Origin of the sequence: Natrinema sp. CGMCC1.2065 (assembly GCF_051225675.1) — an archaeon.
GTDB classification, from domain to species: Archaea; Halobacteriota; Halobacteria; order Halobacteriales; family Natrialbaceae; genus Natrinema; species Natrinema thermotolerans.
On record NZ_JBPJSJ010000004.1, the window covers coordinates 1 to 55,488 of the forward strand.

58 protein-coding genes and 6 pseudogenes (1 of these 64 only partly in view) are annotated in these 55,488 nt (G+C 58.8%); 20 read left to right on the forward strand and 44 right to left on the reverse strand.

Features of this window, described 5'->3' with window-relative positions; translation table 11 throughout:
• The first annotated feature begins 168 nt into the window (after positions 1-168).
• Entirely contained in the window at positions 169-2,304 is a 2,136-nt protein-coding gene (locus tag ACSBP4_RS06070) for a type B DNA-directed DNA polymerase (protein ID WP_435551652.1), read from the forward strand.
• 171 nt (positions 2,305-2,475) lie between these two features.
• Here ACSBP4_RS06070 and orc4 read toward each other — a convergent pair.
• Positions 2,476-3,709, reverse strand: a pseudogene (gene orc4, locus ACSBP4_RS06075) (DNA replication protein Orc4).
• Between the two features lie 628 nt (positions 3,710-4,337).
• Positions 4,338-4,661, reverse strand: a complete 324-nt coding sequence (locus tag ACSBP4_RS06080) for a hypothetical protein (protein WP_435551653.1) — start codon at positions 4,659-4,661, stop codon at positions 4,338-4,340.
• Between the two features lie 138 nt (positions 4,662-4,799).
• On the opposite strand from ACSBP4_RS06080, the gene ACSBP4_RS06085 reads away from it, so the two are divergent.
• The gene (locus tag ACSBP4_RS06085; RefSeq protein WP_049967107.1) at positions 4,800-5,726 is read left to right on the forward strand and encodes a helix-turn-helix transcriptional regulator; all 927 of its coding nucleotides are present in this window, start codon (positions 4,800-4,802) and stop codon (positions 5,724-5,726) included.
• A pseudogene (locus ACSBP4_RS06090) lies at positions 5,723-6,317 on the forward strand (hypothetical protein). Before ACSBP4_RS06085 ends, ACSBP4_RS06090 begins: the two are co-directional and overlap by 4 nt.
• 11 nt (positions 6,318-6,328) lie before the next feature.
• On the opposite strand, the gene ACSBP4_RS06095 reads toward ACSBP4_RS06090, so the two are convergent.
• From ACSBP4_RS06095 to ACSBP4_RS06125, 7 genes are all read right to left on the reverse strand, one after another.
• Positions 6,329-7,144, reverse strand: a complete 816-nt coding sequence (locus ACSBP4_RS06095) for a hypothetical protein (protein ID WP_435551654.1) — start codon at positions 7,142-7,144, stop codon at positions 6,329-6,331.
• Between the two features lie 98 nt (positions 7,145-7,242).
• The gene (locus tag ACSBP4_RS06100; protein WP_435551655.1) at positions 7,243-8,181 is read right to left on the reverse strand and encodes a DUF955 domain-containing protein; all 939 of its coding nucleotides are present in this window, start codon (positions 8,179-8,181) and stop codon (positions 7,243-7,245) included.
• 86 nt (positions 8,182-8,267) lie between these two features.
• On the reverse strand, positions 8,268-8,615 hold the full coding sequence (locus tag ACSBP4_RS06105) for a hypothetical protein (RefSeq protein ID WP_435551656.1): 348 nt from the start codon (positions 8,613-8,615) through the stop codon (positions 8,268-8,270).
• Between the two features lie 71 nt (positions 8,616-8,686).
• The gene (locus tag ACSBP4_RS06110) at positions 8,687-9,688 is read right to left on the reverse strand and encodes a DUF6610 family protein (protein ID WP_435551657.1); all 1,002 of its coding nucleotides are present in this window, start codon (positions 9,686-9,688) and stop codon (positions 8,687-8,689) included.
• A gap of 124 nt (positions 9,689-9,812) precedes the next feature.
• Entirely contained in the window at positions 9,813-10,034 is a 222-nt protein-coding gene (locus ACSBP4_RS06115) for a hypothetical protein (RefSeq protein ID WP_004595552.1), read from the reverse strand.
• Between the two features lie 66 nt (positions 10,035-10,100).
• Positions 10,101-10,397, reverse strand: a complete 297-nt coding sequence (locus ACSBP4_RS06120) for a hypothetical protein (protein WP_435551738.1) — start codon at positions 10,395-10,397, stop codon at positions 10,101-10,103.
• Positions 10,398-10,947: 550 nt separating this feature from the next.
• The gene (locus ACSBP4_RS06125) at positions 10,948-11,202 is read right to left on the reverse strand and encodes a HalOD1 output domain-containing protein (RefSeq protein ID WP_049967128.1); all 255 of its coding nucleotides are present in this window, start codon (positions 11,200-11,202) and stop codon (positions 10,948-10,950) included.
• Between the two features lie 119 nt (positions 11,203-11,321).
• On the opposite strand from ACSBP4_RS06125, the gene ACSBP4_RS06130 reads away from it, so the two are divergent.
• A complete protein-coding gene (locus tag ACSBP4_RS06130; RefSeq protein WP_049967129.1) occupies positions 11,322-11,582 on the forward strand; it encodes a MarR family transcriptional regulator in 261 nt (86 codons plus the stop codon).
• A 2-nt stretch (positions 11,583-11,584) separates the two neighbouring features.
• Here ACSBP4_RS06130 and ACSBP4_RS06135 read toward each other — a convergent pair whose 3' ends face one another.
• The 6 genes from ACSBP4_RS06135 to ACSBP4_RS06160 form a co-directional block, all read right to left on the reverse strand.
• Entirely contained in the window at positions 11,585-12,154 is a 570-nt protein-coding gene (locus tag ACSBP4_RS06135; RefSeq protein ID WP_049967130.1) for a hypothetical protein, read from the reverse strand.
• Positions 12,151-12,507 carry a lipase chaperone gene (locus ACSBP4_RS06140; RefSeq protein ID WP_049967131.1) on the reverse strand — a complete coding sequence of 119 codons (357 nt, stop codon included), beginning with the start codon at positions 12,505-12,507 and terminating at the stop codon, positions 12,151-12,153. Before ACSBP4_RS06140 ends, ACSBP4_RS06135 begins: the two co-directional genes overlap by 4 nt.
• A 172-nt stretch (positions 12,508-12,679) precedes the next feature.
• Positions 12,680-13,951, reverse strand: coding sequence for an RNA-guided endonuclease InsQ/TnpB family protein (locus tag ACSBP4_RS06145; RefSeq protein WP_435551658.1), 1,272 nt, complete (start codon positions 13,949-13,951; stop codon positions 12,680-12,682).
• 426 nt (positions 13,952-14,377) lie between these two features.
• The gene (locus ACSBP4_RS06150; protein ID WP_435551659.1) at positions 14,378-16,111 is read right to left on the reverse strand and encodes an ATP-binding protein; all 1,734 of its coding nucleotides are present in this window, start codon (positions 16,109-16,111) and stop codon (positions 14,378-14,380) included.
• 41 nt (positions 16,112-16,152) lie between these two features.
• Complete coding sequence (locus tag ACSBP4_RS06155; RefSeq protein ID WP_435551660.1) at positions 16,153-18,411, reverse strand: AAA domain-containing protein; 2,259 nt, start codon at positions 18,409-18,411, stop codon at positions 16,153-16,155.
• Between the two features lie 487 nt (positions 18,412-18,898).
• Entirely contained in the window at positions 18,899-20,413 is a 1,515-nt protein-coding gene (locus tag ACSBP4_RS06160; protein WP_435551661.1) for an amidohydrolase family protein, read from the reverse strand.
• A gap of 96 nt (positions 20,414-20,509) precedes the next feature.
• Here ACSBP4_RS06160 and ACSBP4_RS06165 point away from each other — a divergent pair, with 96 nt between their 5' ends.
• Entirely contained in the window at positions 20,510-21,181 is a 672-nt protein-coding gene (locus tag ACSBP4_RS06165; protein WP_006648262.1) for a helix-turn-helix domain-containing protein, read from the forward strand.
• Positions 21,182-21,332: 151 nt separating this feature from the next.
• Here the strand turns inward: ACSBP4_RS06165 and ACSBP4_RS06170 are convergent, their stop codons facing one another.
• From ACSBP4_RS06170 to ACSBP4_RS06220, 11 genes are all read right to left on the reverse strand, one after another.
• Entirely contained in the window at positions 21,333-21,605 is a 273-nt protein-coding gene (locus ACSBP4_RS06170) for a PadR family transcriptional regulator (RefSeq protein WP_006648263.1), read from the reverse strand.
• 186 nt (positions 21,606-21,791) lie between these two features.
• Positions 21,792-22,085 (reverse strand): PadR family transcriptional regulator, encoded by a 294-nt coding sequence (locus ACSBP4_RS06175; protein WP_435551662.1) that lies wholly within the window; start codon positions 22,083-22,085, stop codon positions 21,792-21,794.
• 182 nt (positions 22,086-22,267) lie between these two features.
• Positions 22,268-22,780, reverse strand: a complete 513-nt coding sequence (locus tag ACSBP4_RS06180; RefSeq protein ID WP_049967135.1) for a hypothetical protein — start codon at positions 22,778-22,780, stop codon at positions 22,268-22,270.
• The gene (locus ACSBP4_RS06185; RefSeq protein ID WP_435551663.1) at positions 22,781-23,083 is read right to left on the reverse strand and encodes a hypothetical protein; all 303 of its coding nucleotides are present in this window, start codon (positions 23,081-23,083) and stop codon (positions 22,781-22,783) included. It abuts the gene before it with no gap.
• Positions 23,084-23,173: 90 nt separating this feature from the next.
• Positions 23,174-23,515: a PemK-like protein gene (locus tag ACSBP4_RS06190; RefSeq protein WP_049967137.1), complete on the reverse strand. Its 342-nt coding sequence runs from the start codon at positions 23,513-23,515 to the stop codon at positions 23,174-23,176.
• Positions 23,512-23,871, reverse strand: coding sequence for a MarR family transcriptional regulator (locus tag ACSBP4_RS06195; RefSeq protein ID WP_006648268.1), 360 nt, complete (start codon positions 23,869-23,871; stop codon positions 23,512-23,514). The genes ACSBP4_RS06190 and ACSBP4_RS06195 overlap by 4 nt, the downstream gene beginning before the upstream one ends.
• Positions 23,872-23,964: 93 nt before the next feature.
• The gene (locus ACSBP4_RS06200) at positions 23,965-24,300 is read right to left on the reverse strand and encodes a DUF7558 family protein (RefSeq protein WP_049967138.1); all 336 of its coding nucleotides are present in this window, start codon (positions 24,298-24,300) and stop codon (positions 23,965-23,967) included.
• Entirely contained in the window at positions 24,300-24,590 is a 291-nt protein-coding gene (locus tag ACSBP4_RS06205; protein WP_435551664.1) for a hypothetical protein, read from the reverse strand. Before ACSBP4_RS06205 ends, ACSBP4_RS06200 begins: the two co-directional genes overlap by 1 nt.
• 143 nt (positions 24,591-24,733) lie before the next feature.
• On the reverse strand, positions 24,734-24,937 hold the full coding sequence (locus ACSBP4_RS06210) for a hypothetical protein (RefSeq protein WP_233274395.1): 204 nt from the start codon (positions 24,935-24,937) through the stop codon (positions 24,734-24,736).
• 74 nt (positions 24,938-25,011) lie between these two features.
• Complete coding sequence (locus ACSBP4_RS06215; RefSeq protein ID WP_162472658.1) at positions 25,012-25,158, reverse strand: hypothetical protein; 147 nt, start codon at positions 25,156-25,158, stop codon at positions 25,012-25,014.
• A gap of 25 nt (positions 25,159-25,183) precedes the next feature.
• On the reverse strand, positions 25,184-25,738 hold the full coding sequence (locus ACSBP4_RS06220; RefSeq protein ID WP_084158370.1) for a DUF7342 family protein: 555 nt from the start codon (positions 25,736-25,738) through the stop codon (positions 25,184-25,186).
• Between the two features lie 646 nt (positions 25,739-26,384).
• Between ACSBP4_RS06220 and ACSBP4_RS06225 the strand changes: the two are divergent.
• Positions 26,385-26,546, forward strand: a pseudogene (locus tag ACSBP4_RS06225) (DUF7342 family protein); the annotation flags it as partial.
• A 45-nt stretch (positions 26,547-26,591) separates the two neighbouring features.
• On the opposite strand, the gene ACSBP4_RS06230 reads toward ACSBP4_RS06225, so the two are convergent.
• Together ACSBP4_RS06230 and ACSBP4_RS06235 are read right to left on the reverse strand one after the other, a co-directional pair.
• A complete protein-coding gene (locus tag ACSBP4_RS06230) occupies positions 26,592-27,413 on the reverse strand; it encodes an SWIM zinc finger family protein (RefSeq protein ID WP_435551665.1) in 822 nt (273 codons plus the stop codon).
• A 132-nt stretch (positions 27,414-27,545) separates the two neighbouring features.
• Positions 27,546-27,683 (reverse strand): hypothetical protein, encoded by a 138-nt coding sequence (locus ACSBP4_RS06235; protein ID WP_162834910.1) that lies wholly within the window; start codon positions 27,681-27,683, stop codon positions 27,546-27,548.
• Between the two features lie 369 nt (positions 27,684-28,052).
• Here ACSBP4_RS06235 and ACSBP4_RS06240 point away from each other — a divergent pair, with 369 nt between their 5' ends.
• The 6 genes and pseudogenes from ACSBP4_RS06240 (at position 28,053) to ACSBP4_RS06265 (ending at position 33,071) form a co-directional block, all read left to right on the forward strand.
• Positions 28,053-29,699 carry an MBL fold metallo-hydrolase gene (locus tag ACSBP4_RS06240; protein ID WP_435551666.1) on the forward strand — a complete coding sequence of 549 codons (1,647 nt, stop codon included), beginning with the start codon at positions 28,053-28,055 and terminating at the stop codon, positions 29,697-29,699.
• Positions 29,700-29,710: 11 nt separating this feature from the next.
• A pseudogene (locus ACSBP4_RS06245) lies at positions 29,711-30,613 on the forward strand (ATP-binding protein); the annotation flags it as partial.
• Positions 30,614-31,113: 500 nt separating this feature from the next.
• The gene (locus ACSBP4_RS06250; protein ID WP_435551667.1) at positions 31,114-31,383 is read left to right on the forward strand and encodes a hypothetical protein; all 270 of its coding nucleotides are present in this window, start codon (positions 31,114-31,116) and stop codon (positions 31,381-31,383) included.
• A 2-nt stretch (positions 31,384-31,385) separates the two neighbouring features.
• Positions 31,386-32,255, forward strand: coding sequence for an FAD:protein FMN transferase (locus ACSBP4_RS06255; RefSeq protein WP_049967145.1), 870 nt, complete (start codon positions 31,386-31,388; stop codon positions 32,253-32,255).
• Complete coding sequence (locus tag ACSBP4_RS06260; RefSeq protein ID WP_049967146.1) at positions 32,239-32,526, forward strand: thrombospondin type 3 repeat-containing protein; 288 nt, start codon at positions 32,239-32,241, stop codon at positions 32,524-32,526. Before ACSBP4_RS06255 ends, ACSBP4_RS06260 begins: the two co-directional genes overlap by 17 nt.
• A complete protein-coding gene (locus tag ACSBP4_RS06265; RefSeq protein ID WP_049967147.1) occupies positions 32,526-33,071 on the forward strand; it encodes a hypothetical protein in 546 nt (181 codons plus the stop codon). The genes ACSBP4_RS06260 and ACSBP4_RS06265 overlap by 1 nt, the downstream gene beginning before the upstream one ends.
• On the opposite strand, the gene ACSBP4_RS06270 is transcribed toward ACSBP4_RS06265, so the two are convergent.
• The 6 genes and pseudogenes from ACSBP4_RS06270 to ACSBP4_RS06295 all read right to left on the reverse strand — a co-directional run bounded on the left by ACSBP4_RS06270 (position 33,072) and on the right by ACSBP4_RS06295 (position 36,722).
• Complete coding sequence (locus tag ACSBP4_RS06270) at positions 33,072-33,611, reverse strand: winged helix-turn-helix transcriptional regulator (protein WP_049967148.1); 540 nt, start codon at positions 33,609-33,611, stop codon at positions 33,072-33,074.
• 2 nt (positions 33,612-33,613) lie between these two features.
• Entirely contained in the window at positions 33,614-33,943 is a 330-nt protein-coding gene (locus ACSBP4_RS06275; RefSeq protein ID WP_049967149.1) for a hypothetical protein, read from the reverse strand.
• Positions 33,944-34,250: 307 nt separating this feature from the next.
• Complete coding sequence (locus ACSBP4_RS06280) at positions 34,251-34,469, reverse strand: HalOD1 output domain-containing protein (protein WP_435551668.1); 219 nt, start codon at positions 34,467-34,469, stop codon at positions 34,251-34,253.
• The gene (locus ACSBP4_RS06285; protein ID WP_435551669.1) at positions 34,466-35,395 is read right to left on the reverse strand and encodes an ArdC-like ssDNA-binding domain-containing protein; all 930 of its coding nucleotides are present in this window, start codon (positions 35,393-35,395) and stop codon (positions 34,466-34,468) included. Before ACSBP4_RS06285 ends, ACSBP4_RS06280 begins: the two co-directional genes overlap by 4 nt.
• Before the next feature lie 105 nt (positions 35,396-35,500).
• Positions 35,501-35,767: pseudogene (locus tag ACSBP4_RS06290) on the reverse strand (hypothetical protein); the annotation flags it as partial.
• Between the two features lie 97 nt (positions 35,768-35,864).
• Complete coding sequence (locus ACSBP4_RS06295) at positions 35,865-36,722, reverse strand: DNA-binding protein (RefSeq protein WP_435551670.1); 858 nt, start codon at positions 36,720-36,722, stop codon at positions 35,865-35,867.
• 1,006 nt (positions 36,723-37,728) lie between these two features.
• Between ACSBP4_RS06295 and ACSBP4_RS06300 the strand changes: the two genes are divergently transcribed.
• The 6 genes from ACSBP4_RS06300 to ACSBP4_RS06325 all read left to right on the forward strand — a co-directional run bounded on the left by ACSBP4_RS06300 (position 37,729) and on the right by ACSBP4_RS06325 (position 43,045).
• Complete coding sequence (locus ACSBP4_RS06300; RefSeq protein WP_435551671.1) at positions 37,729-38,985, forward strand: RNA-guided endonuclease InsQ/TnpB family protein; 1,257 nt, start codon at positions 37,729-37,731, stop codon at positions 38,983-38,985.
• Positions 38,986-39,096: 111 nt separating this feature from the next.
• Complete coding sequence (locus ACSBP4_RS06305) at positions 39,097-39,624, forward strand: hypothetical protein (RefSeq protein WP_435551672.1); 528 nt, start codon at positions 39,097-39,099, stop codon at positions 39,622-39,624.
• Complete coding sequence (locus ACSBP4_RS06310) at positions 39,573-40,409, forward strand: hypothetical protein (RefSeq protein ID WP_435551673.1); 837 nt, start codon at positions 39,573-39,575, stop codon at positions 40,407-40,409. The genes ACSBP4_RS06305 and ACSBP4_RS06310 overlap by 52 nt, the downstream gene beginning before the upstream one ends.
• Positions 40,410-40,510: 101 nt before the next feature.
• A complete protein-coding gene (locus tag ACSBP4_RS06315; RefSeq protein ID WP_435551736.1) occupies positions 40,511-41,131 on the forward strand; it encodes a peptide-methionine (S)-S-oxide reductase MsrA in 621 nt (206 codons plus the stop codon).
• Between the two features lie 541 nt (positions 41,132-41,672).
• On the forward strand, positions 41,673-42,563 hold the full coding sequence (locus ACSBP4_RS06320; protein ID WP_435551674.1) for a ParA family protein: 891 nt from the start codon (positions 41,673-41,675) through the stop codon (positions 42,561-42,563).
• Positions 42,560-43,045 carry a hypothetical protein gene (locus ACSBP4_RS06325; protein ID WP_435551675.1) on the forward strand — a complete coding sequence of 162 codons (486 nt, stop codon included), beginning with the start codon at positions 42,560-42,562 and terminating at the stop codon, positions 43,043-43,045. The genes ACSBP4_RS06320 and ACSBP4_RS06325 overlap by 4 nt, the downstream gene beginning before the upstream one ends.
• 147 nt (positions 43,046-43,192) lie before the next feature.
• Here the strand turns inward: ACSBP4_RS06325 and ACSBP4_RS06330 are convergent, their stop codons facing one another.
• Entirely contained in the window at positions 43,193-44,047 is an 855-nt protein-coding gene (locus ACSBP4_RS06330; protein ID WP_435551676.1) for a DUF6159 family protein, read from the reverse strand.
• Between the two features lie 291 nt (positions 44,048-44,338).
• On the reverse strand, positions 44,339-45,748 hold the full coding sequence (locus ACSBP4_RS06335) for an ATP-binding protein (RefSeq protein WP_435551677.1): 1,410 nt from the start codon (positions 45,746-45,748) through the stop codon (positions 44,339-44,341).
• A gap of 500 nt (positions 45,749-46,248) precedes the next feature.
• On the opposite strand from ACSBP4_RS06335, the gene ACSBP4_RS06340 reads away from it, so the two are divergent.
• A complete protein-coding gene (locus tag ACSBP4_RS06340; RefSeq protein WP_435551678.1) occupies positions 46,249-47,016 on the forward strand; it encodes a hypothetical protein in 768 nt (255 codons plus the stop codon).
• A 404-nt stretch (positions 47,017-47,420) separates the two neighbouring features.
• On the opposite strand, the gene ACSBP4_RS06345 is transcribed toward ACSBP4_RS06340, so the two are convergent.
• On the reverse strand, positions 47,421-48,848 hold the full coding sequence (locus tag ACSBP4_RS06345; protein WP_435551679.1) for an orc1/cdc6 family replication initiation protein: 1,428 nt from the start codon (positions 48,846-48,848) through the stop codon (positions 47,421-47,423).
• 1,190 nt (positions 48,849-50,038) lie between these two features.
• Here ACSBP4_RS06345 and ACSBP4_RS06350 point away from each other — a divergent pair.
• A pseudogene (locus tag ACSBP4_RS06350) lies at positions 50,039-50,245 on the forward strand (cell division control protein Cdc6); the annotation flags it as partial.
• Positions 50,246-50,286: 41 nt separating this feature from the next.
• Here the strand turns inward: ACSBP4_RS06350 and ACSBP4_RS06355 are convergent.
• From ACSBP4_RS06355 to ACSBP4_RS06385, 7 genes are all read right to left on the reverse strand, one after another.
• On the reverse strand, positions 50,287-50,667 hold the full coding sequence (locus ACSBP4_RS06355) for a DUF7344 domain-containing protein (protein WP_419894496.1): 381 nt from the start codon (positions 50,665-50,667) through the stop codon (positions 50,287-50,289).
• 211 nt (positions 50,668-50,878) lie between these two features.
• Positions 50,879-51,895, reverse strand: a complete 1,017-nt coding sequence (locus tag ACSBP4_RS06360; RefSeq protein WP_435551680.1) for a hypothetical protein — start codon at positions 51,893-51,895, stop codon at positions 50,879-50,881.
• Between the two features lie 655 nt (positions 51,896-52,550).
• Positions 52,551-53,267, reverse strand: coding sequence for a DUF2270 domain-containing protein (locus tag ACSBP4_RS06365; RefSeq protein WP_006648142.1), 717 nt, complete (start codon positions 53,265-53,267; stop codon positions 52,551-52,553).
• Positions 53,268-53,379: 112 nt separating this feature from the next.
• Entirely contained in the window at positions 53,380-53,562 is a 183-nt protein-coding gene (locus tag ACSBP4_RS06370) for a hypothetical protein (RefSeq protein WP_084158344.1), read from the reverse strand.
• Positions 53,563-53,618: 56 nt separating this feature from the next.
• Positions 53,619-53,795, reverse strand: a complete 177-nt coding sequence (locus tag ACSBP4_RS06375) for an MBL fold metallo-hydrolase RNA specificity domain-containing protein (protein WP_435551681.1) — start codon at positions 53,793-53,795, stop codon at positions 53,619-53,621.
• 6 nt (positions 53,796-53,801) lie between these two features.
• The gene (locus tag ACSBP4_RS06380; protein WP_435551682.1) at positions 53,802-54,872 is read right to left on the reverse strand and encodes an MBL fold metallo-hydrolase; all 1,071 of its coding nucleotides are present in this window, start codon (positions 54,870-54,872) and stop codon (positions 53,802-53,804) included.
• A gap of 130 nt (positions 54,873-55,002) precedes the next feature.
• Positions 55,003-55,488: the 3' portion of an N-acyl homoserine lactonase family protein gene (locus tag ACSBP4_RS06385; protein ID WP_049967031.1), read on the reverse strand. It continues 318 nt past the right edge of the window; the window shows 486 of its 804 coding nt (coding positions 319-804); its start codon lies beyond the right edge, outside the window; the stop codon is at positions 55,003-55,005.

Below are 55,488 nucleotides of genomic sequence, written 5' to 3' on the forward strand. Positions count from 1 at the left end.
TCCACCAGTCCGACGTTGTGGGACTACCCGCGCCCGAAAGGACTGGTAGTCCGGTGACTGGACTGCAGACCTGAAACTCCCACCGCTCGGGATTCCTCCGCGTTCACGCGGAGGAGGATATCAACTAGGACTGAACCGTTTCGTTCAATCGAGACGTGACAATCCCAAATGCCGTTCACAATCGATATCTTAGACGACGGCCGCGTCCTGGAGTGGGAGGCAACCGCCGACGGCGCCGTCACGACCGAGCGCCAAGACTACACCCCACGCTTCTACGTCGCCGCTCGCGACCCTGATGCCGGCCTCGACCTCACGACACTCCAGTCGGTGTACGACCAGCACCCGGACGTCGTCGCGACCGAGATGGTTACGCGACGGCCGGGCTTTCGACGAGACGAGGAGGCCGTTCTCGCGGTCGACGTTGCCCACATCGACCGCGTCACTCCACTCGCCCGGCAGGCGCGTCAGCTGTCGGACTATCCAGTCGGGGATCTCGCCTGTTTCAACGTCGACTTCTCGCGAGAGTTCCGGTACTGTCTGGAGACCGGCGTCAATCCGACGCCGGCAAGCGAGTTGTCGACGCTCCGGCTCAGCGTTCCGGTGACCGAAACGAGCAACGACGTCTACGGCGAGTTGACCGTCGCCGGCGACACCGTCACCGGCTCGCCGACGGATATCCTGACCGCCGTCCAAGGGGCGCTCGACGCACACGATCCGGACGTCCTGGTCTGCTCGACGAGTGAGATCGTCCCTACTCTGTACGAGATGGCGACGGCTGACGGCGTCGACGACTTCTCGCTGAGTCGATGGCCGGACATCGACTTCCAGCAGCTCGCAAGTCGGTCGACGTACTCGAGCTACGGCCGCGTCGGTCACTCACCGGCGCGGTACAACGTGCCCGGCCGGGTGATTATCGACGAGTCGAACACATTCTTCTACGGGGAGACGAACCTCGAGGGCGTCCTCGACCTCGTGTCGCGCTCGAACAAGCCAGTCCAGGAGCTCGCGTGGGCGTCGATCGGGAACGTCCTCACGGCGATCCAGATCTGCGAGGCCCACGACCGCGGCGTCCTCGTCCCGTGGAACTCCTGGCGCCACGAGTTCTACAAGCCGATGGGGACGCTCCACGATGCCGACCGCGGCGGGTTCATCTTCGCGCCCGAGGTCGGCTTCCACGAGAACATCCACGAACTCGACGTCTCCTCGTTGTACCCGAACATCATCTGTACCCGGAACGTCTCGCCGGACGTCATCCGGTGTAGTTGCCACAGCGACCGCGACGACGTCCCCGGCCTCGGATACTCGATCTGTGACGACCAGGGCTACCTCGTCGACGTGCTACAGCCGATCATCGACGCGCGCGACGAGATCAAGGCGGCCATCCGTCGCGAGAAGGAACGAGACGACCCCGACGAGGACCGTCTGGCGGAACTCGAGGGACGGTCGGGAGCGCTGAAGTGGATCCTCGTCGCCTGCTTCGGCTATCAGGGGTTCAGCAACGCGAAGTTCGGCCGCATCGAGTGCCACGAAGCGATCAACGCGTTCGCTCGCGAGATCCTACTAACGGCGAAACAGCGGCTGGAGGCCGGCGGCTGGCGCGTTGTCCACGGCATCGTCGACTCCATCTGGGTGACTCCGGACCCCGACGTTGACGACGAGGACCGCAAGGACCTCGAGACGCTCGCGACGGAGATCACGGAATGCGTCGAGATTCGGCTCGAACACGAGGCTCACTACGACTGGGTGGCGTTCGTCCCGCAGCGCGAGAGCGACGCCGGGGCGTTGACGAAGTACTTCGGGAAGGTCGCCGGCGACGACGACTTCAAGATCAGAGGCATCGAAGCCCGGCAGCGCTCAACCCCGCCGTTCATCGAGGACGTCCAGCGGGACTGTCTCGACCAGCTCGATGCTACGAGGTCACCGGACGCCGTGATCGGACGTCTTGAACGAGCAATCGACGAATTGCAGGCGGATACCGTAGCAGTAGAGCGGCTCGTCGAGCGGAACCGTGTCTCCAAGCCCCTAGAAAGCTACTCACAGAATACCCAGAACGTGGCCGCCTTGAAACGGGCCCGCGAGCAGGAACTGGCAGTCCACCCGGGCCAGGATATCGAGTACGTGGTCGTCGACGACGAGAAATCCTCGCGAGACCGTGTCGCCCTCGCCCACGAGGAGATCGAGACCTACGACGCCTCGTACTACGAAACGCAGCTGGTCAGAGCGGTCGAGAGCGTGCTTTCACCGCTCGGGTGGGATCGGTCCGACATTAGTCGAGAGCTCTCCGGTGAGAGGGCACCGTTTTGAGCTCGTTCGGAGCCTCCAACGAACGGTCGTAGTGGACCCCACCCCTGGTTTCCGTCGTTTCGATCCAACCCCACGTTTCCGACGTAATTTTCGACCCCCCTCGTTTCCGTCGTTTCCTCACGCCCCACCCCAGATTTCCGTCGTCCGCACCCACTCAGTAGTAGGGGGTCACTACTCGCGAGTCCAGTCCTGCATCCGGCTGTCCTCGAGGATCGTTTCGCGGACAACCTGGGGATCTTCGATGAGTCGGTTCTGGAGGTGGATGCCGCCCGCACTCCCCTTGTTGATCTTCTCGATTTCGACAACCCCGAGGAAGGCCTGCTCTTTCAGGATGTCGCGGAACCGACGGACTGAGAGGATATCCATATCGAGATGGTTACAGATGCGTTCGTACTGGTCGTACACCCGGCTCGTGAGGAACGTATCGTCGTTGCTGTTGACACTCAGCTCCGTGAGCGCCAGCAACGCCGCCTTCGCCTGCGTGGGTGCGCCGTTCACGAGTTCTCTGAACCTGTCCTTTTCGGCGTGTTGCTGTGCCTGGCGGACGTGTTCCTCCGTCACTTGCTCTGCCCCGGCCTCGTAGGCGACCTCCCCGGCGTGGCGAAGAATGTCGATCGCCTTCCGAGCATCGCCGTGTTCCTGCGCGGCGAAGGCCGCCGAAAGCGGAATCACGTCCTCGGAAAGGACGTCGTCCTGGAAGGCGTCCTCACGGTTGAACATGATCTCCCGGAGCTGGTTGGCGTCGTATGGCTTGAAGAACAGTTCCTTGTGCTGGAAGCTGCTTTTCACGCGCTCGTTCACGTTGTCGACGCACTGGATCTTGTTGCTGATCGCGATGACACCGACGCTACAGTCGATTTTCCCCGCCTCCTCAGCGCGCGAGAGCTTCATCAGCACGCTGTCGTCGTTCATCAGATCGATCTCGTCGAGGATGATGATCACAGAATCGAATTGAGCGTCGAGCGTCTTCCAGAGGAGTTTGTAGTATTTCGACGTACTGAGGCCGGTATGGGGGACGGAGATTCCAGTCGAAGATTCATCGTTCAGCTTCGCGGCCAGTGAGGAGATCGCCTGAGTCTCCGTGTTGTCTTCAGCACAGTCGATTATACGCTGTTCCAATCTCGACGCCATCCTGAGCGGCATTTTGAGCTCGCTGGCAGACGTGTTTTGACACGAGAGATTTGCCGGCCCCCGTTTTCCCGTAGATCATCACGTTTTCCGGGGAGTACCCGTGGACAGCACCGTTGAGACGTTTCGCGAGCTTCGAGATTTCCTCGTCGCGACCGACGATCCGATCAGCCTCCGGCACGTGGCCGATTTTCAGGAGATCCTTGTTCGCGAAGATACGATGCCCGGATTCAAAGAGTGGATCGTCGACAGAACTGGGTGAAGAGTCGGGCGTCATTGAATATCACACGGTGTGAGCGGGGGGAGTATAAATCTAGTGGAGAACGCCACCCCACGTTTCCGACGTTCCTTGTCCGATATCAGCCCGAAAGTGCCGTCATTCGGTGGAATTGGATTGCTGACAATATAGCCGTGTTTCCGACGTGAGACAGGAAACCCGTAGACGGAAGCGTCGCGTTGTTGTCGAATCCCGAACCCACACACCCCACGTTTCCGTCGTAATCACCGAACAGGTGGGGAGGGGACTCGAAGAAGACGTCCACGACGAGATACCAAAGACGAGAGCGGCCTAGCCATCCAAAGCTGGCCGTCTATAGGAGCAGCTGGAAAGGATTGTTTCATCTGAAGGGGCGAAGTACTTCGCCCCTCCTTGGTCGAAGTACACTTAATGAGCGTTTCTCAGCTATACTACTTTAATCATGTGTTACAGAAGTTAGTTCATCTCTAGATTGGTTCTAGGTCAACAGAGTTAGTGGCTGCATAGTACTATCGTAGCCTCTCCCTACGCCGTCGTGGAGAAACGACGGAAACGCGGGGGGTGTGGTCGCCTCCAAACCAACGTCACCCCCTCCACCACCAGCCAGTTACGACGGAAACGTGGGGTGGGTGTCCTCCCTCATCGAGTTTTACTCGTCCGGATTGACCGGGCCTTTGTACTTCGACTTCACTGAATCGCCCTCCCGCCACTGCCAGTAGTAGTAGCGATTGTCGTTGATCTCCTTGATCGTGACCGTCGCTTTGGCAGGGACGTCGTCCGGGAGATCGTCTGGCCGCTCCTCGACCTCTTCTTGATCTGCCGACTCTTCGAGACGGGCCTCTCGTTCCTTGTACTCGGCGAGCGCTTCAGCGTACGTCGTAACGTCTCGGAGCTGCTCGGGAGACGACTCGTTGAGCATGTTGACGATCTCCGTCGGGAGGTTCGCCGGTGGGGTCGGGGGTTCGTAGGACATCGGCTACTCTCGTGTTAACCAACACGACCCACGAATCCATAGTTTTGTTGGTTAAGACGATGAAGGCAGTTCTCGCGACCGCTGGCTGTAACACTACTCGAAACTTCTTTATATACAAGTTTCGTACTATGTTACACCGTGCTCCGGCGCATCGAACTCGAGGTCCTCGCCACGGTCGACCGAGGCGACACGATTTCCGAACTCGCGACGAAGCTCGACCACAGCGAGAGCTACCTCTCCCGTGCCGTCGGCGACCTCGTCGAGAAGGGGCTCGTCTACACGGAACGCGATGGCCGGCGAAAACGAGTCGTCCCGTCGGACGCTCGTGCCGTCGAACTCTACCAAGACCTCGTCCGCCAGCACTCCCATATCGACTTCCCCGAGCTGCTGACCGGCAAGGCACTCGAGGTGCTGTACTACCTCGACCAGCCGCGAACCGTCTCCGAGATCGCCGACCGGAGCGACAACTACCGCAACACGGTCAACCGGGTCCTCAAGCGGTTTCGTGACCGTGGTCTCGTCGGGACGGCCGACGGCCGCTACGATTTCAACGCCGACTTCGACCGCCTCCACGAGTTCGCCCGTGAACTCGCACACCATCTGCATCGTCAACGCCTCGAAGCCATCGCCCCGAAGGGGACGATTCTCTGGGAGGACTACGACGAATTCCTCACCCAGACCCAGACGGAGATCGACGCGGAGCCGTTCCACGAAACAGGCCTCGCTCGATTCGCGGCCTTCGACCTCCAGTTCCTGCTCACCAGCCATCGCTACTACTTCTACTCCGAGGACCTCGACGCAGTCTCGCCGGCGGAACTTTGTTGTCACACGCTACTGATCGACGACGGCAGCCGCCACCGCTCGTACTGTCTCCTCCTGCTCAGCCGCGTCGACGTCGACGAGGCGGACCTCCGAGAGCAGGCGGCGAAGTATGGCCTTGAAGCCGAAATCGACGCCTTGCTGCGCTACCTCGAGACGCACGGCGAGGTCGACGACGACCGGCTTCCGGAGTGGGACGAGTTTCAGGCGCTAGCGGCTGACTACGAGGTGGATCTACCACAATGAGACCAACATTCGGACGCGAGTACATCGAGAACGAATTCCAGCAAATCGGGAACGGGCTATCTGAACCGCTCACGGTCTACCTGATCGGTGGTGGTCGCGAACAAGCTCGTACTCACCGACGGGATGCAAGAGCGCAGCGAGCCGTTCCTCGACACTGATCGACTGACGGTCCGGCTGGTCAGCAACGAGGATATCTTCCTGTTCAAGGCAATCGCAGGCCGCGACGACGACATCGAGGACATGAATATGCTCGTGCAGGCCGGCCTCGATTACGATGTCGTCCGGGATGAACTCGAAGCCCAGATCGAACGCCTAGGGGACGATCAGTTCGCCACGTTCGCGAACGAGGCCTTGGTCGAACTCGAGGACCGGTACGGGGTGACCACGCCGATCGAGGCCCGCGTCCAGGAGATCACGAATAGGTACTACCAGGGGCTCGAAGTCCTCCAGGCACTCGATGAACCGATGACCGTCGACGAACTGGCCGCCGAACTGGAGCTGGATACCGACGAGGTTCACGACCGGATCGCGTATCTCTCAACGTTCGACCGGGCCCAACGAGATGGCGACACAGTCCGTCCCGTGGAGTAGTCTGGTCACGACTACGGGGAGGGAAGGCGGCCGTCTGGGCGGGGAACGCGGCCCCGTTTGATCTCGTGATCGACGCGGCGCAGGTGCTTGCAGCCGCCTTCGGGTGAACGTTGCTGCCAGTCGGGACAGGTACACGATTCGTCGATGATGTCGACTTCGTACCTGTTACCGGACGCGGACTGCACCTCGTAGCGGCCACCTTTCGAGAGGAGTGAGACGTCCATCGCTTCGGCGACGGCACGCTTCGTGCGGGGCTCGAGTTCGTCCTGCGACTGTGCGTTCTCGTCGACGACCAGTCGGTCGCGAACGTCGCCCGTTCGGCCACCGTCGAGAGCGACGGCTTCCGCAGGGCCACTGAGCCGCTCGTGGAGTACTTCCTCCACCGGATGGCCTTCCGGCCACAGGTAGTGGACTTCGCGGCGCTCGCGATGGTCGTAGGAGCCGCACGCTGCTGCGCTCCCGGTCCAAACGCGCCAGGCCCCGAGCGCGGCCATCACGTCGACGATGTCGCGGGGAACCGTCTGGTGGTCGTCCGGGAAGAACACCCGGAAGCGGGTACACGCTTCTTGCGGCGGGACGGTCTCCCACCAATCTTCGCTGGAGCCCCAGCTGTCGTACATCGCCTCGTCGCTCTCGTAGCCGACTGTCACGCCATCGATCGGCGTCCAGTCTGCTGGGAGGTGGTCCGACTCGCCTTCGAGCACCCGGAGGACGGCGTATCGAAGGTATTCGTGGGCTTGGTTGTCCGTCGTTCGGGCGACCTGATCGTGCTGCTCGGCGACGTGCTTGGCTTCCTCGAGGACCGTTGTGAGATAGGCGTCAGTCATGGTTCGCGGAGGTCAGAATGCGCCTCCGCCCCTCTGCGGGCGCAGAAAAACTTAACCAACAGATCGGAAGAAATCCATCACCACGTTGGTTAACTGAGTTAGGACGACGATTCGTCCTCGAGAACGTCGATGAGTTCTTCTGCCGTTCGACTAATCCGGCCGGGGCGCTCGCGAACGACCTCGGGATCGTCCGACTCCCACGCAGCGAGATAGAACGCCGACCCGCTGGTGTCCAACCCACAGTACCGCCCGACGACATACGCGACGGCTTCGGCCTCGACTTCGCGTTTCGCCCGCTCGGTGTCGTCATCGACGTCGAAGTGGAGCAGGGCGTGGGCGTACTCGTGAATCAGCGTCCGCGCAAGGTCGGCCTCGTTCTCCCGATCACGCACCTCGACGAGCGGCTGAACGTCGACGAGGCTCAACTGCTCGCAGATACCCTTTGCCTCGCCGTGGGTCCACTCCTCGGCTGGAACGATTCGCACCGTCACGCCGAGGTCGTCAGCGGCGACAGTCAACTGTTCGACGAGGTCACCGGCGTCGCCGGTCGCTTCCGTGTCGAGATCAGGAAGCGGCTCGCCTTCGGTCTGAGAGACGTCGAACACCGGCGCGGGCTTGAACCCGACTAGACCCTTAGACCACTCTTCAGGCGGCGTCTCGTCGCACTCACAGTCACTGTCCTCGTGGTAACTCGGCGAATTCTCGCACTCCGGACACTGCTTGGTGATGATCGGCGCCCAGATCCAGATGGCCGACTCACCCTCCGTGACGTGGCGGTCGAACTCCTCCTGCCACGTCCGGTAGCCCGCCATCCGGCTCGCCTCGGGACACTGTCGCTTGATGAGGAGCGTGTTCCGGTAGGAGTAGTCGTGGAAACGACTCTGGACATCGAGCCACTCTTGGAACTCTTCGCTGGCCTGCGCGTCGTCGACGCCGGCGACGAGATCGTCGATCCACTGTTCGATGGTACTGTTCATCTCGTCTGATCGCGTGTCGGTCTGGTCGAAGGAGACCGACGAGTCTCTGGTCGTAGACATCGTGATCACCGAATCGAGTTCACGGCGACTGCGTCTGTTCAGACCGCGCCGCACCCCTCAGGGGCGTCCAAAAACCGCTCTGTCGGTTAGCGGAGCTCGTGACGTTCGTCTGCAAAGCCGACCGTAACGAGGTACTCGAGGAACTCGTCGAACTGCTCGACGTCACTGGGCGTGTCGGTCGCAAGATGACGCGCCCACTCGATGGCCCACTGGAAGGCGGGATCCGTGCCGCCCTTGCCGTGAATGTACCACCACCGGGCCGCTTTCAGCACGACCAACGGATTCGTCGGCGGCTGCTCACCGGCGAGCCCACGGGTGATAGATTCGATTTCGTCGGGAACGTCGGCGGAATCGACCTCCGCTGATTGTGTGTTGTCGATATCGACCGGGATCTCGTCGATCGAGACGTTGTCAGGACGCTGTTGTTGACTCACTGGAAGTCACCTCTGAGGGCTCTCGAAGGAGCCCTCGCCCTCTCTGGGGGCACGAAAAACAGGTCACGAAGTCACGCCGGCGGGAGGTAGACGCTCTGCTCGCCGGCGATCTCCTCTAGGTTGTTTCGATGACGGTGGCTGAAGTAGCACTCGTAGCTGCAGTATCCACAGATTGCGCCGGTATCGTATTCGGCCACGTACGGGCCGCGGCGAGTTCGCCAGACGTTCGTCCCGCACTCGGTACAGGCGGCGTCCTCGAGATCGGCAGGACTCGGACCCTCGTACTCGACGTCGAGCCCCTCATCTTGCGGTGTCGTTTCGGGCCAGATTCCGTGGGTCCTCCAAAACTCACGGACGCGAGCGAGGCTGTGGCGCACCGTCTTTCGCACGGTGACGTGGTCGGCGTCGCGACCGCTGTCGTCCCAGCCGTCGGCCGTCCAGAACTCACCGAACTGTGCGCCGCGATGCAGCCCGTTCCAGTCGACGCCGACGATGTCGGCCGGTGGCTCGTCCGTGAGTGTCGGTCGGGTCAGCTGTCGAATAGCGTCGAGCTGCTTGGGCGGACTCCCACCGAGGATGTGGACGCGCCGCCCTCTCCAATCGGCTGGGTCGGAGAACTCGTGGGCCAGGCAGTCGGCGTATCCCCGTGAATATCCGAGGACGAGGGTCTCGGGTATCGCGTCGATCACCGCCCGCGACTTCGGAACGACGATGAGCTCGGCCTCGGGGTAGCTCGCTTGGATTTCACGAGCAGCAGCGATGTGGGCGTCGACGGCATCTGGTTCGTAGATGTCGCCGATGACACCAACCTGTGGCTCGTACTCGAAGAAGCGATCGACGAATCGTTCCAGGTCGGGATTGCGGAAGTCGTTATCGAGCATCCCCACAGGAATCTCGAGGTTCAGGTACTGGTCTGCCTGATACCCACAGTCTTCCCGAAATCCGGGAAGAAATCCGAGGGCCAACGCATCAGCGACGAATGGGGCTCGATGGAGGAACGCAATGTGGTCTGCTTGTCTGGCGGCAGCGATGTCGCTAGCCGTGCTGGAGTCTGGGCTCAAATCGAGGGACATGACTGACCTCGCGAGGCGGCTGCTGGTCGCCCCGCACCCATTCAGGGGCCCGAAAAACGGGATACTCTCACCGTTAACCAACACGAGGTGTTGGCTGACTCCGATTGTTGGTTAAGACTGATCGCTACTCCTCATCCTCACGCAACTCTTCAGCCTTCCACTGGAGCCGACGCAGAATCTGCGTCCGATTCTGGTGGGCGTTCTCGTAGGCAACACACTCACGGAGTGTCTCCATATCGGGGATCGTCGCGATCCCGGCCTTGATCAGTCGGTAGTTTGGTGCTTCGAGGCGCTTCTCGGGTGGGAATTCATCGTTATTGCCGCTGCTGTCCGCGGAATTCTTCATCTCTATCGCCCTCCACCCCTGAAGGGCGAGAAAGACAGAACAGACGACTACGTCACCATCGCGGCGTCAGGCCATCGCGTCCTGGAACCGCTCACGAAGCGCGTCCTCACGCTCCTCGAACTGGTCGACCTTCTCCTGTAGATCGTCGCTGACGCGCTCGATGCTCGCGAGCGCCCTACCGGGCGCGAGCGAGAGCGCGCCTGCATGAGGTGGCCCCAACCAGCACCGCGCGCCGACCCGCCCGGAGCGAGCGGCCAGCGGGATATGCCCGCTCGTGTCCGGCCCGGACTGCGGGTCCGTGTCCAGCGCGACTGTCGCCGAGAACGCGCGCCGCGGTGTGGCGCGCGACAGCGCAGGCGGCACCAAGCGCTGGAACGCGAAAGCCCGCGAGGGGCGAAACCGACGGGGATACCCGCTGGCGCCGAGGGCACATGCACTTTACCCGGCAGCCCGCCCGCGACTGCAGGCAGGCAGCCCGGAATGGTCGGTCGCGAGCGATGCTCCGGGCGGCAGCGACGAGCGGGGCGTGCCGGTTACGAGGGCTAACTACCGGCTACACTGTAGCCGACTAATCCTTCCACACGGGTGGGACTGAAAGGGACTGGCGGGCTCGAGGAACCCCGACGACGCAAGCACCGCAATTCCTGAGGAGCGCAGCGAGGCGCGGGACTCGAGCCCGTCAGGGGCTTTCAAGATGTTACCTTCCAGCACTAGCCAGAAGCACAATGACCTACTGACGATCCTCGCACTCACTGAACGATCGGTTCACCACGAGAAACCTGCCTCAGAACTCAGAAACAGAGCCAGGCAACTCGCAGCTGATCGCCTCGTTAGCGACGATATCGATCTACCTGAAGTCATTGATGAACTCGAGATCAGCCAGAAGTAACCTAACGATGGGATAGATAGACTTCTACTCTAACGTGCTGGCGGAGCCATCTTGCAGAACATCGACACCAGTTGACGTCACCGCAATTCGAACGCCGGCGATGGTGACACGAACTTCGACATCGGAATTTGAACCGGTGAGCAACTGCTCGAGCGCCTCAACATCGACGTAATCGTAGAGTCGGTACTCGTCACGATCAAGGCCAGCCGCTTCGAGCGTCTCGACGAGTTCGACAACGAGATCAATCGAGGGGTCGTGCCCAGTTGGAGCGGGACTCATTAACTGGCTAACACTTCTGATTACAGGCTGTTAAAAGATTTGAAGTCAACTATAGAAGCGCATCGATCTTAGAGTTGACTTTTCGAGTATAAGATGATCGCAGCGCAAGCAGATAGAATATGCGCTTTGACGCCGACTGGATGTCTCGCGCTGATGACCGCATTCTCGAGCATCTCGCTGAAGCCGGCCCCGATACCCCGAAGGAAATGGCGGACAGCGATCGGGTTCGTTTCTCCCGCCAACACATCAATGCCCGCTGCAAGACGCTGGTCGAATACGGACTCCTCGTCCACCTCGGCAACGGCGTCTACGATATCACTCGTCAGGGTGAGCAGTATCTCACTGGCGAACTTGACGCTCGTGACCTCGAAGCTGACTGAACCTACTCTTCCAGAAGTGCGACTAACTGGGCGACGTACGGGCTGTTGTCCCAGCTCCGGTGGGGGCTGATCACGCTAAGTAGCGTTCGCGCCTCCTCGTGGGTCAGATGGCCGTTCCGGGCGTAGTCACAGATAAGTCGCGGTGTCGGGACGATACGCGGCCCCTGGAGTACAGCGTGAATCAGTGGGAAGTTCGTGCCACCAAATTCGTCGGTGAGAAAGCCGTCGACGTCGAGTGCGTTCGCGAGGACAATACAATCAGTTTCGCCGTCATCGAGGCCGAACGTCGGTCGCGCGTCCGGGGTGTCCTCGCGCGCATACGGATCTTCGACCGTGTAGTGGCCACGGGCCGCGAGGACGTTACTCGCGGCTGCGGCGTGGATGTCCTGATACTGCGTGATGTCGCGGAGTTCTGCGACGACTTCCGGAGAGACGACCACGTCACAGGAGGTGAGCAGGTATTGGAACGGGTCGGGAACATCGGTACCGATGGCTGCATCCGCACGGGGCACCGCGAGACTGACGAGCGCACTCGTGTCGGCGACGACTGTTCGCAGTCGTGGACCGCTCATCGATCGTCGTCGACCGTCGTCACATCCCCTTCGTAGACGTCGACGTCATCGGGGGCAGCGAGATCGAGTGGTTCGTCCTCGAGATCCGCTTTGAGGAGGCGGAGTCGCTGGGCGGTCTCGGCGCCCACCAGTTGCTTCACCGTCTCGAACTCGAGTTGGTCGTTGTAGTACTTCGTCGCAACTAATTCCTGAAACGTCTCGCTGTCGGCAGTGTCTTCGATGTACTCTCGGATGGCATCGACGAGGAGATCCGTCCGGTCTTTGTCGAAGAGATCGGCGATGGCATCGAGCCGGTCGACGAGATACTCCGGCGACTGGAAGTGAACCCGCCGCGGATCGTCGCTTGCGCTCATTGTGTGTGCAGGTTTTGCACATAGTCGGATAACGGTTTCGGCGTATGCACAGAGCTTGCACATTACGGAGAATCGAGGAGAAAGCCCCCCAGTAAGAGCGATTGCTACACCGGCGAGTTCAGCGCCCCGAAGTGAACCGCCACGGGCGCGGTGGCCCGTGGCTTCCCGTGGATTAGTCTGACACACCCGCGACACCATCGGCATGATGACCTCTGGCGGTGTCGTGGGTCACGGTCGGCTGGTCCACACAGCCCGATGCCTGCCGTCGCAACTTCCGCACAGTGGGAAGTGTCTTGAGAGCAGGCACATTCCTATCCAGTTTCTCCAATTCTTTCTTGGCGATGTTGATGGCCGCGTTCCGGTCAGCATGGTCTTGGCGGCCACACTCTACACACTTGAATCGCTTCTTGTTCCGGTTTGCACGAGTCGTATGCTCGCACGTTGTAAGTGAACACGCCTGACTCGTGTATTCAGGGTTAATCTCCTCGCTCGGGATGCCTTGGAACGCGGCTTTGTACGTGATGAACTCCCGAAGTTTGCGGAACGGAAGTGAGTGGAGGCGACGGTTCATCCGGGTACCATAGTCAATCGAGTCCCGCATCTCTTTGAGGTCTTCAAAGACGATGACGGGGGTCTCAAACCGTGACACCCACTCCACGACTCGTCGAGAGACTTTGTGGAGTTGGTCGTGAACGAACCGTTCCTCCCTCTGCTCGAACGCCCGGTCAAATGACGACTTCCCAGCGTTCTGCATCCGCTTTCGCATCGTGAAGTACCGATGCCGTTCTTTCTTGATTTCAGGGAAGTCGATGATCACCGAGTCACCAATGTCGTTCTCGTAGAGGGCAGCGAGAGCAACGCAGTCCTCGTTAATATCCACACCAACCACTGTTCGTGACTCCGCTTTGTCTTGGACTTCGGTTTCGGTGTGGGTGATGTTGATGTGGAGTTCGTAGTTCCCATTCCGCTGTATCGCTTCCGCCGTTCCAACACGCCACTCATCGGATTGGATAGCTTGGCGAAGTTGTTCAAGAGAGTCGAGCGAGCCACTGAGTGTCCCCTTCACCGGGTTGTACGGTTTCGCACTGACCCGATAGCGGATGCAGTCGTCTTCGAGGAACAGGTTGTAGCCTTCCTCGTAGTTCGACCGGAGCGGGTATGCACCGTCTTTGGTGTGGCTGGGTTGGTTATAGTCGTCGTACTCGTAGTAATTCTCCATCGCTTCCAGCGATTTCTGTACGACGAGCTGAGCGGTGTTGTTCACGAGGTTGGCGTCAGACTCCAAGTCCTGCCGAATCTCATCCCAGTCCTCACCGTTCTTCGCTCGCCGGATCGTTTCGTTGTACACGCGCCGGGCTTCAAGGAAGGCGTCATCCAGAAGTCGCTGACCGTCCTCGTCGGGTTGAAGTTGGAAGACGAGTGTTTTGGTCAGCGACTTCTGCATACCCTAATCGTCGTACTGCGGTCTTGTAAAGGTATGGAGCACGGTTGATAGGTTGTCCGAGTGTCGGGCTTCACCCCCGACCACGGTGGGTCGGGGTACTCGCCCTCGCTCTTCTAGGATAGAAGTCTTCTTACACCGTGATCGCGGTACTTCCTGGATTGTCTCCACGTCGTAGTTGGTGATCGAAACGTGCTGACTTCCGATGTAGAGTTGGCACTCGAGCAACGGGACGTCGAGCACGCACTTACTCGCCTCCTCGAACGAGGCTACTTCTACGAAGTCGAGAACGAACTTCGGATCACATCCCCAGAAGAGCAGTGTTGACGGCTCTTCGAAGAGCTATCCTGCGTATCGATAGATCAACGCACTATGCCGAACTCGAGCCACTGCACTCGACTCGAGTCGATCTTCCACCTCGCCGCCCCATTATCGAAATTGGCCAGAGGAGTCGCCTTCACTCTGCTGGATATCTACCTCATACTCATCAAACACGGACTCGAATCCTTCGTCGACGATCTGCTGGACGAGTTCAGCGAACGAACTTCGATTTCCTGGTTCCTCAACGAGCGACCGATACGAACTCTCGAAGTGATGCCCGTGTGAGGGTCGATCCCGACTCGAGGTCTCGTGGGCTGCCTCGTGTAACATCACGAGATACAGATCATGCATCCAGACTGCACGCTGGCGGCTCGTCATGGCTGAGTCGGTGATCACGATGTACGTCCTGCCGTCAGTCCAGGCATCGGCACTTGCCTCGCCATAGTACACATCTCGTTCAATCCCAAGCTCCTTTGCGAGCACTCGAGCGAAGCGAAGATACCGCCGCTGATCAGCGTTCAACTGCGATTCATCCTCGATGCGATGATAGCCTGTCCAGACACCTTCTGACTCGGCTTGTTCGCCAACATCGAACGTCTCTGGCACCGTTATCGATGTGTCCTCGTCAGTAGCGAGATCACGAAGCCGTTGAGTTGCCGAATCACTTGTATCGAGGACGACGTAGCCACGCTCGACGAGTTTGTCCGCGCCTTTCTGGGCTCCGTCGCCCCACCCAATCTTCGGGGCTGCTTGGATCTCCTCGAGGCTGATACGGGACTCGGTCGCCAGCTGGAACAGCTTGCGCTCGGCCCACTGCTCGTCTGATGACCCGGATGCCATCGTCCCGATCATCACTTCCCGACTCTCGGCAGTCAGCCGATCGTCCGAGACCTCAGCATATAGATCGTCACGTGCCTGCTCAAGTGCGCTGTCGATCCGCTGCCAGCGGTCACAGCCCGACTGGATGTCGTTGCGCGCAAAGTTCAGCGTCAGATTCCCTTTCGAGACGACCACACCACCGAGTCCGTACTCGCGCTTTGTCGTCACGTACAGCCCATTGCTGTAGATATCGAGCCCCTCGTGGGGCGTGTACTCGAGTGCGAGGATCGCATCGTCGGTTTCACGAGTGAGCGACGGATGTGGAGAGTCCGCCACTACCTCGAGTGGATCGCCGTTGTCGACCGATTCGCCGTTGATCACGACCGAGACGCCCGTTCGAGACTGCACGTACGCGAAGCGCTTGCGAAGATCGCGAACGTAGCGCCGCCACCGGTAGCTGTCCGGATCGGGCACTTCATCTTCGTAGTGATCGATCTCGACGAGCATCCCCTCGAGATGATGCTCAGCGTCCACGAGCTGGCCGTCGCGACTGCTGACGTCTTCCCACGGCCTCGAATCGCGTCGATTGCGATAATCGAAACACAGTGCGGTGTCGTGACTCCAGATTCGAACGGCACCTTTCGCGATGATCGCACCCTTGCCGATTCCCCACTCGCCGATTGTCTCGTCGTCTGCTCGTTGCTTGCTTCCTGCACCCAGCACTGAGAGGTTGCGTCGCCCTTCGGTCGACTCGAGGTCAACGCCAGCACCGTCGTCGAGGATAATCGATCGCTCGGGCGAGATGCTGACCAGCACACGGGATGATCCTGGACTGTCGATGCCGTTTTGGACGGCTTCACGGATTGCGTCTGTGAGATCCGCCATCTGGTCTTCGATGAGATACGTTGCAACCCGCTCGTCAGCGGTCATCGTCACGGTCTCGTCAGCCGATGGCTGACTGGCCGGCCTCGAGTCAGTCGCTTCGTTCGTCGCGAACTCCGATAACGTCGGATGATCTGTCATGGTGCTCACCCCTGTGGCACCACAGAAACCGAACCGTGCGGTTACTTGGGAACTGGAATGAATTCCGGTTCGACCTGACGTAGTCTTCCGGTGTTCTCGAGGAATGAGTAGAGATCGTCGTACAGGCCAGTGTCTTCGTCAGTGCCGTCTGCGGATGAGCGTAACGTATACCAGTCACCGATGATCGCACAGAACCGTTGGGCGCGAGTCATCGCGACGTTCAATCGCCGAGGGCCGTCAATGGGACGCCCGAGGAAGCCTGTTTCGCCCGTTGTGTTACTCCGAACCAACGAAATCACGATTGCGACTTTTTCGCTTCCTTGGAAGGAATCGATCGTGTCGACCGTGATGTCCCGTCCAGAATCAAGATATCTCGATAGCTTCTCTCGAATCGCGTTAGCCTGGGCCGTGTATGGCGTAATAACGCCGACTTCGGATGGGCTGAGAGCTGCATCGGCGAGCAGTTCACCGACGATATGGGCAACGAGTCGCACCTCTGCGTCGTTGCGCTTGGAGTGGTCGATCGTCGTCTCGCTTCCACCGATATCGTAGCCGACGAACGCCGGCTGCTCCTCGAGTGCGGTAACGTCACGCCCTTGCCGCAGGGCCCGGTTGTAGAAGCGGCTGTTGGGAAACCAGGAGATGTCGCGATGCATCCGGTACTGCGTTCGGAGCTGGATACCGACTCCCTCGTAAATACCGCCGTCAGCGTAGAGGTGTTCGAACAGGGAGAGACCGGCTGCGGACTCCGGCGGTTCTTCGGTTGCACTGAATGGCGGTAATTGCTTGTGATCGCCTGCGAGGATCACTTTGTCCGCTCGCGCAAGCGGAATACACGAGGCGGTGCATGTCGCCTGTGTCGCCTCGTCGAGGACGAGCACATCGAACTCTCGCTCGAGAGTCGCTGCGCTGCTGTTCGTCGCTGCGACGACATCGGCTAGTCCATCGCAGGTGGCATATTGGGTACTAACAACTTCGTTCGATGATCTGCTGGCGTTCACGCGTCGGAGTACGAACTCGCCGGCACCGTGTTGTGCATGGGCGTGCAGTGATCGGCCGTCAGTCTCAGTCGTTGTGCTCGAGCCAGCAACGAGATTGTCGACTGCTTGGTTCGAATCGGCACAGACGAGGACGTCGTCCCCAGCCTCGACTGACCGTCTGACGACTTCGACAAGCGTTCGCGTCTTACCTGTGCCTGGTGGTCCATGAATGCAGAAGAGGTGATCAGCAAGGAGGGCACAGGACACTGCAAGCTCCTGTTCTTGATTCAGTTCGACGTCTTGCTGACTACTCTTGACACCAGCCGTGTCCCCGAAGGTGACTGCTGTGTCGCCTGTCAAGAGCGCGCGTTGATCATCACGCTCGCGAACGCGCGTAATCGCAGCAAGTTCGCGCTCGTACGGAACGGGATTCAACAGTTGGGTGAGTGCAAAACCCCGCCGCTTCTGGCGGAGGAATGCACCGACAGTCGACCGGTTCTCGATCGTATACCAGTCGATAGCGAGACTGACGGTTAGTCCCTCGATCGCATCGACTGTCGCTGGAATCGGGAACGCATCTGGTGCGTGCTCTTTGCTTGGCGGGTGGAGGAGCACTTCGTTTCCTTCGAAGATCCGGAATTCGCTCTGGACGACTCGATGCGTGTTATGCTGCCGATCTACTTGCCCGTCATCGATTCTGAATCGGTAGACACCATCTTCTGGGTGGCCAAGGGATGCAAGCGATGGAATCGAACCGAACCCCTCGGAACGGAGTGCCTCGGGCGTCGACGCGGCTGCTTTCGCTCGGTTTTCATCACGTTGGGCATCCATCTCCGCTTGGACAAACGACTCGAGTTCGTCAAAGAAGGTGTCCGTGTCGTTGTCGTCAGAAAGCGGATTTCGCGGTGGTTCCCGCTCTGCAATGGGAGAGTCGAAGTACGACGGCGGATCGTCAGGCGCGTAATCGGAGTGCCAGAAGCGTACCCGGTTGGCTAGCGATGAGACGGCAAACGTGTCTTGATCGACCGAAGCATAGTCGCCGCCATCATCGTAGATGAAAACATCGCCATGGAGTGCGTGTTCTGTGAAGGCGAGATATTCGCCCGAGAGTGCTGCGCTATTGCGCGCATGGAGTGGAACCACAATCCAGTCGTCTTTCTCAGGATGTACGAGTTGGTCGTGGTAGCTCGCATATTCAACGATCCCATCGATTGGAATGGGGTCATCACGCACCGGTTCGAACGTCTCGTCTGCCGGTGAATGGAGGGCAGCACTCGAGAGGTCGAACTTGCCGATCGCACTCTCGAAGAGGAGAGACATGTCGATCAGAACGAAGCACTGAGTCCTAAATCTTCCCGTTCAGTGAAGTCATCACATGGCTAGTAGTTTTGATAGAGTGTGTCACAGACCACTTCTCATGAGGTTAATTACCTCTACTTCTCGATGAATCGGCTGACAAATGGCTCTGCTTATTGAACAGATAGCGGGGTTTCACTCAGTCGCATAGCCGTTTTAAGGCTTAATACAGTATCACATAGTGGCAACCCCTCTGAGAAGGTTGGGGCCAAGGGAGTGGTTGAGGGGCCACCGCTCCCTTCACGTTATTTGAATTGACCGTATCGTCCCTGTACTAGAACGTCTGGAAAGAGATCCAGTGGTTTGCTATGTACACCTGCGTACTTAGCAATCCAGCGGACTATCGGAGAATCTGATGCGGTGAATCACATCTTCGGCATCTAGATACCACTGGCCGCCGAATGCCACCGGTACGCGCCTCTCCTCTCCTGAGGCAGTTCTATGAACCCTCTCAGAATGGGAATTGATCCTTGGCCGACTGGAACGCGAGCCGTCCGAGCAACTGACTGGGGCCGCGCTTCGGCAGGTCGTGGGCAACATTCAACTTACTCGGCGGGACACTCCCGCCGACCCCGAGTTCCCAGTCCGTCTCCGACTCGAAACGCTCAACCGCAGATTCGACCTGCTCACGCACGGCGTCGGCATCCATTGTTTTCACATCACCGTCTCGCATCAGCACGTCACCGTCCACGATGACTGTCTTCACGTCGGCGGGTACCGCGTTGTTGACGATCTGTGCCGGGATGTTGGTCATGGGGATGAACTTCGGCTTCTCGATGTCGAGCATGATGACGTCGGCGCACTTCCCGGGTTCGAGACTCCCGACCTCGTCATCAATTCCGAGTGCCGCTGCCCCTTCGATGGTGAGCATCCGCACCAGCTCCATCGAGTGGTACTGCCCCGTTGACCGTTTGAGATTAGCTGCGAGCCGGGCCTGCCGCGCTTCGCCGAACAGGCTGTAGGAGTCGTGCCAGTAATGGTCGTCGATGCCCAGCCCAACATCGACACTCGCGTCCCGAAGCTCCGGCACAGGCGTCCACTGCACGTCGCCGTCCGTGTTCCAGTACGCGAAAATCGACGGGCAGTGTGCAACCGACGCGTTCGCGTCAGCAGTTCGCTGGATATCCTCGTTGTTGGCCAGCCGGAAGTGAGCGGCCACCAGCCGATCGTCAAGGAGGCCGATGTCGTCAAGCAGGTCGAGCGAGTCCTCGGCACCATTTGACCGCGCCATCGTATTACTCGCCTCCAGTTCGAGCAGATGCGTGTGAACGAGTAGATCAGGATATTCGTCAGCGAGGGCGGCAGTACGCTCCCACAGCGCTCGTGTACACGACCAGTCATCATGGGGATTGATCGTTGCCCGGATGCGGCCGTCGTACGCGCCGTGGTACTCGTCAATAAACTCGCGGGCGCGTTCGAACTGCTTATCGACCGGGACGTCCCAGAAGAGATCGGAGAGCGCCATCCCAAAGAATCCGCGGAGGCCAGCCTCGCCGAACGTCTCTGCGCCCCCGCTGGGACGGACGTCCATCGAGTTGACGGTCGTGACACCGCCTGCGAGGAAGTTGAGTGCGGCGAGTTCGTATCCCGCGTCGGTAAGGTAGCCGTATTCGCCGTCAGCGATGTGACCGAAAATGGCGGTCATCCCGCTCATCATCTCCAATAGGTCGAGGTCACTGAACGCGCCGATCAATGGCGTCAGCTCCAGGTGGGTGTGTGCGTTGACGAGTCCCGGCATCACGAGGGTACCCTCGCCGTCGATGACACGGTCGGCGTCACAGTCTCGGTCACCGTCTCGTGTCGTTCGCACGTCGGTGAGGACACCGTCTTCGACTACAACCGTGCCGTTTCGGTAGATTCTGTTATCTTCGTCTACAGTCACAACCACTGCGTCGTGTACTACGAGATCCGCGTCGTTGACCGCAACCTCAGTGTTGTCTCCCAACTCAGCGGCATCTGGCGTCATAATTGGAGGTAAGAGGGGTCGTCCGGTGAGCCTTCTGCCGAGTATTGTCATGGGATTTTTAAACAGAGCTGGTGAAACGAGAGGTACGCTCTGCCGATGTCGTTGACTCGACTTCAGGTTTCAGCGACGCTGGCTCCCACAGTCCTTCCGTCATTTTACGCCACGGTGACGGAGTCGTCAGCGATCTCGCAACTGCGGCTCGTTGACTGGAATCTTGCAGCAGAGGACCTAGCAACTGTTCTGTACGACGTTGACGGTGACACGAGTGTGTTCGTTGATGCAGCGCGTGGCACCGATGGAATCGAGGATGTCGCGGCACCCACTTCTACCGGTGGTTCGGGGTACGTGTTGGTCACGGCGAATCCCGACGCACTCCCATTCTTTAGAACGTTTCTCGTGTTGACGGCGCGAGCGGGGTTGCTCGTCAGGTCTCCAGTCGTGTACAGCGACTTCGAAACAAGAGGTGAGGTGGTGGGAGACGCTTCGGCACTGCAAACCGCGGTTGACGCCGCACCACGGACTATCGACGTGACGATCGAGAACATTGGGTCACGTCCGTCGCAACGGACGGACCCATTTTTTGAGCTGAGCAATCGGCAGCGTGAGGCGGTTTTTACCGCGTTCGAACACGGGTACTATCAGCATCCCCGGGAGACAACTCACGCAGAATTAGCCGAAGAGCTTGGGTGCGCGGCCAACACGGTCAGTGAACACCTCCAGAAAGCGGAAGTGAAACTTATCAAGGCGCTCGTAGAGCTTCAGTCGTGACTTTTAGACGCTTGTGACAGATTTTCTATATAGAGGTCTATCGGTTTCTCGTTGATGAAGCACTAGATTGAGTTGTGCACTGGTATGTGTATCCCCTGTACTTACCGATTCGGGAGGGCAAAGCAAGAATCCAGATCGCTTCCGATTTCGATTAGTCGATGTACTGGGATTCCCACTCATAACGATCCTCGATCGCTTGCTCTCCCTCGTCTGTAATTGCGTAGTAGTTTGTGCGCCTGTCGAGTTGTCCTTTCTCGACGAGTTTCTTATTCACGACCGTATCGAGATTCGGGTATAGCCGACCATGATTGATCTCTGAACTGTAGTACTGCTCGATCTCGTCTTTAACATCCTGTCCAGATGGCTTGTCAGCGCCCACGATCACGTACAGCAGGTCTCGTTGGAATCCTGTAAGGTCGTCCATGGCCCAGCCATTCAGGCGAGATGATATTTGTTATTCTACACGTACGTAGGTATAAGGTAATCCAACTAGTCGATTCTTTATACCACTAGCTGACTCTCGTTCCATTCACGCCATCCTGAAACTATGGTTGTAATAGAGTACTCGGGAGATCAGATCTAGCGCGCACGCTCAGTGGTCAGGGCCGTCTCACTCTGTACTCGAGAGTAGCTCACCGACGTACTGATTTTCCAACTCTCGCCGGGCCTCGAGTTCGCGTTGCCCACGCGCTGTGATCGTGTAGTAGTTCGTTCGTTTGTCGGCCTCTCCTTTCTCGACGAGCCCTTTGTCGACGACGTCGTCAAGATTCGGATACAGTCGCCCGTGGTTGATCTCGTTCTCGTAGTACTCCTCGAGTTCGTCTTTGATCGCGAGCCCATGTGGGTCGCTCTGGCCAGCAATCACGTACAAGATGTCACGTTGGAATGCAGTGAGATCGTACATATATGAATGTGAGTGTATCTGCTGATGAAAGTTCCGAGAGCAAGTGACACCTTAGAAATTTCTCGTATGTTGAAGATGTGGGAACGGCGAGACAGACTTGCACAGGGTCTGCGCCGAACAGGGGCCCAGGTACGGACGGGTTCTAGGCGGTGACTGAGAACCGATGGGCGACAGCGTCGGTGTCAGGGCTCCTCGAGCAGTGACCGGGCACGTTGCACGTAGCTGTTTGCGTCCCAGCTGCGGGCATCGCTGATCTCGTCGAGAATAGCACGAGCATCGGCAGCTGACAGCTGTTCGGTGCGAACGAGTACTGAGAGCAGCGTTGGCGTCGTGACGAGCCGGGTATCGGCGAGCGAGGCGTGGACCAGACCGAGTTGATTGAACTCATCACAGAGCAATAGTGTGGCGTCGAGGTCATTCGCGAGGGTGACAGCAGCGTTTTCGCCGTCATCAAGCGGAAATTCGGCGTCGAGATCGACTGATCGTACCTCGAGCGTCTTAGTTCGGTCGAGGACGGTCGTTGCCCCGCGACCATGCACGTCATCGTATGAGGCGATCTCCCGGAGTTCCTCGATGACTGCCATTGGGACGACAACCTCGTAGCAGGACAAGCAGAGCGCGAGTGGATCGGGGTTATCGTCAGCAACGACTCCAAGACTCACGAGGGCGGAGGCGTCAGCGACGAGCGTCGACATTTATGCGTCGGCGACCTCGTCGATGAAGTCTTCGTCCAGTTGCTGTTTCAACACTCGGAGGTTCGCCGCCTCTTCGGCACCGACGAGCGCTTTGAGTTGCTCGAAGGCGATCTCGTCGTCGTAGTAGGCGGCCGCGATTTCCTGCGTGAGCGCGTCGTCATGGGTCGCCTCTTGAAGGTACTCTCGCAGCGCAGTCACGAGGATATCCGTCCGGTCTTCCCCGAGGACGTCTGCAAGGGCGTCGGTCCGGTCGATAAGTCGGTGGGGCGCCCGGAACTGAACGCGCTTTTTGTCGCCATTCATTATGTGTACATTGTGAGCCAGTCCACTTAGCAGTTATCGTGTGTACAGTGTGAGCCACGCTCCCCTCACGTCGACGACAGCACGGTTCGCTCAAGAAGAAATGTAGCTGATTAACTGTGTGGCCACGTCCTCGGTCCGTTCGTCAACGAGAGCGGTCATATGGAATTCCACCTCTGTCGCACTGTTGAGGGTTGCGAGCGACCACGGAAGGACGTGACTTCGTTCCCCGAGTGGCTCGCCTTCGTAGTCGTCGTCGTGGAGCGTGAGTGACTCCTCATGGTAGGTCTTCGTGGAGATCAGGACGGTGATCAGCTGTACGCCGTGGTTCGGGAACCGAGGTGTTCCTAGAACAAGCATCGGACGGCCTTTGTCCGAGAGCGGATCGGTCCCCCAGATGATGTCGCCGCGTTCCAGTTCATCGAACGCGGTCACTGCACTTCCTCCATCTCGTCAGTTTTCAACTCCTCGAGATTTTCTTCGCCGTACTGCTCGTCTGCAGTCTGGTGGTGCTGATGAAGCCGGTAGGCGGCTCGAAGCCGGTCTTCGTTGTCTGTGATCGCCCAGTACGGGCGCTTGTGCCGCACAAGACCTCGTTCCTTCAGTCGCGAGAGGATGGCACTGACGGCGTCCGTATCCAGTTCGAGTTGGTCAGCGATCGTCGCCGCCTTCCACGCCCGGTCGTCGTTCTCATCGAGGAATAGCACGATCCGCTCGGTGTCGTTTCGTTCCTCGAATTCGTCGTCGTCGGCGTTCTCGAACTCGTCGATATCGATGGTGCCGCTCGACATAGATTACTGTTGGTAGCGTGGGTGTATAGCTATTTTGGGTGTTTGTTACTAGAGAAGCACACTCACGTCTGAAGGCAGGTCAAACTCTGTTATTCACTTTGTCGGCGTCGTGATGAGGTGCTCCTCGAGATCACGCGTCCAGTAGGTGGCTGGCCCACTCGGACTACATCGCGCACACAGCTGTAGCGAGCCCTCGAGATGGCCGAGTTCGACGCGGAATCGCGTGAGGGCTGCAAGCGCGTCGACGACGAGCCCACAGCCGTCACAGGTGCAGTGATCGCGGTCGCTAGGGTCCGGCTCCGCCTGGATAGCGCAGTCGACACAGATGGGGTGAGAGACTCGCTCATCTTTTCCCCACGTATGTGCCTCACCGGCCTCGGTGCCAGGCAGGGCGTCGCAGAAGGCACAGCCAGCGAGCGTCTGCTGCATCACTCACGCACCTCGTCGGCGTTGCGAGCAGCCGTCCAGCCTTGATGGAAGACAGCAAGCTGAGTGCTCGAGTCAAAGGCAGTCTCACTTGGCTCGTGGATGAATACCCGCTTGCCAGGGACCGGCATTACCACACCGTTATCGATGAGTTCAGTCACGAGCTGACGGGCGGTTGTCTCGCTGAGATCTGCTGTCACGACGCGAGTTGCATCCTGATCATGGGCAACGAGTCTGGCTTCGAACCGGCTGTAATCGTCTGCAGTGTCGTCAATCGGATTCGGATCAGTCATTGTCAATCACATGGCGGCTCACTGTTGAGCGCGCCTCATGCCTCATGGCGCCGATAAACTCACTGCTGGAAGTGCGGTCAGAGGGACCGTATCAGAAGGTGCATACAGATATTAAGCACCCATTCGATTGGGAGTAACCGAGTTCACTCTGGAATCGTCTCCTCGAGTTTTAGAGGAAGTCGCTGAAGACAGGTTTCCAGAAAGCTTAGCGGCGCTTCTGCTTCGAGATACCCTGGTTCGTGGGTTAATTCCTCATCGGTCTCGATCTGGAAATGGGTTGTCCCAAGTTCTTCATGATCATCGTCTTTGTGCCACCCCAGGCTGACTACGTCATCAGCCCACTGCACACGCTGAACGTCAATGTCGGCACGTGGCCGCCATGTGACCTCGAAGGTGGCCTGCTGCCGTGGGAATTCTTCGCCTAAGAATATCTCAGTCTCAACGTCAGCAACGACAGATCGAGGCCGGAGTCGAGATGGACGATACCGAACATCAGAAAGCCCCGGTTCTTTTTCCAGTCGTTCTTTGAGGCGACGAAGTCCTTCGCGCCGAGTGAATCCTCGGCCACCAGCAAGAAAGAGTACCATCTTTCCCTAGCCCTCTTGGGGAAGCGTGTCTGAACCACGATTTGCGAGACGCGGGTCTGCATCGAGTCGCGTTAGCGAACTCTGAAGGCTGATCGCAAGCTGAAGTGCTTCACGCACCTGAATGTTGTATTCCCATTCTTCGATCACTTCGAGGCGCTCGCGTCGATCGTCAGCCGACAGATCCTCACGTCCAATGCTCTGTCGAAGTTTTTCGAGAGATTCAACATTGTACGTTGACTTCCACGAGTCGATTTCCTCACCAATCGTACGCAGTTCATTGGTGAGTTCGTCGACTGACTGCTCTTCAGCAAGGGACCGAACTTCACGGAGGAATTGCGTAATCTCATCGGGCTTGTAGCATGTGCCGTCAGCTGTTTCAATGGCCTCGAGATCTCCTTGATCAGCCATTCGATCAAGGTATTTAACAGCCGTATCTCTCGAGACATCCGCCTCTTCGGCGATCCAGCCAGCATTCCGTGGTGTCGTTCGCGTCAAGGCGACATGCCTGACACGATCTGCACTATCCATCTCTTCTGGCCACACCTGTGATCGGTCGCTCATTACTCGCTTTATGACTCCTATGAACTAATAGTTTAGTGTCTGTCTGAATTATTTTGTACCCTGATGCTGGGGGCGCGGTCGAGTGGAAAGTACTAGGTAATGCGTACTGGAGCCAGTGATCGATATTCAACAGCAGGCTCGAGTACTAAGGGCTGGAGATTACCTCTTGCTGGTCCATCGATCTGTTCTCAGTTGCCACGTTTGCTCCACCTGGAACGTATCTGGTCCCTCAACAGGATGGGGATGACTCTGATTCGTCGCCAGTGACGCGGGTCGTGCGAGGCGATTGATTAGTTCATCACGTACGTCCTGCCGAGACATCGTCTGTTCGTGCCAGCAGAGCCGTTCGTCGTAATGACACTTCCTGAAGAGCTGGCCGGTCGTCTCGGCGGCAATGTACTGAGTTCGTTTGACTCCCCAGACGTTCGACGATCGATACCACGGTTTCGTGGGTGCTGTCGCTCAGAAGTCATTCGCTATCTCGGGGCAGTTTGATCGCCCCGCATCCCTCTCGGGGGTTTGACAAACAACTCCGGAAATGCCGTCTCGCCTCTACTGGCTGGCTGAAGAGGATCGTCCCATCAGCCCGGTCGACCCGGACCAGCCAGTCCGAGGTTCGCTGCACGTGACACAGGACGGACTTCGAGAACTCGTACGCGAAGACGACGTGATCGTCATCTATGACGTCGAGACGTGGGAGGAGACTCTGGAAGATCGCCGGCTCATCAAGCACATGTTGGCGCTCTACTCCGACGTCGAAGCCGCTCGCGAACAGCGGATCAATGTGACTGACTGCGACACAAACTAATTCTCGTGGCTTTCGAACTTACGGGCGTCATCGAGGGCGACACAGCTACTTGCTGGGTTGCTCGTTCATCTTCTCCCGGAGTTCGACCGCAGCCTTCTCGAAGTGTTCCGCGAGGAACGGCGTTCCCGATGTCGCCCGCTCATTGAGGAACCCGATGGCGTCAGTGACAGCATCAGCGTCGCGCTCCGCGGCCGCGACACAGTCGACGTACCCGTCGAGTGCCCGACTGAACGCACTCGAGAAGTGGTCGTACGCGCCGTCGACGCGCTCCATGTTGTCGTCGAGCGACTCGACGAGTGCCCGGTAGACGGTCGCCGCCGACGCGTACCGCTCCTGCTCGCGGTACTCGTTCGCGAGATCGAACCACTGCGTGAAGTCGATGGGCTCGAAGACAACGTGGTACTCAGGGTTTGTCTCTTCGAACCGCCGGTCGATCGAGGCACGAAGCTCGTCAGCCGACTGTCTCGTCGGCTCGCCGACTCGGGCGAGAAACCGGGCGCGGAGATCCGCATCGGTCGCGAGTTCGTCACGCAGGAACGCGCGGAGTTCGTCGGCGTCGACGCCATCGAGTGCGGCGTCGAACTGATCGCCTTCGTCTGGCGGTGGGTCGTCAACACACCGAAGCAACACGGCGACGACGTGCTTGCACGCTCCCGGCCCGTCGTACGGACAATCACACCACGGGGCAAACCCGTCGGTGGCGAGGTCAACACGGACATCGTACTGACGGCTGCCGCTCACGACGGCGGTTACGGTGGTGTCGACGCGGTGCATTTCGTGGATACGGCCCTCAGTAAGATATCGTTCGCCACGTTCGAAGACCGCGTCCGTGCAGACATCTCGAACCGTGTCCTCGGTTACGTCCATGTGCGTGTTCCAGTGCGAACGGGAAAACCGATACGTCGATCTCGCTTTCGCTCCGGATTGGAACGGTCTCGCTCTACGAGAAGCCACGGTACTGTTGCAGTACTACGGAGAACCCGCAGCTTGGAGAGAGTCCTACTCGGTCGCGAGTTCGTTGTAGATTTCCTCATGCTCGTCGAGGTCCTGCCGGCCGAGGAACCGAATGAGATACTGCCGCGCCTCCTCGGGGGACATCTCATCGGGGATTTCGGGCTGGTCACTTTCGGCGGCCATACTTACTTCTCACTATGGGATTCGTGGACATAATCGTTCGGTTCGTGTTGTTCATCGTCGCCTGTGTCGTGCTTGGGATCTCTGGGTAGCTGATCTGTGCCTTCGATGCGTGACAGCCACAGGTTGATGGTTGCCTCGTACTCCGGGGCGAGCGGCTCTGTATGCGCTCGTAGATACTTCGAGATGGCCGAGTTCGACGCGGAAGCGCGTGAGACGGGCGGGACCGTCGGTCCCGCTGGAAGCCGGCGTGAAACGCCGGCGACGCCGCGAGGGCGTCGACGACGAGCCCACCGCTGTCGCAGGGTAGTGACACTTTTGGAAGAAGATCCCCACCCTTTATACAGGGCTTCGATAAAGTAGATAAAACGCATGCGTGTCTCATACCAACATGCGAACATTAACAGCGGCAACGAATCGACGCTGCTGCGATTTACAGCCGCGGATGGCACGCGTGCCTGTATTCTCGTCGACGCGGGAGATGGCGTCAATCTCGACACACTACTCGCAGACGATGAATATCTGAATGCGATCTTACTCACACACCCACATATCGATCACTATCGCACGCTCGCGACGAACGTCCGACACAGTGCCCCGATCTATACCGCAGACACGACTGCCGCGATCCTCGAGCAGGCCCTGCCGGAGGCCACACAGGACAACGACCTCGGGGATGTCTCCACTGCTCTCGACGCGCTCGAACCGATCAACGAATGGACGTCGATCCTTAACGGACTCGAGGTCCGACCGATTGCCGCTGGCCACACGCCCGGTGGGGCAGGGTTCCTGATCCGGTTTCACGACGAGACTGCGACTGACGACCCCTTACATGGCGAGCAGCACATTCTCATCTCGGGCGACTTCACGACGCGACCGTGTGCGGGATTCCCGGGGCTGGCAACATCGTACCCGTTCGATATCGACTGCCTCCTGCTCAACGTCGCGAGCAACGATTCCTACACGACGTCGCTGAACGAGTCCCTTCAGTTGACCCTCGAACACGCGTATGCTGGTTCACGAGTGGTCGTCGCGGCAAGTTCATTGACTGGCGTTCACTACGCGACACTGCTTGGTCACTGTACGGAAGTACTCGAGCGCGAGGTTCCGATCACGCTCGTCGGTCAGGCTGCGAAACTCTACGACAGCCTCGAATACGATGTGTCTGGGGTCGAACCGACAGCAGTCTTCGACCGGCCGAACGAGGTCCTGGCAGATGGCGGGATCACGATTGCAGGACCGGAGACGCCGACGACCGGCAGTACACAGCGACTCCTGCAAGCGATCGGCGACGATCCTGCTGCTGCGTTCGTTCAATTGACGATGGAAGACGAGGTCGACCCGTCAGACACCCGCTGTACCACACAGGCGTTTCCACTGCCGAACCATCCCAGTAGCGAGACGATCTCCAACATCGTTCACGACATCGCGCCGAAAGAGGTCGTCATCAAGCACGCAAACGGTAGCACGCTCAAGGAATTCCAGCGGCGCTTCGACCACTGCTTTACCTGGGGAACGAACGATACAGGGGTCCACTGCCTCTACGAGAACGGCGAGTGGCAGGTTCCCGACTGGATTACCGACTCGACTGCAAGCCGAATTCAAAGTCGACAGTGGGACGTTCTCCAAGAGCAGCCACTCGAGACCGATGTCTCACTGCCCCGCTGTCGACAGAGATCGGTCGATCTCGAAGCGGAAGGTGTCGATCTCGATGCCCTCGAAGAGACGTTTTCACGGCCCATCGAGGATCCGTATGCCGGTTCCGATCCTGGGAACGACGGTTCGAAAGCAGTTGCACGCGATACGGATGACCGACAGACCGATCGATCGTTCGAAGCAGACGTTCTCGCTCGTCTCGAGGCGATTGAAACGACACTCGAACAGTCCGAGGAAACGGTTTCAGCCCGCGTGTTGAGCGATGGTGCGGACACACAGGTCTTGGAACTCCTAGAGCAAGCTAATGTCGAAGCTGGTGACGTGGTTGACGTAACGATCAAAACAGAGCCGAGCGACGACTAGGACGGAACCACATAGATCTCAAACCACTCTCTGTCGCTAACGCACGCCAGTTCTTCCCGGAATACGACCCTGAAACCGCTATCGCTGCGTGGTCGATCTATGGCGGGACACCGTACTATCTCCAGACAATCGACCCTGACCAGGAGGTAGGGAAGAACGTTCAGCAGTCGATCCTCTCGGAACGTGGACTTTTGTACTCCGAGCCAGAGTTCCTGCTGCGAACCGAACTCCGCCAGCCGAACACGTACTTCAGTATCCTCCGCGCACTCGCTCACGGCCGCCGGACGCCAAACGAAATTGCAGGTATGGCCGGCGTCGAGTCGGCCTCACTCAGTACGTACTTACAAAAGCTTCGCCGTCTTCGTCTTATCGAGCGCCACATTCCCGTGACTGAATCGCCGACCTCGTCGAAACGCGGCCGGTATCGGATCGCTGCTCCGCTGTTCCGGTTCTGGTTCCGATTCGTCTACGGCAATCAGGATCAGCTTCGGATGCTCGGCGAGAATGCGTACGAAGAACTTGTCGCGCCCGAACTCGCGGATTACGTGAATCCGCTGTTCGAACGGCTCTGCCAGCGAGTACTCCCAACTCTCGTTGATCGACAGTTCCGGGACATCGGACAGTGGTGGTTCAAGGAACACGAACTGGATGTCCTCGGTCTGACAGAGGACGGGCTTGTCGCTGGGGAGTGTAAGTTCACCTCCAACCCCGTCAGTGAGGGCATCTTGTCCGATCTCGAACGGACAGCGGATGAAGTACGATGGTCAAAGCGACCCACCGGTGGAGAGCCGCTGTACGTGCTGTTCAGCCGGTCAGGATATACTGATGATCTCGAACACGCCACCGAAACTCGAGATGATGTCCGTCTTTTCGACCTGTCTGACTTAGTCACCACTGAGTACAACCAAAGCTGACGTTGTGTAGGGTGTCATAGAACTCTTGCCACAGTGTTTATTCCACGGATCCATAACGGAATCATCCGCGAGAGGCTGCTTGCTTATTGATCGCTGGGATTCCTACCAATCAGAGTATCTGTTCGAAGAGTCGTGATGAATACAGAGCGCGAAAGCAGCACCAGCTAATGAACGTATAGCAGGTATGAAGGCCACCCGGAGAGCCCGCTCGGCTGGAGGAGCACGAGGTCGGTTTCGCCGGCCGCGGCGACGAGTTCGTCGTCCCCGCGCTCACTGACGGGAAGTTCCAACATTTCCTCGTAGAACGCCCACGCTGGCTCGAGAGAGTTGACCTTATGCGCCAACCAGAAGAGCCCTGTGAGCAGAAGTCAGGTGTCTCGAGGCAGGAGCAAAGAACCGCGGGCGATCGGCGATCGGTCCGGACGATTCGACGGTTGGACGAACATTCGATTGATGGACGCGAAACGATAGATAAGGCCGTAGCCTACCTGCACTTGCTCATGAGATCCCCACTTCCGACGAACAGACTCGTTTCGCTGACGCTCGCCGGCGCGGTGTTAACTGCTTTCGTCGCGCTCGCGCTGGCAGCCCCCGGACTCGGACTCGGCGTCGATTCGCTGACCGACGACGAGAATCCGACGGTCGCGAGCGATGCACCGACGCCGAACGAGGACTTCACACCGGCAGTCGGGACGCAAGGCGGCGGTGAACACGAGGACGACGAGTACGAAGACGAATACGAGGAATACGAAGAGGAGGAGGACGACTAGCGATGAGTTTGGCGGACTCCCTTACTGCCGCCCGCACGCGACTCGGTGACGCCAGACTGGAGTTTCGGTGCTGTGACACCGACTTCGTGGTTCGGACGACGGGCTACCATGCTAACGCCGCAGCCGAGCGCGCCCGCGAGACCGCGCTGTCACTCGAGGCCGAACTCAACGCGTTCGATCCGGAAAGCACAGTCGCGCGTCTCAACCGGACGGGGCGCGTCGAGAACGAACACGTCGCTCGCTTGGTCCGGCGCGGCCTCGAGTACGGCGAGCGCACCGACGGCGTCTTCGACATCCGGCAGGGGGCGGTCGAACACGACCTAAAGGCGTACCTCCGTGGCGACCGAGAATCGATTTCGCCGGCGTTTGAAACCGGCTCGGTGCGCATCGACGGCGACCGCGTTGTCACCGAGACGGAACTCGACTTGAACGGTCTTGCGAAGGGGTACATCGTCGACCGTGCGACCGCCACAGCGGCGGGGCCGGGCCGACGCGGCTTCGTCAGCGGCGGTGGCGATATGTCGCCGCCGACCGGCACGATCGCCGTCGAGAGCCCCTACGGGGATTCGCGTCCGCTCAAAATCCTCGACACCGACTGGAACGTCGCCACCTCCGGGGGCTATCGCCGGGAGCGCGATGGTGTCGACCACGTCTACGATCCGACGACGGAGCGACTCGGTGCGCGACATGAGTCGGTCACCGTGATCGCGAACCGCGACTGCATGGAAGCTGACGCACTCGCGACGACGCTCGCCGCACTACCGCTCTCGGACGCGCTCGAGCGCGCAGCCGCGTGGCCGGACCTCGAGGCGTTCGTGGTTCACGACGGCGTCTTTCGGATGACAGAGGGATTCGATGCACACGTCGCATAGCGGGACAATCACGGTCATCGCGGTCGTGCTACTCGTCGCCACGATTCCGGTGTTGTGGGGGATCGCTGACGTTCGCGAGACGCAGGCAGTCGACCGCGAGCGGGCGGACCTCGTCGACTCGACGGTGCCGACGAGACAGGCACCGAACGATTACGACGGTGACGGGATTCGTGACAACGCGGATCAGTGCCCGACGCGACCGGAGACGACGAACGGCTTTCAGGATAGCGACGGCTGTCCGGACATCGTTGAGACGACGGGGGCCTCGTGATGGAAATTATTTGGTATCTCGACCGTGGCGCAGCACTCGTCGCCTATCCCGCGCTGTATCTAGCGGTCCTGACGGGGATTCTCTACACCGCGCGGTCGTTCGGTTCGCTCTACCGGCTCTCTCGCCGGGTCCACATCGAAGTGTCGGTGTTTGCGATGCTCATGACGCTCCTCCACGGCGTCCTCGGTATCCTCGACACCTGGTTCATCGTCTCCGGGTCAGCCCCCCAGCCCGCCTACTCGACGACGTACCTGCTCGCTGGTGTCGTGGTCGGCGTCGGGGCGCTGCAGGTGCTCGTCGTCGCGGTCCTCGGCTTTCTCGACGCACAGCGGTTCGACCGACCCTGGGGTCCGCGGGTCGTCCATGCGTTCGCCTACGGCGGGTTCGCGTTCGCGACGATCCACGCAGTCGCCATCGGGACCGATGTTGCGGGGCTGATCCGTCCAGTCTTCGCCCCGGCGATCGCGTTCCTCGGCTACGTCCTGCTGTTGCGCCTGCTGGTGGCCAGCGGGCAGCTGTCGACGCCCGCGACGACGAAGCAGTAGCTAGTAGCTGTCCCACAGGTCGAATAGCCGGTCGACGACTCGATCGGTGAATGTTCGTCGGTGGACCGTGTAGAGATACTGCACGCGCTCTGGATCGCACAGCGCGTATTCGACGCTGCGCCCCTTACGCTCCTTGGTCACGAGATCCGCGTCCTCGAGTTTCGAGAGGTGCCACGACACCGTCGACGGTGACCGCTCGAGGCGATCGCTCAGGTCGGCGGTCGACAGCGCTCCTTCGACGGCGAGGTGGGCGATGATCCGGCGGGCGTACTCGCGTCGCAGCGCGTTCATTACGGCCTGATCTTCCTCGTCGAACTCCTCCGCTGGGTAGTACCGCGTGTACTTCCCGTCGTCCGATTTCTCGAGCAACCCCTGGGTTTCCAGCCGGCGGAGGTGGTACTGCAGTGTTCCCTGCGCATACTCGAGAGCCACGAGGAGAGCCCGAAAGTGGATCCCGGGATTGTCGCGGACGTGCTGATAGATTGTCCGCCGCGATCGCAGCTCCAGCGCCGGGTCCGCGTCGGGGTCGGAGCCCGGCATGGTCAGTCCCGAGTCAACGCGATGAAGAACGCGAGCAGTCCCACGAGGATGAGTGCTGCCGCGCTATGCTCGAGCAACTCGACGGTCTGCACGGAGAGGTACGAGAAGAGGTAGTACTCGAGGAAGACGACGAACCCGTAGATCGCGAACATGAGATAACCGACGGCGACGACGGCCATGCGACGGTCGCGTTCCCGTCGCCACGCCAGCGCGCTGAGCAGTGCGAGCACCGCGCCGAGGAGAAAAATTCCGAGACTGATGATCTGCTCAAGTTGCTGGGCGAGCGTCAGTGCAACGGTCATCGTGACGAATCCCGGAACGAGCCCTGCCATTCGGTTCGACTCGACAGTGGTGTTGGGAAAGAAAAAGGATTGTCGTCCAAGTATCGAATCGGGCAGTCGGACTGGTCCTGATGGCGGGTTGGCAGGCCGGTTGTCGCTGCGGCTGCCGCTCTGTGACAGATTTTCATGGAATCCGACTCTGCTGTATCGATGCTCTATATTCAGCAGGCGATTTTTGGAACATTTCAGACATATAGATGGCCGCTTCGGTAACTGCTTTCCCTGTACTTATCATTTATTGTGATTACCAGCTCAACAGATGAGATAATCTATGACGGCCTTGTTTTGGCATCCCGTTCTACGAAACCTTGACCGTGACCTCATCAGATGGTGTCACTACCACACAGAACTCACCAACCGAGTATCGAATCTCGAGATCAGTCTGTGGGCCCGTCGAGTCTACAAGCCGCTCGAGGGCTTCGGCGTCGATCATCCGCTGTAGTTGGTACTCGTCTCGATCGAGGCCCTGTTCCTCGAGTGCAGTGATTATCTCGAGCAGAAGCGGTCGATCACTCATCGTCGACCTCCACTGACGATGTCGATGACCTCCTGGGCGGTCGAACTGATCCGCTCAAGCCGATCGAGGATCGTTTCCGGTTCGTCACCGTGCCACGCGGCGAGGTAGAACGCTGACCCACTGGTATCCAACTCGAAGTACCGTCCAACGATGTAGCCGACTGCTTCGGCCTCGAGTTCGCGTTTCGATCGCTCAGCCACGTCGTCGACGCCACTGTGTAACAGCGCATGTGCGTACTCGTGAACGAGCGTGACGGCGAGATCAGCGTCGTTCTCACGAACTTGGACGGCGACGCCTGGTTGCCCTTGAGGGCGATACTCACAGACGCCCTTGGCGTTCTCATATGACCAGTCCCGGGGTGGCACGACTTCTACGTCAACCTCGAGTGAGTTTGCTGCCTCGAGGAGTGCGGGGAGTAACTCGTCAGCCTGTCCCTTGGCTTCGGTTTCGAAGTCGGGCAGTGGCTCGCCGTCAGTCTGTGAGATATCGAAGACGGGCGCTGGTCGAAAGCCCACGAGTCCTTTCTCCCAGCTATCCGGCGGTGTGTCGTCGTATTCACAGTCACTGCGCTCGTGATACGACGGCGAGTTTCCGCAGTCGGGACACTGCTTTGCGATGATGGGCGCCCAGATCCAGACCGCTGTCTCCCCTTCTTTCACATGCCGGTCGAACTCGTTTTGCCATGTTCGATAGCCGGCAACGCGCGTTGCCTGCGGACACTGGAGTTTGATCAACAGCGTGTTTCGGTGCGAGTAGTCGTGGAACTGACTCTGGACATCCAACCACGCTTTGAACTGCTCGCTCGAGACGGCGTCATTGACCTCGTCGACGAGGTCCTGGATCCACGTCTCGATCGTGCTGTGCATCTCGTCGTGCCGGGTGTCCGAATCGTCGAACGTTTCCCGGGAGCGGCTGCTCGTAGCCATGTTCTATCACTGCTTCTCGAGTCGGATCGAATCGACTGAACTCGAGGAGACCTCCGCCCCTCAGGGGTCTCACAAAAAACGCCGGACTCGAGCAGGGGCTTGTAACTGCGGTTCCTCACAGAGAGTTGTGAACTCGTCGCGATGGTTGCGCTCGTGGCCGCATTTTCGACAGCGCCAGTACCGGGTCCGATACTCGTCGCTGTCTGTGAGATCGATGTCGTAGGGTGATGGTGCTTTGCCGGGGAGCCACTCGTCGATCGCAACGAGTTCGTGTCCGTTTTGACGGATGGTATCGCCAGGATAGCTCTGGGATCGGTCGTTCGCTCTTCTGTCGGTACTGCTGGCTACACACTGTCGGCGAAAGCCCGGCAGCGAAACGGCCTTTGGCCGTAAGCAGCCCGGACCGTGGAGGTGGTGGGCGGTGGCGGTGACCGACACACACCAGCAAAAAAAGGGGGACGACGACCGGCTACTCCCACCACGGGTCTCGATCTGGGAACCGGACCTCCGACCACCGGGTGAGCGCGATTGAACACCGACCGTTGTACCAGTTTTTTGCCGCGGCCCTGAACCGGACTTGGTCACCTTCTCTGACCTTCGTCTGCTCGCTGGCCGTCCAAACAGTAAACTTCGTTCGCCCAGTTTCATCTTCGATCAGCCCGACCTGCTGCTGACTGGGACAGGCGGGCTCCCACAGTTCGATAATGCGACCTTCGACGCTGACCTCGCCACGATCGATTTCCTCGAGTCGTCCGATCGGGACGATGGTTCCAGCCTCGTTCAACAGCTCCTCTTTTGTCTCCATGACTGCCTCGAACAACTCCGCACCCCCGAGAATCCGACTGGCGATGCGCCTCGCGATAACGGCCCGTGTGTAACTACTGTCGACGTCGTCAGCCAACCGCTGCGCGAATTGATTGACCTCCGCCAGCGTCTCCCGCTCGAGTTTTGCTCGGGGATCGACCCGTGTGCCCGTCCGCTCGTCGCGACGCATTGCTTCGACCTTCTGCCGGGTACGCCACGCTCGGCCGTCCTGCTGTCCGAACTCGGCCTGGTCACTGATTCGCTCGAGTTCGTCCTCTCGAGCCTGAATGCGCTCTTCCTGGGCCAGTGTTGCGCCATGAATCCGATCTCCGCTGGTGTCTGCGATCCCCTCTGGGTGATTCGCATCTACCTTTGCCTGTGTCTCCTGTTCGACCGTCGCCTCGAACGCCGGCGTCTCGTCGACGACCGGGAAGCGGCCCTCATTGACCGTCTGCTCGCTCGCTTGTTCGAATGCCTGTTCATCGACCGTAACGACCTTGCTACTCGAGTTGTTACTAGACATTGGATCTCACAGATCTGAAGGCGCTCACGCGCCTGCCACCGCGATGCTACTACATCGCGGTTTTCCGACGACTACGACCGACTAGATCCATCTGCGCGCTCTCGCTCGCGCCTTCGCGAGCGCCCTCCTGGGCGCGAGCGAGAGCGCGCCTCGTTGAGGTGGCCCCAACCAGCACCGCGCGCCGACCCGCCCGGAGCGAGCAGCCAGCGGAGTAAGCCCGCTCGTGTCCGGCCCGGACGGCGGGTCCGTGTCCAGCGCGACTGTCGCCGAGTACCCGCGCCGTAATGTGGCGCGGGAAGCGCAGGGGCACCAAGCACTGGAACGCGAAAGCCCGTGAGGGACGCAACCGACGGGCTTACCCGCTGGCGACGAGGGCACATCCATTTTAGCCCGGAACGGCGAGCTTGCTCGCCGCATGCCCGGAATGGTCGGTCGCGAGCGACGCGGAGGGCGGCAGCGGCGAGCGGGGCGTGCCGTTGACTACGACTGACCATCGGCCAAACTGGAGCCGGCTGATCTTTCCATGCGGGCGGGACTGAAAGAGGCTGGCGGGCTCGAGGAACCTCGCCGACGCAAGCACCGCAACTTAAGAGGAGCGCAGCGAGACGCAGGGCTCGAGCGCGTCAGAGGCTTTCAGGGATCAAGCCTGCTACTGGTGTTGGTACGTATACCGCCAGAAATTCCGAGAAATTCGAGGTCTCGAACCATTGATTCAAGTCGTGATACCGCAAATGCGGTCAACTAAGGTTACGGGAACCCCACCATGTCCGCTGTTCTTCCGAAGTGTCGAAGATTGCTGCGGACATAGTAGGGTCAGGTATACTTTCCAAGCGTTGTGTCCTGATCGAACTTATACGCGGATCAGGCGCAATACCACGGCCTTCAGGCCGTGGATACGCGCCGTCACTCAGTGACATATTCCACCGATTTCGACAGGGTCAGATATTCCACGCCAAGCAGAGTTTTTAATTCTATCTATTTCACAACTACTTATGAACACAGTACGATGCTGGAGACGACCCGCACTTACGTCGCACGCATCACGAACCACTCGCAGGTTCGTGGCGACCTCGACCAGTGCGGGTTCGCAGCATCCAAACTGTGGAACGTTGGGCGGTACTACATCCAACAGCGGTGGGACGAAGACGGTGAAATACCCGATGAATCCGAACTGAAGTCGGAGTTGAAAGACCACGAACGCTACAGTGACCTGCATTCTCAGTCAAGTCAGCGAGTTCTCGAAGAGCTTGCTGAAGCGTTCAACGGTTGGTACAACTCTGACGACGGCAACAACCCACCGGGCTACAGGAAACGTGGCGACCGACACCCGCGCTCCACCGTGACGTGGAAGCAGAAAGGAATCAAATACGACGCCAAACACAGCCGTGTTCGCCTCTCGAAAGGCTTCAAACTGAAAAAGTCACGGTCTGATTTCATCCTCGCGGAGTACGAAATCCGCCCCGACGTACAGGTGGAGAACATCCAGCAGGTGCGTGCCGTCTGGAACGGCGACCGCTGGGAACTCCACCTCGTCTGCAAGAAGAACATTCCCGTTGAAGACGCCCCCGGTGACAAGACAGCGGGTATCGATCTCGGCATCAGCAACTACCTTGCCATTGACTACGAGGACGGCCCCTCGGAGTTGTATCCGGGGAACGTACTGAAAGAGGACAAGCACTACTTCACCCGTGAGGAGTACCAGACTGAAGGCGAGAACGGCCCGTCGAAACGTGCGCGCAAGGCTCGCCGAAAACTCTCCCGACGCAAAGACCACTACCTCCACACGCTCTCGAAACACATCGTTGAGCGGTGTGGCGAAGAAGATGTGGAGAAGATAGCAGTTGGAGACCTCAGCGACATCCGCGAAGACGAGAACGGCGACTCGCGGAACTGGGGCGCATCGGGGAACAAGAAACTCCACGGCTGGGAGTTCGACCGATTCGCCCGTCTGCTCGAATACAAGGCCGAAGAACACGGCATTCTCGTTGACCGGGTAGGCGAAGAGAACACCTCGAAGACCTGCTCGTGTTGCGGGCAGATTCGAGATGCAAACCGTGTGGAGCGCGGTCTGTACATCTGTTCGTCATGCAAGACGACGATGAACGCAGACGTAAACGGTGCCGTGAACATCCGCCGAAAGATAACTCAGAGTCCCCCAACCGGGGATATGAGTAACGGCTGGTTGGCACAGCCTGGAGTCTTCCTGTTCGACCGCGAGAGCGGACGGTTCACACCGAGAGAACGGGGAGACTGCAAACCCTAATATCCCAACGCTTGGGATTCCTCCGCCTTCAGGCGGAGGAGGATGTCAAGAGGACCTACTTGGTCTGACACATATGTAAGTTTCTTGCCAATAGATGGACTGGATACTGGCATGAACCGGCGACAGTACCTGATTGGAGCGGGGACGGGCATCAGTACAGTTTCGCTTCTGTCGACTAAAGGCAGGGCAACTGACCACATCAATGTAGACATCGTCGAAACGTCCACACCGCTCGAGGGCGGAGATCTTCTTGAGGTGACTGCCGAAATAGGGAATAGCGGTCCTACCGATGAACGGGTTGAATTAGACTTTCTCGTCGGAGAGGACGCGGAAGTAGTCGGTGAGCGAACGGTTCCAGTCAGGGCCGGCGAGACGCGGACCGTTGATTTTCTGCAGTTTCGGACGTATCCGGTACGCGTCGATGAGACATTCCCGGTACGCGTTGAAACTGAGGCCGCTGTCGCCGAGACAATAGTCGACGTCAGCGGTGTAGACCCGTGCGATTCCCAGTACGTATATCCAGATCGCAACCAAGAGCTAAAGTCCGACCGGAGACGACGGTCATCTTCGAGGTCGATAGCGAACTGGTGGAGCAGCAAGGCACCACACACTGGTATATCAACGGTGAGTACGTCTTGACACCGGCCGGACCATGGTCCGCAACGTATTTCGCTGATGTCGGTCGCGAGTTCTTCACTCACACGTTCGATACTGTAGGGACGTATCTCGTCGATGTAGCCGTGACTGCTGACGACGGGAATGCTGCTTCACGCTGGGAGGTGACGGTGGCTGAGGAAGGGCCTGAACCGCCGACCGTTGATGCGAGTCGGCCAGCTACCAGCGAACTTGTCGCCGACGAAACCACCACGCTCGAGCTGGATATCTCGAGTACTACTGAACTAGATCGTGTCGTCTGGTGGTTGACGCAGTCAGACGTGATCCTTGACATCTCCGATCTCGAGGGAACCAATGACACTGCCTCGGTCGAAATCAACGGTGGCTGCCATACATGTCAGATTGAAGCATGGGTGATCGACGACAACAATACGTATACAGCGGTCAATCCGTGGGTGTTCGAAGAGTCTAACGCAGCAAACGACGATGCTGGCGGCGATGAAGGGAGCGTTGCCGTACACATTCAGGGCACGAATAGCCCGGTGACCGGTGGGGAGGTTCTTGAGGTGACTACTACGGTCAAGAATACCAACTCGTCAGCGGTAACACGCACGGTGGGTCTCGTGGTCGGGAACGACCCCGAAACCGTGGACACTCGCACAGTGACGATCCCTGCCGGTGAATCAGAACAACTCACGCTCGTGTTTGAGACATATCCGGTGGCCCAAGACGATTCGTTCCCCGTACGCGTCGAAACCGAGGAAAGCTCAGATCAGCGAACCGTCCGTGCGTACGGAACGGAGACGTAGCTCTCCGTCTCGGCTTTCTGTTGCGCAAATAGCGCAGAGACAGTGTTAATTGATCGTGCTACGAGAGTCGATGTACGCTGCGGATTCCTCACTATAGCCTGATCATGCTCACACCAACAGTTGTCACGGAGTTCGATAGCCAAGCACCGGAAGCCACGAAGACGGCGACGTTCGGTCTGGGTTGTTTCTGGGGCCCCGACGCAGCGTTCGGCGCAATTGACGGTGTCGTGCGGACTCGAGTCGGCTATGCTGGTGGGACGAAATCCGACCCCTCCTATGAGGTTCTCGGCGACCATACGGAAGTCGTGCAGGTCGAATACGATCCCGAGGAACTCTCGTTCAGTGAATTACTTGAGCGAGCGTTTTCAGAACACGACCCATATCAGCAGCCCTCGAAGCGGCAGTATCAGAACATCGTTTTCACGGAGACGGCTACTCAACACGATCAGCTGCAGACGTTTCTGAACGACAGTGATCTCGACAGCAACCGGATCACAACGCGTTTCGAATCACTCGATCGGTTCCATCTCGCAGAAGCCTACCACCAGAAGTTCAACCTCCGCGGGAAGCGATGGATCACCGACGTATTTGCCGAGGCGGAGTATGATGATGCGGCGATCAGAGAGTCGCCAGCAGCCGCGAAACTGAACGCTCACGTTGCTGGCAACGACGTCAGTGTTCCGTTTATCGAGCAGTCGTTCGACCCACGACCACGGCACTAACTCCTCATCGCTCGAGACCCGGACTCGGCAATCTGACAGTAGGCTCGTCACCACGCGTACAGTTACTCCGACGCGATCCTCGCTACGACTCCATGTCGCTCCCCAACCCTCGAAACAGCAGTGGGTCGAATTGGTTCCGAGTGGTGCAACTTTGCCGAGATTCGAGAGAATCACCGTACTAGTCAATAGAACAATAGTTGGAATAGGTTCAATAGGTACCTTTCCCGATTCGTTGTGAGAGATGTTGCGAAATCGGTCCAACAGCCAGCTACAGTTAGCCTCCCGAGGGACAAGAAGTAGGATAGGTTTCCTCACCAGGTACACAATATACAATAGGTACCTTTTCATCACCACCTACCTTACCTACCCAACCTATTGTACCTACTTCACCTATTTCACCTACTGTGACTACCCAACCCATTTGAGTTGCAATAGGTAGAATTAACATTCAGGGAGATAATACAGTCTCAATAGGCTGAGGCGGAACCTTCCAAGACAATAGGTTCCTATTGCGAATCAATAGAACTGACCCAATATGGCAATGAATGAGACAACATCCGAACCACGTGCCGTCAGCGTGGTCATCCTGAAAGGAGGTGTCGGCAAATCAACGACCTCGATGAATCTCGCGCGCCAGCTCTCCGAGCGCGGGACGACCCTCTTCGCCGACCTCGATCCGAACGGTCACGCGACGAACGGGCTCGGTTTCGAAGAGGCATACCAAGGCGAGACCAATCTCGGAGACGTCATCCTCGAGGGCTCGGCGACGCCACACGACCTGATCCGCTCGACCGACCATGGATTCGATCTGCTACCGTCCTCGAACACGCTCGAGGACGTCGAGAAGGATCTCGCCGGCGCGATGCAGGGCTCGGCACGAATCAAGTCGAAGATCGTCGATCCGCTGCTCGGTGACGAATACGAGTATGTGGTCTTCGACTGTCCGGCATACCCGGGAATGCTCAACAACAACGCCCTCGTCGCGACGGGGAACGTCATGATCCCGATCGAACCGGGCTCGAGCGCGATCGGCGGCTACAAGCGAACGATGGAGCGACTCATCGAACCGGCCCGGGAGTACATCGACGTCGACGTACTGGCGGTCATCCCGAACAAGCTCTCGGACCGGATCGACCAACAGACCGAGGACCGAGAACTCCTCGAGAACCTCAACACGGCGACCTACGAGGTCAACCCCGGACAGCCGCTCCAAGAGGCGGTGCCCGACTTCGCCCGGATCACCGCCGAGGAGTTCGACGCGATCGACGCCGGCGAAACGAGTCCGCCGAAACCGGGAATCCGCCATCGGTCGGCCCTGTCGCGGTCGCTCCAGCACAACCAACCGCTCCAGGATTACGATCCGGAGAACGACCAGATACCCTACTACGAGGAACTGGCCGAAATCGTCGCAACCGGAGGGGTCCAGCGATGAGTAATCCGTTCGACGATCTCAAGGAAGACGAGGAAGAGACCGAGACGGCCGACTCGAACACCGAGACCGAAACTGAGGTTGACGCAAAATCGCCATCGGGAGGAACCGACGAGGGCGCTTCGGAGCCGACAGCGTCCGGCTCGAGTCCGAACAGGGAGCTGGACCCAGAACCGTCGACCGACACCGAACTCGCCGCTGAAAACGCGACGGGCATGGCCGACGAACCGGAATCACCCGCGGAAGCGGGACCGGCGTTCGAATACAGCGAGGTCAAACAGAAGCCGTTCTACGCTCGCACCGAGACGGTCGACGAGTTCGAGAACGCGATCCGAACGACGATCGTTCCGACACTCGCCGAGGCGGGCGTCATCGACGAGGAAACCCGGGAGATTCACGACGCCGTCCTTCGACTCGCGAACGAAGAACCCGAACGGATCGCCGAACTCGTCCTCGAGGAACGGCGACAGGCAGGAGATCATTGATAGCGGAAATTGACAGTTTCGTATCGACTGTCTTCGCTTCGGCTACGCACGGCTGGGACGCTGCTTGAATCGGTCCGTTCACTCGTCGAAAGGCCGCATTCGAGGGACTCCAGATCTGTTTGGCTTCGCCTCGAACCGAAGCGATCGTCAGATCCGGCCGCCACCGGAGCCACCGAGACCCCCTCCAAGGCCGCGCGTGGAGGACGACCGGTCACCACCGAGTTCGCTGAAATCCATATCGTCGAAGAACTCCGGTGCGGTACTCTCGGTCGCGTAGACGTAGAGCGCGGTCTTGGCGACGCCACTGAGGGCTTTTCCGACCAGTAGTCCGAAGAGGAACGCGGAACCGCCGATCAGTACCGTTGCCAGCAGTTGAACTGTACCCATGCCCGCAGTCACAACGAATGTAAGGGCGCCAAGTCCGAGGCCGACGACCGCCAGCAGGAACGAGAAAATGTCGATCGCTCCCATCGCACCGATGGATTCGCCCCACGTGTCTTTGAACGTGCGCGCACTCTCCGAGAGCATCTCCGTGACCGAGGGGTCACGAAAGACGATCACGGGGACGACGAAATACGTCATCACACTCCACGCGACTGCGAAGAGTCCGGCGACGATCTGAGCGGCGAGGTTGTCTTCGGACTCGATGGCCCGGATGATCACGCCGACGATTGCGGCGATGATCGACCAAGTTAACAGCGGGAGTTTCCGCTGCCAGGCTGTAGCCAGCGCCGCACGGATCGACGGTTCCTCGCCGTGGAAGGCAGTGTGCGTCGCGGCGACGAGGGCCGCCGTGAAGAACGATGCGATGAACGTTTCGACGAGGTACGCGACGAACAGGGCGGCGTACACAGCCGGTCCGGGGTCTTCGAAGAGCGGTCCCGTGAGGTACAAACTCCCGAACAACGTTACAATGAACGCGATGCCGGAGAGTCCACCCACGAGCGGGAACACGAGCAGTTTCGGGTGGGCTCTGAGGACGCGGCCGCTCCGCCGCGCCATACCGAACCCAGTCTTGAGGCGGCTAAACACTCCCATAGCACGTCGGCGTTGATTCTCAGCGCTGGTAAAAGATGTGCAACAAGTTCAGCTACGTATCACGATCGGGCTCGGCGGAGATGCATACTATCATGGACGGCTCTCTCGATCGGAGTTGGCTTTCGTGCTGGTAGGTGCTATCGCGCGGATAGGGTATGCAATTGCGGGTGCAGCGACGCTTCTCTCACACTGAATCGTGAATTTAGCTCGTTTCGTGTAGTGTTCGATGCGTAACTGTGGTCAAATCCTGACGTGTTAACTCCGACGGCTCCGCTTGTCGGGAGTAAGAAGGGTGTCCATCTCAGCGAGATCGAAAAGCGACCAGTTGTCGTCGAGTTCGTCGGCGAGTCCGTCGACGAACCCGCTCCTCGAGAAGAGCGCGAACTCCTCGGTACGCGTGTCCGGTCCCCATCGGACGCGGGTCGCTTTGTCGCGCAACGAGTCGACAAGCGCGTGGCCGACCGGGTCCGACGTCCATTTGCATTCCGCGAACAGGACCCGGTCGTCCTCCGGCGCGAGACCGACGACGTCGATTTCGTCTTCCCCGTACCACCACCGGCCGACCTCCGAGTAGGGCCCGAGGTCGTCGCGTCGGATCGCCTCCCACACGGCTTCCAGACAGACGTCCTCGAACGTCGACGCGACGTGATCGGGAAGATTCGGCTCGATAGTCCCGTCGTAGACGACACCGGGAGCCTCTTCGATACTGGATCGGTTCGGCTCGACGAATCGGAACCAGAACCGCAGGAACTCGTCCGCGACCCGATACCGCGAACGCTTCGATTGCTTGGCAGAGGCGGTCACCGGCACATCGCGATCGATGAGGCGAAGCCGACGTAACGTCTGCAGGTACTTCGATAGCGGTCCCGATCCGATACCCGTCGCGCCGGCGATCTCGTTCGGCGTCGTATGGCCCGTTGCGACGGCCTCGAGAATACTCATGTACCGGGCGGGGTTTCGCAACTCCGTCCGGAGCAGGAATTCGGGTTCGTTGTACAGGACAGCCGTCGGCGTCAAAATATGCGACCGGACGTTTTCGGCGAGCGACCGTGTATAATCGAACAAGGTGAGGTACATCGGCGTCCCGCCCGTGATCGCATACGAGCGAATCGCGTCGTCGATGTCGTATGCGATGACATTTCGAGCCTGCTGGAAGGAAAACGGCTGGAGGTCGATCTGTCCCGTACGGCGACCGTAGAGCGGACTCTCGTGACCGAGAACCTCCGACTCCATGGTGCTGACGCTCGAGCCGCACAGAACGAGCATCGACTGCGTCGTCTGCAGGTGTTCGTCGACGAACGACTGGATGTACGACGGGAGCGAGTCGTTCTCCGCGACCAGATAGGGGAACTCGTCGATAACGACGACGAGTCGTTCCGTCGCGAGTTTCTCGGCGAGATAGTCGAAGGCCTCGTCCCACCCCTCAATGCGCGGAACACGGTCGTCGAAGTGACCGGCGATTTGCTCGACAAATTTCTCCCGCTGGCGGTGTTCGGCCTCCTGCGACGCGAGGAAATAGATGTGCGGCCGGTCGGAACAGAACTCCTTGAGGAGTTCGGTCTTCCCGACGCGGCGGCGCCCGTAGACGACGTAGAACTCGTGGCCCGGCGACTCGAGTGCCGTTTCGAGGGCGTCGAGTTCATCGACCCGGTCGTAGAAGGTCATACTCTAGATAATGGTTATCGCGATAATGACTTATGCGTTTCGTCACTCGCGCCCCGCAATGGTGGGCTGACACCGATCGAATCGTCTGGCGACATCGACCTGACTTCCGTAGCGAGGAACAGTTCGTCAAAGCGTGTAACCAGTCCAAGGAGATCGAACGGCAACCAGACCGAGGGCCGTTTCCGGTAGCTCGATCCTATATTCCGGGAGATTTCCGCCCACCACAAAAGAATAGGTGCAATAGGTGCAATAAGTGAAATAGATTGAACAGGTATAAAAGTCAGAACAGTTGTAATAGGTGAACGGATGGCTCCGACTCGTTTCTCCCCCTTCGGAGTACTCGAGCAGTAGGACACCGAGACGGCACCAATATGGCACGGCCCAACAGTACCGAAATTCGAAGCGCAGGTCTTGTTGAATCTCTCGCTGAGAGACGTAACAAATATGTCCGCAGTTCGATTTGGAGAAAGTATTTGAATGGCAGTTCTACAACATATAGTATGAATCGTCGTCGGGTCCTCGCTACGCTCAGTGCCGCCGTATTCGGGACTGTAGCGGGCTGTACTGAATCATTGTCGTTTGGAAATGATCCCCCTGATGCCGAATCAGTTATCACGAGTTACCACTACGAGGAAACCGAGTTGGTCGTCCAACTCAGCGAGGAGTTCGACATTGAGCAGGCCAGCATCTACGATTCCTCGAGCGATACACAGTATGCGACTGTAGAACAGCCACCGTTGAACTGCCGGTTTCAGGTGGTGTTCCCCGACCGCCTAGAGACGTACGCCACGAAATCACTCCATCTCGAGGTGAAAACGGCTAGGGGGACGGTCACCGAGTGGATCTGGAAGGGGCCCGCACACGGTTACACGTCCACTGTCGACGTCGGACCAGAAGGGCAAGCCCAGTTCGATATCACGAATCAGGGCGAAACGCCGCTACTCGTTCGGTTCGTCGCTATCTCCGGGGACGTTCCCAATCCGACAGTTGATCCACAGCACGAATCGTTCGACCTCTCGGCGCTTGGGTTTGGGCCGGGAGTACTGGGAACCGGGCCGAGCCGCCCACAGTCCCCGAACCGTTCGGATTTAGTCGTTTCACCGGGGGAGACAGCACCGTTCGAGACAACGTATGCACCCTTTGCGGTTCCTGAGGACAGCAACGCCGAGTGGGGCGGAACGGATCGGACCGGAGAAATCACAATTGTACAGGGGTCTGGTGGGAGTACGAAGTACGACTTTACCTACCGCCTTGACGAGCAAGAATGAGAAATATTTACTGATACCTACTGCTGATAAAATAGACCTGCGCGATCTATTCAGCTGCTTTTCTGAAACCGATCACCGTCTGAGGGGTTCAACAAAGGAGAAACACACCAATACCGACTGCGACTTCGTATCGAACCGCGTTGAACACATCGATAACGGGGTGTCCTGCAAGGAGTGCAGACGGAACCCGGTGCCGAACACTTCGATAGAGGTGTGTGGTCAGGTGGAAACGAAAGTCGCAGTTTCTGAGGGAGAGACTAGCATTCATACGAGATGAAAAGTAAACAGGGTAGTCAATAATCATAGTATATGTGAGAGTCAGTCAGTCGATCCTCAGGCAGTGAGAACGCGAATTACACATCGATAGGGGTGTGTGTCGACGGACCGGCTGGCGAACCAGCAGGTCAGTTCTCGTTTCGGACCTGCGCTTTGACGACGCTCGAGACTTCGTCAGCCGAAACCGTGTCAATACGGGAGTCTTCCCGAAGCGTTTCGAGGATCGTCTCGGGGCGCTCGCCGAACTGGAACTCGAGAAACATGCCCGAACTGGGGCCGTGGCTCCGGCGTTCGAAGTCGACGAGCGAGTACGTCGTCATCTCTTTCATCTTGTTGACGTAGGTCTCCTGGTGGTACTGCTCGGCGTCGATCACGTCGGTGAGAAACTGGTACACGCGGTAGCCGGTCGTACTCCGGGCGGACTCGTCGTCCGTTTCAGCGGCGACGGCGGCCGTCGCGTAGAGGCAGAGCTTCTTCTGAGTGCTGATACCGCGAACGACCTCGAGGACGCGGTTCTTCTCGACCTTGTCCTGGGCTTCGCGAACGTGGCCCTCGCGAACGCGCTCGTCGCCCTCCCGTTCCGCGAGTTCGCCGGCGACGCGTATCAGGTCGATGGCCTTGCGAGCGTCGCCATGGGTCTGGGCGGCGAAGGCCGCTGCCAGCGGGATGACGTCCTCGTCGAGAACGTCGTCGTAGAAGGCGTCCCGGCGCCGGCGGAGGATCGACTGGAGCTGGTTCGCGTCGTAGTCGTCGAAGTGGACGTCTTCGGGCGTAAAGGAACTCAGGGCTCGGCTCCCCACGGACTCCATCATCTTCGTGTCGTTCGAGATCGCAACGACGGAGACGTGAGCAGTGAGGTCGTTGTTCGCACCGGCTCGAGAGAGTTGATAGAGTAGACGGGAAAAGGCCGGCTCTTGCTTGTCGCGTCGGCCGACGAGCATGTCGAGTTCGTCGAGGACGAACACCGCCGAGTCGAAGTTCTCGTTGACGATGCGATACAGTTCGTCCCACTTTTCCTTCGTCGCGACGCCGTGTTTCGGGACGTCGACCTCGACGCCGGCTTCCTCAGCGGCGCGACTCGCCAGTTCGTAGACCGCAACGCCGAGCGTATCGAGATCCTGGCAGTTGACTTCGATCGTTCCGAACCGAATGTCCCGCGTCTCACAGATGGTGCTGATGTTTTTGCAGACGGCTTTCGTGATGAGTGACTTGCCGGTGCCGGAGGGCCCGTAAAGAAAGAGGTTCGGCGGCCGGTTGTCGCCAAGCGCGACGCGAAGCATCTTCGTGACCTCCTTGAGTTGCCGGTCGCGGCCGACGATACGCTCTTCCGACACGATGTGGTTCGGATCGAGGAGCGATCGGTCGCGGATGAGTCCGTCCTGGTGATCGAACTCGAGTAACATCTCCTCGATCGTCTGTGCGTCGCCGTTCACCGGCGGTTCGTCCGCTCCAGAAGCGATCTCCGAGCGGGTAGAAGACGGCGAAGAAGGGGGCTCGTCCGTTGATTCGTCCGTTGATGTCCTCGTCTCGTCCCGAGGAGCATCAAAGTCGTCCATACGATGGTCCATACAGAGGAGGGACAAAAGTGTTGCCACCGCTATCGATGTGTATTTCATCGGCTGAGTCGACGAGGTCGGAATATTCCACGTCGTGTCGAACAAGGATCGATAGAAGAAGAATGCGAGCGACGAAGTGTTCCGGCGGAATACATCGAGACAGACACCCCTCTATCGATGTGTTCGAAGTGTCGAAGGGGAGGGGGTGGTCAGCGACTGCGATTAGTACTAGGGACCCTGGAAAGCATTGAAAGCGCGTGAAATCACTGGAAAAGATGGAAGAACGCTTTAGCAGTTGTCTCTTCTTCTTTACTACTACTACAATACTAGCCTAGAACTAGACTAGGGACCCCTACACCCCTTTATCGATGTGTTGGGATCTCATCGATGTGTTCTGCTGCCGTTCGACTCCACTTCCGATACCGCAAAACGTTCTTCAAACACAGAACCGTCTCCAGTCATCTCTTAGACCGCTTCTTAGCCCAAATCCTCGAGGAAGTGTGTCTTTTCTTCTCGTCCGCTCGTTCGTTTTCACCGTTCCACGAACACTTCGAACACATCGATAAAGGGGTGTCTCTGTCTCCCCATCCGGCCGTTCTCTCTCGGGCAGCACCCTCTCGAGCGAAACGGGTTGATCGGAAACAGATCGATAGAGGGGTATCCTGCTTCGCTCGAGTTCGTGTCGATCGTTCCTCGTGGACCAGTCGTTCGGCCTCGAGATATCCGTGACCAACTCCCAGAGACACTTCGATAGAGGCGTGTCTGATAGCTCTCTCACGTAGCGCTGAAGGCAGTTTGGTTCCAGCGCCTTAACCAACAGTAGTCTTCTCTCCTTCTTTGTTGGTTAAGACCATACGTTCGGTAGCATCGATCGCGAATACTGCCAACAAACCGGACGTAGGACCGGCTAACGAGGTCGGTCGGCTCCAGACCACCTACCGATTCAATCGTAACCGCCCGTGGGATCAAACACACCACCCATTCAGACGTTCCGCCGTTTGGAGGGAGACAGACACCACTGATTCAATCGTTCTGGACCGAGAGCAGCAGACAGACAAAAACAATTGTGAAACGAGAAATCGACTGTAGAACGCCGACCAGTGATAGAAAGTCGGAGTGTACTGGGCTACACAAGTTACCGGTTGATCGGACACCCCACCGCTTCAATCGTTCTCGAGTGAGTTGCAGTTCTCGAGGAAGATGCCAAGGAGTACGACGACGTCCAGATCACGACCGTCTATCTCAACTGCGAGGACCTGACCAGCAGCTACCGTGTCGCCGTCACGCTGGTCAACGCCCTTCGCGAGCCGGGCAACCAGATCAGCCGTACTGGGTATCCGCTGAACGCAGTCTACGAAATGCTGTGGGAGAAACTCGACGAGATCGGCGGGACAGTACAGGCCAAATATTGAACAGAGTTTCCCGTCTCAACCAAACTTCACCTGCGCTGGGTTATGACAGGAGTTTTTGTACGGCGTCCATCCTGCTGTTCAGCCAATAGTCTGAGATGAGGGCTTATCTCGTCAAAACAGGAGCCCTGGACGACGAGATCGTCATCTTGATACCACTCGATGAATCCGTACTCTGCTAATTTAGGAAGGTGAGTATGATGCATACTGACTGCGTACTCATCTACTTCTGCAATCGTTCGAGAACTGGATAGATGTCTCTGAAGCAGATTCTCGTCCGCTTCTGCCATCTCCCGAGAAATGCCAGACGGTTTTGAGACGTATTGGGGGCTGGAAAGTAATTTTACGAGTAGCTGTCGTCGATTGCTAGCCGCCAATGCGTCAAATACATTATCGTGATTGGTCATCATCTACCCTCGCTTTCGGTTATCGTCCCGCATAACGTTAAATACGCATCATTTTCACGGTCCAAAGCTGTTTTGATTAACTGAGTGAGTAAGTGTGCCCCGTTCAGTTCGCATACGTAGTTATCGCGAGAGTTGTGCCCGAGAACTCAGACAGAGTCGGACAGGAGATCGTGAACCAGCGTAAGTACAGAGGAACAAGATACTGCGTCGAATCTTAGCGTTGTGATTCGCGGAGGATCAGCGGCTCGATGGCAAGTGTCCGTTTTGCTATGGTGACGATGCGAAGGACGTACGAGACGAACAGCATGAACGGAACGAGCGTCACCACAAACGCACCGCCCACGACGAGGATGATGTGATCGAGACCGAGTGTGTTTCCCGGGAACGTCCCCGCATCGACGATTCCGACCATGATACCCGCGACGGCCAAGGCCGGGACTGCAGCATAGAGAATCATCTGAGACAAGTCGATGAGTGCCCACTGGAAGTACAGCGTCTTGATGTGTTCGCGCGCCGGCCCAAACAGAGACAGCGCTGTTTTAAGGTTGTCAAGTAAACCGCGTTCTTCCTCATCGAGACGCTCTTCGTATTCGTTCAAGAGACGTTCAACCTGGAAGACTTTCCAGCTATAATTGAAATTTAGTGCAGCGAATACCACGTCGAACGAGCCGAACTGCGCATCCTCAAGTTGGTCACGGACTAGGTCGGCGTTCCCAATAACGCTTTCAGTGAATTCATCGACCTCTTCTCGGAGGCTCTCGTTATCATTCTTGTCAACAGACTCTCGAAGAGCCGTCGCCCGTTGTGCCGTGATTCCGATGATCTGCCGGAGGAATTCGGATGGATCGGCAGGACTCGGAGATCCGATTAATTCTTCAGTAAAGTCCCGAACATCCATCGAACTGGCCATCCGCTCGCGCTGATCGCCGAGCGGGCTGTTCCCCTGGGAGAGGACGAGCTGCCCGATCGTGACGACGAGTGTCGTCCCCGTCACGATGACCGTGATCATCGTCGAGAATATTGTTTCGGTCATGTCGCCGGACTCGATTTGCCGTGAAAACGGTGGATCGAGAACAGCGACGGCGATGATGAATGCGACGAACACAGCACTGGTCAGGATGCTGGAGACGAGAAGTCGGTTCGCGCGCAGCAGCAACCAGAGTTTAATCCGGCTCTCGCCTGAGCGCTCACGCATCGTGTTGGCCGTACTGATGTCGGTCTCGTCAGTCATACTGGCTCATCCGATTGGGCAAGTCGCTTGAAAACGAGGTACTTGGTGCCGCCTCCCTCGTAGTCGATCGTCTCCACAAACTCCCAGCCATCTGCACCGAATTGGTTCAACTCTGCTTCTTTTTAGATGAGTAACGGCTGCGTGGCACAGCCTGGAGTCTTCCTGTTCGACCGTGAGAGCGGGTCGTTTCAGACGAGAGAACAGGGAGTCTGCAAACCTTGACATCCTCCCCGCGCTGAAGCGCGAGGATTCCTTCGTGGGACAGCACGCCGTTCGTGCGTCCCCGAAGGCACCCTGACCGAGACCGCTGGGGTCTCGGCTGTGGTTTGTGAGTAGTGCGTCGGGCCTCCGTGGGGAGGCGTGGTTTGCTTGGGTATCCGCTTACACCTCACAGGCCGTGCCATCGACCCGACTCAACCACCGTGGTTGAGTAGAACACTCGACGCAGGGTTGCTTTTTGGTAACGGAGACCCCAATCCAACTCCAATTTTCGCCTGATGTGCTTACCTCACGATATGCTGTCAGGCATAATAAAACTCGTAGTTGGCGTCTCTGTTGTCGGATTCATCCCCGCACTAAAGCACGGGGCTTTCTCCTCGCACTTCCGTAATATCCCAACTCTCGGGAATCCTCGCCCTTCAGAGTGGGGAGGATGTCAACGGTTCTCTTTCCAGTCGTCCGAATCCCCTTCACGGAATTCACCCTTGGCATGGCGCTCGTGGGGCCAGAAGGTGACGCCCAGCAGTACGACGTAGAACATACCCACAACGGCAATCACAGCAATCCCGGGGATACGGGCGATTTCAGCGGTTGTCAGCCAGTCTTGGTGCGGCGCGAACGCTGTAATCCTGAAGACCCATGCGACCAAGAGGACACTGAGCAGCGCAAGGTACACACGCCGGAGCCGGTTTGCGAGTGCCTCGTGGAACGAGACTTTCAGCGTCGGCCTGCGATAGTCCCTGCTCAGTTCTGCTCGCCAGTCGTGATTTTCAATGCCTTGGGACGGATCGAGAGCGTTTGCGAGTAGGTTCTCTTGGATGACTCGAGTACGGGAACGAAAGACATCGTAGTCCCGGTACCGCCGTGCTTCAATACCCAGAAAGATCGTGACGACGACGATCCCGATCAGCAAGATATAGTGTGGGTTGTCGGTACTCGAAAATGCCCACGTCAGGATCGCTGCCATCAGCGTCACCGCCCACTTCGTCGTCTCGTCGAGGCGCTGCCGCCACGTGCCCACTCGATCGATCTCTCCGCGATAGGCGTGAGCCATCACCGAACCGAGTCCCGTACTGTCATCAACCATTTCGCGGCCGATCTCCCGTTGGTCCGGTGCCGTCGAGTCGAACTCGTCACTACTCGAATCGGTCATAGCGGAGAGACACCACCTCGCTCCATAAGCAGTTGTGGTGGCGTCATCTGAGCGTCATGTCCTGAAGAACATCGAACAGTACGCATCAGTAGTTACCGATTCGGGTGTCGTGCTACCGATCGTCCGATTCTGACTCGAGAACACCTGCCTTCTCGAGTTCGTCACGAACGATCGCCCGGATTTCGGCCTCGCTTCGTGTGGTCCGTGCGTCGGCTACTTCCTCGTTCAGTGCGGCCAGGACCTCGAAGACGTTCTCGAGTTGGTCGTGTGCCGACTCATGCTCGCCCTCGAACATCTCGGGGGAGAGGGCAGCCGTCTCGGGTTCGACTTCTCGCTCGATCGGGATCGGTGTCAGTCGCCGACTCCGAGTGACGTTGGCGACGCTCTCGACGTTTTTGCGAGGTGATTCCCGAGGTGTTCCTGCGCGTAGTCGGGGCCGTGTATCAGGGCGATCGTCTCCGGATCGACAGTCCGTGCAAAGTCCAGCAAACCGGGCTGGGCGGCGTGGCCGCTGAGGCCACCGACCATCGACACCTAGTCGCTCGGCATCGTCACGCGAGTCGTCGGTTCGGCCGCGCCGTCAGGGGAGATCCAGGTCACGTTATCGGCGGCCGGCCAGTCGGTCCCGAAGGGTTCGGCGTCGGTCGTGAACTGGATTTCCTCGGCCTCGGCATCGACTTGGTTCTGGATCGTCCGGCCGGTGGTCTGCAGGGCCTGATACCCGGTAAGCATGACTGTCGCGGAGTGGAATCGGGCCGCGAGTTCGACGAGGTAACGCGGGGAGTTCCCACCGGTGAGCATCCCCGACGGTGCGACGATCACCGGGATCTTGCCGCCCGCAGCGGGGTCGGCGTCCTCGAGGATCGCCCGTCGGTCGGCGTCGCTGAACGACGTGTGGCTGTGGGTTCCGCCGTAGGTACTCTCGAGAAAGGGGACGCCGGCCTGCGACGGGGGCGTGATATCGGGCAGGTGACTCGCCCGGCCGCCGAGGTCGCCCGAGAACACGACGCGGTAGCCCTCGGTCTGGAGCATGAGCCACGCCGATCCCAGCAGGTGGGCCGCGTTTCCGAGCTGGTAGACCAGCGGATCCCGGTCGATCTTCTCTGCGACGGCTCCGACGCGGCCGCCGCCGTAGTTGACCGACTCGAACCGATCGAACACCGCCATCACGTCCTGCTGGGTGAACTGCTGTTGGTCGCCGTGGCGGTTCGTCTCCCGGCGATGGATCTTCAGCGAGTCCTCGAGTAGCGTCTTTGTGAGGTCGATCGTCGGACGCGTCGCGATGATCGGCGCGTCGTCATCAAGGTAGCCCCGCGCCTCGAGGACCGGGAGACCGCCGTAGTGGTCGATATGTGCGTGGGTCAGAAAGACGGCGTCGACCGATCCCGGACCGAGGCCGCGAAAGTCGGGGTAGTTGTCGCCCCCGCCCTGGTTGAGGCCGCAGTCGACGAGATAGCAACCCCGACCGACTTCGCGATCGCCTCCACGTGGTGTGACGATCATCGATATGTCGGGTGATGGGTCCACTCCTGCATGCTCAAGTGGGTTGAAGTTCTGGTCGGCGTCAGCCGGCAGCCACGGCGTTTCGGGATCGATTCCAGTCATTACTGGGGTATCTCGTGGTCATTACGGGGAATCGAGGAGAAAGCCCCGCCCTTCAGGGCAGGGAGGATGTCAACTTGAGGCCGACCGCACCGCCCAGTCTCCCAGCGGCAGGGAACTGAATCCAACTCCGTCAGGGCAGGCCGTCGCGAAGTTCCTCGACGTCGTCGGGGTCGTGGCCACAGTACACGTCGGCGTCGGTCCGGCGCTCGAGTTCTTGCACGCGCTGGAGACTTTCCTCCCAGTGGCGCTTGCTCCAGAGCAGTTCCCCGCCCATCGGGTGTTCTTCGTCGTAGTTGGCCCGCGTGTACGCCTGATCGCCGGTGAACACGACGGTCCCGTATCCGTCGATGTCGATACGCGTGCCCATCACGCCCGGGGTATGGCCCGGTAGGTGGAGGAACTCGACGTCCTCGAAGTGGGTCTCGGTATCGCCGTGGACGATCCGCCAGTTGAGGTCGTGATCGAAGTCGCTGGGCACGTACGCGCTCGAGCCCTGTTCGGTCTTGGCGGAGTAGTAGGCGTATTTTATCTCTTGCTCGTGGACGAACACCGGGACGTCGGTGCCGGCAAAGCGATGGAGGCTCCCCGCGTGATCGAGGTGGAGGTGTGTCTGGAC

What these genes read in the sequence shown, in the direction of transcription:
- ACSBP4_RS06070 (WP_435551652.1), top strand. Translation starts at nt 169, where the DNA reads ATGCCGTTCACAATCGATATCTTAGACGACGGCCGCGTCCTGGAGTGG.
- ACSBP4_RS06185 (WP_435551663.1), bottom strand. Translation starts at nt 23,083, where the DNA reads ATGAATGGCGACAAAAAGCGCGTTCAGTTCCGGGCGCCCCACCGACTT.
- ACSBP4_RS06375 (WP_435551681.1), bottom strand. Translation starts at nt 53,795, where the DNA reads ATGGTCGGTGGCCTCAGCGGCCACGCCGCCCAGCCCGGTTTGCTGGAC.
- ACSBP4_RS06305 (WP_435551672.1), top strand. Translation starts at nt 39,097, where the DNA reads ATGAACCGGCGACAGTACCTGATTGGAGCGGGGACGGGCATCAGTACA.
- ACSBP4_RS06360 (WP_435551680.1), bottom strand. Translation starts at nt 51,895, where the DNA reads ATGACTGACGAGACCGACATCAGTACGGCCAACACGATGCGTGAGCGC.
- ACSBP4_RS06345 (WP_435551679.1), bottom strand. Translation starts at nt 48,848, where the DNA reads ATGGACGACTTTGATGCTCCTCGGGACGAGACGAGGACATCAACGGAC.
- ACSBP4_RS06175 (WP_435551662.1), bottom strand. Translation starts at nt 22,085, where the DNA reads ATGTACGATCTCACTGCATTCCAACGTGACATCTTGTACGTGATTGCT.
- ACSBP4_RS06145 (WP_435551658.1), bottom strand. Translation starts at nt 13,951, where the DNA reads ATGCAGAAGTCGCTGACCAAAACACTCGTCTTCCAACTTCAACCCGAC.
- ACSBP4_RS06205 (WP_435551664.1), bottom strand. Translation starts at nt 24,590, where the DNA reads ATGACTGATCCGAATCCGATTGACGACACTGCAGACGATTACAGCCGG.
- ACSBP4_RS06195 (WP_006648268.1), bottom strand. Translation starts at nt 23,871, where the DNA reads ATGTCGAGCGGCACCATCGATATCGACGAGTTCGAGAACGCCGACGAC.
- ACSBP4_RS06280 (WP_435551668.1), bottom strand. Translation starts at nt 34,469, where the DNA reads ATGAGTGATCGACCGCTTCTGCTCGAGATAATCACTGCACTCGAGGAA.
- ACSBP4_RS06150 (WP_435551659.1), bottom strand. Translation starts at nt 16,111, where the DNA reads ATGACAGATCATCCGACGTTATCGGAGTTCGCGACGAACGAAGCGACT.
- ACSBP4_RS06275 (WP_049967149.1), bottom strand. Translation starts at nt 33,943, where the DNA reads ATGGCAGGGCTCGTTCCGGGATTCGTCACGATGACCGTTGCACTGACG.
- ACSBP4_RS06380 (WP_435551682.1), bottom strand. Translation starts at nt 54,872, where the DNA reads ATGACTGGAATCGATCCCGAAACGCCGTGGCTGCCGGCTGACGCCGAC.
- ACSBP4_RS06295 (WP_435551670.1), bottom strand. Translation starts at nt 36,722, where the DNA reads ATGTCTAGTAACAACTCGAGTAGCAAGGTCGTTACGGTCGATGAACAG.
- ACSBP4_RS06320 (WP_435551674.1), top strand. Translation starts at nt 41,673, where the DNA reads ATGAATGAGACAACATCCGAACCACGTGCCGTCAGCGTGGTCATCCTG.
- ACSBP4_RS06335 (WP_435551677.1), bottom strand. Translation starts at nt 45,748, where the DNA reads ATGACCTTCTACGACCGGGTCGATGAACTCGACGCCCTCGAAACGGCA.
- ACSBP4_RS06235 (WP_162834910.1), bottom strand. Translation starts at nt 27,683, where the DNA reads ATGGCCGCCGAAAGTGACCAGCCCGAAATCCCCGATGAGATGTCCCCC.
- ACSBP4_RS06260 (WP_049967146.1), top strand. Translation starts at nt 32,239, where the DNA reads ATGCACACGTCGCATAGCGGGACAATCACGGTCATCGCGGTCGTGCTA.
- ACSBP4_RS06095 (WP_435551654.1), bottom strand. Translation starts at nt 7,144, where the DNA reads ATGACTGACGCCTATCTCACAACGGTCCTCGAGGAAGCCAAGCACGTC.
- ACSBP4_RS06265 (WP_049967147.1), top strand. Translation starts at nt 32,526, where the DNA reads ATGGAAATTATTTGGTATCTCGACCGTGGCGCAGCACTCGTCGCCTAT.
- ACSBP4_RS06230 (WP_435551665.1), bottom strand. Translation starts at nt 27,413, where the DNA reads ATGGACGTAACCGAGGACACGGTTCGAGATGTCTGCACGGACGCGGTC.
- ACSBP4_RS06100 (WP_435551655.1), bottom strand. Translation starts at nt 8,181, where the DNA reads ATGTCTACGACCAGAGACTCGTCGGTCTCCTTCGACCAGACCGACACG.
- ACSBP4_RS06180 (WP_049967135.1), bottom strand. Translation starts at nt 22,780, where the DNA reads ATGTCGACGCTCGTCGCTGACGCCTCCGCCCTCGTGAGTCTTGGAGTC.
- ACSBP4_RS06285 (WP_435551669.1), bottom strand. Translation starts at nt 35,395, where the DNA reads ATGGCTACGAGCAGCCGCTCCCGGGAAACGTTCGACGATTCGGACACC.
- ACSBP4_RS06240 (WP_435551666.1), top strand. Translation starts at nt 28,053, where the DNA reads ATGCGTGTCTCATACCAACATGCGAACATTAACAGCGGCAACGAATCG.
- ACSBP4_RS06170 (WP_006648263.1), bottom strand. Translation starts at nt 21,605, where the DNA reads ATGGACGACCTTACAGGATTCCAACGAGACCTGCTGTACGTGATCGTG.
- ACSBP4_RS06270 (WP_049967148.1), bottom strand. Translation starts at nt 33,611, where the DNA reads ATGCCGGGCTCCGACCCCGACGCGGACCCGGCGCTGGAGCTGCGATCG.
- ACSBP4_RS06370 (WP_084158344.1), bottom strand. Translation starts at nt 53,562, where the DNA reads ATGTTCGAGGGCGAGCATGAGTCGGCACACGACCAACTCGAGAACGTC.
- ACSBP4_RS06255 (WP_049967145.1), top strand. Translation starts at nt 31,386, where the DNA reads ATGAGTTTGGCGGACTCCCTTACTGCCGCCCGCACGCGACTCGGTGAC.
- ACSBP4_RS06365 (WP_006648142.1), bottom strand. Translation starts at nt 53,267, where the DNA reads ATGACCGATTCGAGTAGTGACGAGTTCGACTCGACGGCACCGGACCAA.
- ACSBP4_RS06340 (WP_435551678.1), top strand. Translation starts at nt 46,249, where the DNA reads ATGAATCGTCGTCGGGTCCTCGCTACGCTCAGTGCCGCCGTATTCGGG.
- ACSBP4_RS06110 (WP_435551657.1), bottom strand. Translation starts at nt 9,688, where the DNA reads ATGTCCCTCGATTTGAGCCCAGACTCCAGCACGGCTAGCGACATCGCT.
- ACSBP4_RS06220 (WP_084158370.1), bottom strand. Translation starts at nt 25,738, where the DNA reads ATGAGCGACCGATCACAGGTGTGGCCAGAAGAGATGGATAGTGCAGAT.
- ACSBP4_RS06165 (WP_006648262.1), top strand. Translation starts at nt 20,510, where the DNA reads ATGTCGTTGACTCGACTTCAGGTTTCAGCGACGCTGGCTCCCACAGTC.
- ACSBP4_RS06355 (WP_419894496.1), bottom strand. Translation starts at nt 50,667, where the DNA reads ATGATGACCAATCACGATAATGTATTTGACGCATTGGCGGCTAGCAAT.
- ACSBP4_RS06080 (WP_435551653.1), bottom strand. Translation starts at nt 4,661, where the DNA reads ATGTCCTACGAACCCCCGACCCCACCGGCGAACCTCCCGACGGAGATC.
- ACSBP4_RS06130 (WP_049967129.1), top strand. Translation starts at nt 11,322, where the DNA reads ATGCGCTTTGACGCCGACTGGATGTCTCGCGCTGATGACCGCATTCTC.
- ACSBP4_RS06325 (WP_435551675.1), top strand. Translation starts at nt 42,560, where the DNA reads ATGAGTAATCCGTTCGACGATCTCAAGGAAGACGAGGAAGAGACCGAG.
- ACSBP4_RS06115 (WP_004595552.1), bottom strand. Translation starts at nt 10,034, where the DNA reads ATGAAGAATTCCGCGGACAGCAGCGGCAATAACGATGAATTCCCACCC.
- ACSBP4_RS06300 (WP_435551671.1), top strand. Translation starts at nt 37,729, where the DNA reads ATGCTGGAGACGACCCGCACTTACGTCGCACGCATCACGAACCACTCG.
- ACSBP4_RS06140 (WP_049967131.1), bottom strand. Translation starts at nt 12,507, where the DNA reads ATGAGCGCAAGCGACGATCCGCGGCGGGTTCACTTCCAGTCGCCGGAG.
- ACSBP4_RS06330 (WP_435551676.1), bottom strand. Translation starts at nt 44,047, where the DNA reads ATGGCGCGGCGGAGCGGCCGCGTCCTCAGAGCCCACCCGAAACTGCTC.
- ACSBP4_RS06125 (WP_049967128.1), bottom strand. Translation starts at nt 11,202, where the DNA reads ATGAGTCCCGCTCCAACTGGGCACGACCCCTCGATTGATCTCGTTGTC.
- ACSBP4_RS06200 (WP_049967138.1), bottom strand. Translation starts at nt 24,300, where the DNA reads ATGCAGCAGACGCTCGCTGGCTGTGCCTTCTGCGACGCCCTGCCTGGC.
- ACSBP4_RS06160 (WP_435551661.1), bottom strand. Translation starts at nt 20,413, where the DNA reads ATGACGCCAGATGCCGCTGAGTTGGGAGACAACACTGAGGTTGCGGTC.
- ACSBP4_RS06250 (WP_435551667.1), top strand. Translation starts at nt 31,114, where the DNA reads ATGAGATCCCCACTTCCGACGAACAGACTCGTTTCGCTGACGCTCGCC.
- ACSBP4_RS06155 (WP_435551660.1), bottom strand. Translation starts at nt 18,411, where the DNA reads ATGTCTCTCCTCTTCGAGAGTGCGATCGGCAAGTTCGACCTCTCGAGT.
- ACSBP4_RS06135 (WP_049967130.1), bottom strand. Translation starts at nt 12,154, where the DNA reads ATGAGCGGTCCACGACTGCGAACAGTCGTCGCCGACACGAGTGCGCTC.